The sequence below is a fragment of the Actinomadura oligospora ATCC 43269 genome (assembly GCF_000518265.1).
Taxonomy (GTDB): Bacteria; Actinomycetota; Actinomycetes; order Streptosporangiales; family Streptosporangiaceae; genus Spirillospora; species Spirillospora oligospora.
Map to the genome: position 1 here is coordinate 400,385 of NZ_JADG01000003.1, position 57,671 is coordinate 458,055.

General features: G+C 74.8%; 9 protein-coding genes and 1 pseudogene (2 of these 10 running past the window's edge). 7 read left to right on the forward strand and 3 right to left on the reverse strand.

Annotated features, from left to right (window positions below):
• The 3 genes and pseudogenes from P696_RS0101725 to P696_RS0101735 all read right to left on the reverse strand — a co-directional run.
• Window positions 1-181, reverse strand: the 5' portion of a protein-coding gene (locus tag P696_RS0101725) for a phosphotransferase family protein (RefSeq protein ID WP_026410977.1). It extends 557 nt beyond the left edge of the window; the window shows 181 of its 738 coding nt (coding positions 1-181); it begins with the start codon at window positions 179-181; its stop codon lies beyond the left edge, outside the window.
• A 76-nt stretch (window positions 182-257) separates the two neighbouring features.
• Entirely contained in the window at window positions 258-1,028 is a 771-nt protein-coding gene (locus tag P696_RS0101730) for an ABC transporter permease (protein WP_026410978.1), read from the reverse strand.
• Between the two features lie 94 nt (window positions 1,029-1,122).
• Window positions 1,123-1,758 (reverse strand): annotated as a pseudogene (locus P696_RS0101735) (ATP-binding cassette domain-containing protein); the annotation flags it as partial.
• A gap of 147 nt (window positions 1,759-1,905) precedes the next feature.
• Here P696_RS0101735 and P696_RS42570 point away from each other — a divergent pair.
• From P696_RS42570 to P696_RS42585, 7 genes are all read left to right on the forward strand, one after another.
• Complete coding sequence (locus tag P696_RS42570; protein ID WP_051466574.1) at window positions 1,906-2,502, forward strand: PadR family transcriptional regulator; 597 nt, start codon at window positions 1,906-1,908, stop codon at window positions 2,500-2,502.
• Window positions 2,503-2,557: 55 nt separating this feature from the next.
• On the forward strand, window positions 2,558-3,298 hold the full coding sequence (locus tag P696_RS0101745) for an ABC transporter ATP-binding protein (protein ID WP_026410980.1): 741 nt from the start codon (window positions 2,558-2,560) through the stop codon (window positions 3,296-3,298).
• Window positions 3,295-5,772 carry an FtsX-like permease family protein gene (locus P696_RS0101750; protein ID WP_026410981.1) on the forward strand — a complete coding sequence of 826 codons (2,478 nt, stop codon included), beginning with the start codon at window positions 3,295-3,297 and terminating at the stop codon, window positions 5,770-5,772. The genes P696_RS0101745 and P696_RS0101750 overlap by 4 nt, the downstream gene beginning before the upstream one ends.
• 442 nt (window positions 5,773-6,214) lie before the next feature.
• Window positions 6,215-8,044 (forward strand): ABC transporter ATP-binding protein, encoded by a 1,830-nt coding sequence (locus P696_RS42575; RefSeq protein WP_051466576.1) that lies wholly within the window; start codon window positions 6,215-6,217, stop codon window positions 8,042-8,044.
• Window positions 8,045-8,058: 14 nt separating this feature from the next.
• Window positions 8,059-21,405, forward strand: a complete 13,347-nt coding sequence (locus P696_RS42580; RefSeq protein WP_051466578.1) for a non-ribosomal peptide synthetase — start codon at window positions 8,059-8,061, stop codon at window positions 21,403-21,405.
• On the forward strand, window positions 21,402-40,454 hold the full coding sequence (locus P696_RS0101765) for a non-ribosomal peptide synthase/polyketide synthase (protein ID WP_026410982.1): 19,053 nt from the start codon (window positions 21,402-21,404) through the stop codon (window positions 40,452-40,454). The genes P696_RS42580 and P696_RS0101765 overlap by 4 nt, the downstream gene beginning before the upstream one ends.
• On the forward strand, window positions 40,451-57,671 hold the 5' portion of the coding sequence (locus P696_RS42585) for a non-ribosomal peptide synthase/polyketide synthase (RefSeq protein WP_034482717.1). The gene runs 4,997 nt beyond the window's last position; 17,221 of the gene's 22,218 nt are visible here — the first part of the coding sequence; its start codon is at window positions 40,451-40,453; its stop codon lies off the right edge, out of view. Before P696_RS0101765 ends, P696_RS42585 begins: the two co-directional genes overlap by 4 nt.

Sequence of the window (57,671 nt, forward strand, 5' to 3'; positions counted from 1 at the left end):
CGGCGAGCGCGAGCACCGGCGGCTTCCGCCACAGGATCTCCGGGGTCGGGATCGGCGCCAGGGCCATCGCCTCGACCTCGACGTCGGTACGCGCCTGATCGGCGTCGATCTTCAGGAACACGTCCCCGACGCGCAGCGTCGCGCACTGCTGATGGGCGACGACGACCTCGACCTCATCCACGCCGGTCATTATCACCGGGACGGCCACCGACATCGACGCGTTTATCGCGCCCGGACCGTGGCCGTCGGCGCGAGGGTCAGGGGTCTCGGTGTTTCAGGGTGAGGTGGGCGGCGGTCAGGGCGGCCAGGGTCCAGGCGGCGAGGACGGCCATGCCGGTCCAGGCGGTGAGGATCGTGTGGGCCTGGGGTTCGCGGCGCATGATGATTCCTCCGGCGGCGTCGGGGAGGAACTGGGCCGCGTTCCGGACGCCGGGGATGTTGTTGAGGATCTCCGAGACCATGAAGAACAGCGGCACGAGGATGCCGAGGGTGAGCGCGGGGCTGCGCAGGACCGTGGCCAGGCCCAGGGCGAAGACGCAGAGCAGGGTCATGTAGAGGACGGACCCGACGACGGCGCGGGGGACTCCCGCGTCCGTGATCGAGGCGTTGTGGGCGGCGCCGATGGCGGTCTGGGCGGTGAAGAAGGTCGCGAGCACGACCACCGTGGAGACGGCGAGGGCGATCGCGGTGCAGGTGAGCACCTTGGCGGTGTAGAAGACGCCGCGTCGCGGGACGGCGGCCAGTGAGCTTCGGATGGTGCCCGAGCCGTACTCGCCGGTGATCGTGAGCACTCCGAAGACGACCAGGCAGATCATGCCGAGGCGCAGCCCGTTGAAACCGGAGGCGACCGGGTCGAACCGCGCCCTGCCCTCCGCGCTCATGTCGTCGTACGCGCCGCGCAGCACCCAGCCGAAGAGCAGGGCGATCAGCACGCTGACGAGGAGGCACAGGATGAGGCACCACAGGGTGGAGCGGACGGTGCGGATCTTGGTCCATTCGAACGCGACGGCCGCGCGGAGGTCCGCCATGTCAGCGCGCCTCCTTGCCCGCGCGGTGGTCGGACGCGTCGGCGGTGAGGCGCAGGAACGCCTCTTCCAGCGAGCCGGTGCGGGCGACGAACCGTTCTGCCGGGGTGTCGGCCAGCAGCCTGCCGCGGCCGATCACGACGAGGTGGTCGGCGGTGAGTGCCATCTCGTCCATCAGGTGGCTGGAGACGAGGACGGTGCGGCCTTCAGCCGCGAGCCCTCTCATCAGGCCGCGGATCCATCGGATGCCTTCGGGGTCGAGACCGTTGAGCGGTTCGTCCAGGAGCAGGACGGACGGGTCGCCGAGCAGGGCGGTGGCGAGGCCGAGCCGCTGGGCCATGCCCAGGGAGAAGCCCTTGGCGCGCCGGTCGGCCGCGCCGGTGAGGCCGACGGTGTCCAGGACCTCGTCCACGCGCCGGTCCGGGATGCGGTTGCCGCGGGCGAGTCCGAGCAGGTGGGCGCGGGCGGTGCGGCCGCCGTGCAGGGCTCTGGCGTCCAGGAGCGCGCCGACCTGACGCAGCGGATGCCTCAGTTCCGCATAGGGCAGGCCGTGGACGAGGGCCCGCCCGGACGTCGGACGCTCCAGGCCGATGACGGCCCGCATGGTGGTGGATTTTCCGGCTCCGTTGGGGCCGAGGAAGCCCGTCACGCGGCCGGGTTCGACCGTGAAGGACAGGTCGTCGACGGCCGTCCTCGTCCTGTGGCGCTTGGTCAGGCGGTCTATCTCGATCATGCGCCCAGCGTGGAGGGCCCGGTGCTCCGGCACATCGGGCCAGGGGATGTCATCCCCGGGACCGAGGCCGCGGGATGGCGTTGGGGATCTCTCTGGACGGGGGGAGTATAACGAGTATAGTACTGAGTATCTTCGGGGAGGCCGTCGATGAGCATCCGTCACGCGCTGCTGTCTTTGCTGGGTGAGGGGCCGAAGTACGGGCTGCGGCTCCGCGAGGAGTTCGAGCAGCGGACGGGCGAGCTGTGGCCGCTCAACGTGGGGCAGGTGTACACGAGCCTCCAGCGGCTGGAGCGGGACGGGCTGATCGAGTCCGACGTCGAGGAGACGGTGGACGGGCGGTCGTCGCAGAAGCGGTTCCGGCTGACCGGGGCCGGGCGGGACGAGCTGGCCGACTGGCTGCGGGCGCCGTCCGGCGTGACGCCGCCGCCCCGGGACGAGCTGGTCATCAAGGTGATGGTCGCCTCGACCGTGCCGGGCATCGACGTGCACGAGGTGCTCCAGGTGCACCGGCGGCACGTGGTGGAGACCATGCAGCGGTACACCGCGCTGAAGAGCCGCGCCGACGAGGACGACGTCGGGCTGGCGCTCGTCGTCGACGCCGAGTTGTTCCGGCTGGACGCGGCCTACCGGTGGCTGGAGAAGGCCGACGCGCTGCTCAGCAGGAGCGGCGCGCCGGGGTACGACGTCACCACGCACGGCACGCCGCAGGGCGGTGCCGCGCGGGACGTGGCGGGAACGACGTGAGAACGGGCTGCGCGACGGCGCGCGACCATACGGCTCGCAACGTGGAGGTACCGCGGTGAACGAACCCGCCATCGAGCTTCAGCGGGTGTCGAAGGTCTACGGATCCCCGCCCGACCAGGTGCGGGCCCTGACAGAGGTGGACCTCACGGTCCGGTACGGCGAACTGGTCGCCATCATGGGGCCCAGCGGATCGGGCAAGAGCACCCTGCTGACCATCGCGGGCAGCCTGGAGGAGCCGTCCGAGGGGAAGGTCCTGGTGGGCGGGATCGACCTGGCCAAGGCGTCCCGCAACGACCGGGCGAAGATGCGCCGCCGGCTGATCGGCTACGTGTTCCAGGACTTCAACCTGCTGCCCGGCCTGACCGTCGCCGAGAACGTCGCGCTGCCGCTGGAACTGGATGGCACCGGCGCGCGCGCCGCCCGTTCGATTTCGTTGAAGGCGCTGGACCGGTTGGGACTGAGCGAACGCGCCGACCGGTATCCCGATCAGCTGTCCGGCGGTGAGCGGCAGCGGGTCGCCATCGCGCGGGCCGTGGTCGGCGACCGGCGGATCCTGCTGACGGACGAGCCGACCGGCGCCCTGGACTCGGTGAACGGCGAGGCGGTCATGCGGATGCTGCGCACCGCGTGCCGGGAGGGCGTGGCCGGGGTGATGGTCACGCACGACTCGCAGCTGGCGTCCTGGGCGGACCGGGTCGTGTTCATCCGGGACGGCCGCGTCGTCGACCAGACCATCCCGCCGCCGGGCGCGGATTCGCTGCTCAGCGGCGGCAAGCCGTCCGGAGGACGGCAGTGACGGTCACGCTGGAGCCGCCCTCGCTCGGGGGACCGGCCAACGGGGGAGTAGCGGCCCGGCGTGCGATCGTCCGGTGGGCGTGGCGGATGCTGCGCCGGGGATGGCGGCAGCAGAGCGTCGTGGCCTCGCTGCTCGCGCTTGCCGTGCTCGGCGCGGTCGTGGGCGGGGCCACCGCCGTGAACCTCGCGCCGCGCGACGACGCCCGATATGGGCGGGCGCATCAGCTCGTCAACCTGGACGGGAGTGACCCGGCGGCGCTCAAGCAGGGCCTTGACCTCGCACGGAACAAGCTTGGCAGGGTCGAGGAGGTCGGACGGCGGTTCGTGCCCGTCCCCGGGGCGGCCGAGTCGTTGGAGGTCCGAGCGCAGGACCCGCATGGCGCTTACACAGCGCCGCTGGTGGGCGTCCAGGAGGGGCGGCTGCCGAAAGGCGCGGGCGAGACGGCGCTGACCGACGGCGCCGCCAAGGAACTCGACCTGAAGGTCGGGGGCGTGTTCACGGCGGGCGGGGAGCGGCGCAAGGTCGTCGGGATCGTGGAGAACCCGCGTGACCTGCGCGACGAGTTCGCCCTGGTCGCGCCGGGCACGCTGAAGGCCGACGGGGTGACCGTCTTCGCCAAGGTGTCGGACGACGCCTTCGACCAGTACCGGCAGGCGTCCAAGGTGCCGCTCGCCACGCAGACGCTGCGGCACGACGGGCAGGCCGCCGGGGCGGTCCTCGCGGTCACGACGGTGATGCTGCTGCTGGTGTCGCTGGTCGCCGCCGCCGCGTTCGCCGTGGTCGCGCAGCGGCGACTGCGGGAGATGGGCATGCTCGCCGCGATCGGCGCGACCGAGCGGCAGCTGCGCCTGGTGATGATCGCGAACGGCGCGGCGGTCGGCGTGATCGCGGCCGTCGTCGGGCTGTTCCTCGGCGTGGTGGTGTGGGCGCCGGTGTCGGGGACGCTGGAGGACGCCGCGCAGCACCGGATCTCGCCGTCCGGGGTGCCGTGGTCGCTGGCGCTGGAGTGCGCGCTGCTCGCCGTCCTCATGGCGACCGCCGCGGCCTGGCGGCCCGCGCGGAGCGTCGCGCGGATCCCGATCGTCCAGGCGCTGTCGGCGCGTCCGCCGCGGCCGAAGCCCGCGCACCGGGCCACGGCGCTCGCGGTGCTGTTCCTCGCCGGGGGCGTCGCGTGCCTCGCCGCGTCCGCGCAGACGAACCTGTTCCTGATCGCCGTCGGGACGCTCGGCACCGTCGTCGGCGTGCTGCTGGCGGGGCCGCTCGCGCTGCGCGCGCTCGCCGCGTTCGGCGGACGCGCCCCGATCGCGATCCGCCTCGCCGTCCGGGACCTGGCGCGGTACCGGGCCCGGTCGGCCGCCGCGCTCGCCGCGATCAGCCTCGCGCTCGGCATCCCGATCGCCGTCATCGTCGCGTCGTCGGCCGCGCAGGACACGGCCACCACCGGGAACCTGTCCGACCGCCAGCTGATGATCCGGATCGGACGGATCGGCGACTCGGTCGTCCCGCTGCGCACCGACACCGCGATCAGCGACCTGGACGCCCAGGTCGACCGGATCGCCGCGCAGCTCCCGAACGCCAAGGTCGTCCCCCTGGACATGCCGGTCGACCCGGCGATCAAGCCGGAGCCCGGGTACGCGGACGCGCAGGGCGGGCAGCCCGTCGCCGACCTCGGCATCCCGCCCGGCTCGACCGCCAAGGACGACGCGGGCGGCGCCGACCGCAGCAGTGGCGCGCTCCGTTCCGTCCCGCTGTACGTGGAGACGCCCGGGCTGCTCGCGCACCTCGGCGTCGACCCGGCGTCGGTGAGTCCGTCCACCGACCTGGTCACCGGACGGCACGGGACGATCGAGATCCCGAGCGTGACGAAGCCGGAGACGCTGCGCCACGTCCAGCGGGTCAGGACCAGCGCCTACACCGACGACCCGACGTCCGTGCTCACCTCCAGCGGGCTGGAGCGGCGGCACTGGAAGCGGATCCGCGCCGGGTGGTTCGTGGAGTCCGGCAAGCCGCTCACCGACGCGCAGCTCGTGGCGGCCCGGCACATCGCCGCGTCGGCCGGGGTGAACGTGGAGTCCCGCCGCGACCAGGCGTCGCTCGGGCGGATCCGGGTCGGCGCGGCGCTCGCGGGGCTGCTGCTCGCGCTCGGCGTGCTCGCGATGACGGTCGGGCTGATCCGCATCGAGGCGGCGCGTGACCTGAGGACGCTCACGGCGACGGGAGCGAGCAGCCGGGTCCGGCGGACGCTGACCGCCGCGACCGCCGGAGGGCTCGCGCTGCTGGGCGTGGTGCTCGGCGGGGTCGGGGCCTACGCGGCGCTGATCGCCGCCTACATGAGGGACCTGGGGAAGCTCGGGCACGTGCCGGTCCTCTACCTGCTCGCGATCGTGATCGGCGTGCCGGTCCTTTCGACCGTCGCCGGATGGGTCTTCGCGGGACGCGAACCGTCCGCGGTTGCCCGGCAGGCGCTGGAGTGAAGGCCGGGGCCGGTCCGCACCGGCCCGGCTGACAGGGAAGCGGCTCCAACGAGGCCGCACCGCCCGTGAACTCGGGCGGTGGAGCCTCGTTGGAGCCGTTCTGGCGTCCGCGTCGAGAGTTCTTGTCCGGCTTGTCCGCCCCGTGTCAGCATGAGCGCCGAAAAGCAACGTGAATTCGGTGTTCGCGGGCCCCTCCGGCGGCGCCGACGCTGTGGCGCCTGGGCGGTGGAACAGGAGTGCGACCAGGCGTTCTCGCCCCTGGAGAGGTGGGGACCTGGTGCGCTTGAAAGGCTTCTCGCGCGGCGCGCGAAAAGACGACGCGGAAATCGACGATCCGGAATTCGGTGTCGCGGAAAAGGAAGGCGCCGGGCCGGAAAGCGCAGAGGAAGAAGGCTCGGGCGAGGACGGGCGGGGAAGGGCGAGAACGGCCGGTCCCCGGGAAATGGCGCGGCTGGTCGTCGCGGCCGTCCGGCTGGTGTGGGCGGCGAGCCGGCGCGAGTTCATCGTCGTCGTGCTGATGGACCTGACGCAGGCCGTCGGGGTGTTCTTCCTGGTCGTCCAGCTCCAGCAGCTCCTCTCCGGGCTGATGGACCGCAAGGACGGCGGCGCGAACACCCTCGCCCTCGGCGTCGTCGGGTTCGTCGGGGCGAACATCCTGGTCGCGGTCGCCGAGGCGGTCATCGCGAACCGGCGGCAGCTGCTCAGCGAACGCACCTCCCTGCACGTGTGCCGCCAGATCATGACCGTGGCGTGCCTGGCCGACCTCGCCGACTTCGACGACTCCCGGTTCCACGACCGGCTGTACCGGGCCGCGACCAGCGCGCTCACCCGCCCGTCCCGGATGGTGGAGAGCCTGGTCACCGTCGGGCAGGTGCTGTTCACGCTGCTCGCGGTGGCGGTCGCGATGATCGTCGTCCAGCCGTGGATCGCGCTGTTCGTGGTGCTCGCGGCGATCCCGGTGTGGCTCGGCGGGGTGCGCGGCGGCGAGCAGCACTTCGACTTCGTCGAGGAGACCACCGAGGACGACCGCAGCCGGACCTACCTGTTCGAGCTGCTCACCAAGCGCGAGCCCGCCAAGGAGATCCGCGCGTTCAACCTGGAGCGCTACCTCGCCCGCCGCTGGGTGTCGATCATGGAACACCGGCTCGCGCTGCTGGCCGCGAACCTGCGGCGGCGGTTCGTGTCGGCGCTGCTGGCGTCCGTCGGGAGCGGGCTGGTGCTGGCGCTCGCCGCGGGGGTGCTGATCGCGCTGAACCGGTGGGCCGGGATGAGCCTCGCCGAGACCGCGACCACGGCGGGCGCGCTGCTGGTGTTCAGCCAGAAGCTCGTGGACGGCATCGGGGCCGGTAACGAGTTCTTCGAGTCGGCGCCGCTCGTCCGGGACCTGGAGTCGTTCCTCGCGCTGCGCCCCGAGGTGGAGCGCGGGCGCCCGGGCGGGACGGCCCCCGCCGAGTTCGGGTCCGTCGACTTCGAGGACGTCTCGTTCACCTACCAGGGCGCCGAGCGGCCCGCGCTGGAGGAGGTCTCGCTGCGCATCGGCGCGGGCGAGGTCGTCGCGCTGGTGGGGGAGAACGGCTCCGGCAAGACGACCCTCGCCAAGCTGCTCGCCGGGCTGTACGCGCCGGGGGAGGGCCGCATCCTCGTGGACGGCGCGGACCTCGCCGACTACGACCCCGCGACCTGGCGGGACACGGTCGCGGTCCTGTTCCAGGACTTCATCCGCTACGCGCTGCCCGCCGAGGACAACATCCGGATCGGCGCGGCCGAACGCGACCCGGACGACGACGCCATCCGCGCCGCCGCGAAGGCGGCCGGGGCCGACGCCTTCCTCAGCGCGCTCCCGGACGGCTACGCCACGATCCTCTCGCCGCAGTTCGGCACCGGCCAGGACCTGTCGCTCGGGCAGTGGCAGCGGGTCGCGCTCGCCCGCGCGTTCCTGCGCGCCGCGCCGCTGGTCGTCCTGGACGAGCCCAGCGCCTCCCTGGACGCGCGGGCCGAACGGGCGCTGTTCGACAGCGTCCGCGAGCTGTACGACGGACGGACCGTCCTGCTGATCTCGCACCGGTTCTCCACCGTGCGGACCGCCGACCGGATCGTCGTGCTGCGCTCCGGACGCGTCGCCGAGCAGGGCACCCACGACGAGCTGATGGCCACCGGCGGCCTGTACGCCGAACTGTTCACCCTCCAGGCGCGCGGCTACCTCGCGCCCGGCGACGAGAACGGCCGGTCCGATCCCGGACACGCCGAAGACCGGACGATTTCCCTGTACTGAGGGGGCGCTCGCGCATGAGGTACTGGCAGCAGAGGCTGGCGGGCGCTCCGGTGCTCAAGCCGCCCACCGACCGGATCCGTCCGGCGGAGGACGTCCCCGCGGACGCGTTCGTGAGGGCCGGGGCGCTCGCGCCGTCGCCCGTCCCGGTGGTGCTGGCCGCCTGGGCGGTGCTCCTCGGGCGGTACGCGGGCGAGGACGACATCGTCATCGGGCTGGACGGCGGGTTCGCGGTCCGCTGCGACCTCACCGGCGACCCGTCGTTCGAGGCGCTGGCCGAAGGCGTTCAGAAGGATCTGGACGCGGCCGAGGCGCAGGGGCCCATCCCGCCTGAAGACCTTCGCGCCGGGCTGCTCCGCGCCCGGTTCACACAGGTGGAGGGGCATCGGGATTGCGATCTGGCGCTCGACGCGGACGGCACGATCCACTACCGGTCCGACCTGTTCGACAAGGCCACGGTCGTCCGGATGGGCGGGCAGCTGCGGCTCGTGCTGGAGGCCGCGGCCAGTGATCCGGGGCTTCGGCTGTCGGAACTGCCGGTGATGTCGTCGGAGGAGGAACGGCTCGTCCTGGACGAGTGGAACAGCACCGACATGCCCCACCCGGACGCGGACGCCGTCCACGAGCTGTGCGAGGCGCAGGCGGCCCGGACGCCGGACGAGACCGCCGTGTCCTGCGGCGACCGTTCGCTCACCTTCGCCGAGCTGGAGGCCGAGGCCAACCGGCTCGCCCACCACCTGCGGGACGCGGGCGTCGGCCCCGAGACCGTCGTCGGCCTCGCCCTCGAACGCGGCATCGAGATGGTCGTCACGCTGCTGGCCATCTGGAAGGCGGGCGGCGCGTACCTGCCGCTCGACCCCGACTACCCGCGCGACCGGCTGGGCTACATGGTCGCCGACAGCGGCGCGTCCTTGGTGGTCGGCACCCGCGACCTCGCCGCGACCTTCACCGGGGACGTCGGACGCGTCGTCCACCTCGACGACCCCGACACCGTCGCGGCCGTCGCCGCCGCACCCGCGACCCCGCCCGCCGTGAAGGCCCATCGCGACCAGCTCGCCTACGTGATCTACACGTCCGGGTCCACCGGGCTGCCGAAGGGCGTCGCGGTCGGGCACCGCGGCGTGCTGAACCGGCTGGCGCGGATGCAGGACCTGCACGGGCTTCTGCCGAGGGAGCGGGTCGTCCACAAGTCCCCGCTGACGTTCGACGCGTCGGTGTGGGAGCTGTTCTGGCCGCTGTCGGCGGGCGGCGAGCTCGTCGTGGTCGAACCGGGACGGCACCGCGACCTCGACCACCTGCTCGCGCTCCTCGCGGGCCGCGAGATCGGCGTCGTGCACTTCGTCCCGTCGCTGTTCCGGCTGCTCGTCCAGCACCCGGCGCTCGCGGACATGCCGAACCTGCGCCTGGTCTTCTGCAGCGGCGAGGCCCTCGCCGGCGAGGACGTGCTGCGCTTCCAGGCCCGGCACCCGGCCGAGGTCGGCAACCTGTACGGGCCGACCGAGGCGACGATCGAGGCGGCCTCGGCCGTGATCGACGCGGCCAGCACGTCGCCGTCCCCGCCGATCGGCGGGCCGATCGGCAACGTCCGGCTGTACGTGCTGGACCGGTTCATGCGTCCGATGCCGGTGGGCGTGCCCGGCGAGCTGTTCATCGGCGGGATCGGCGTCGGACGCGGCTACCGGAACCGTCCCGCGCTCTCCGCCGAGCGGTTCGTCGCCGACCCGTTCGCGGCCGACGGCTCCCGGCTGTACCGGACGGGCGACCGCGTCCGGTGGCGTCCGGACGGACGGCTGGAGTACCACGGCCGCATCGACGACCAGGTCAAGGTGCGCGGGGTGCGGATCGAGCCCGGCGAGGTCGAGGCCGCGCTGCTCGCCCACCCGGACCTCGGCAACGCGGTCGTCGTCGCGCGGGGCGCGGCGGGCGACCGGCGGCTCGTCGCGTACGTCGTGGCCGCCGAGAACGCGCCGCGCACGCCGTCCACGACCGAGCTGCGCGCGTTCCTGCGGCGGAGCCTGCCGGACTACCTCGTCCCGGCCGCGTTCGTGCCGCTGCCCGCCCTGCCGCTCAACCCGAACGGCAAGGTCGACCGGGCCGCGCTGCCCGATCCCGAGCGGGGACGCCCCGACCTCGCGACGCCCTACGTCCCGCCCCGGGACGCGGCGCAGGAGACCCTCGCCGCGCTGTTCGCGCAGGTCCTCGAGGTGGAGCCGATCGGCGCGGACGACGACTTCTTCGACCTCGGCGGCCACTCCCTGCTGGCCACCCAGGTGATGTCGCGGGTGCGGGCCGCGTTCGGCGTGGACCTGGATCTCGCCGAGCTGTTCCACCACTCGTCCGTCGCCGGGCTCGCCGAGGCGCTCGGACGCGCCGCCGAGGGGCCCGCCGCGCCGCCGGTCGTACCCGTCCCGCGCGCGGAGCGGATGCCGCTGTCGTACGCGCAGCAGCGGCTCTGGTTCCTGAACCAGCTCGCGCCCGACTCGCCGGAGTACAACGAGCCGCTCGCGCTGCACCTGCGCGGGCCGCTGGACGAGCGCGCGCTCGGCGCGGCGCTGTCGGAGGTCGTCGCGCGGCACGAGGTGCTGCGCACGCGCCTGGTGGACGACGGAGGCGTCGCGTACCAGGTCATCGATCCGCCGACGGAGTTCGAGCTGGAGACGATCGACCTGAGCGGGGCGTCCGACCCGCTCGGTGAGGCGCGGGCCCTGGTCGGTGCCGAGGTGACCGTGCCGTTCGACCTCGCGCGCGGGCCGCTGATGCGGGGCAGGCTGATCCGGCTCGGCCCGGACGAGCACGTCCTCAGCCTGCTCATGCACCACGTGGTCTGCGACGAGTGGTCGGTCGCGATCCTCCACCGCGAGGTGTGGACGCTCTACGAGGCGGCCGTCCGAGGTGCCGAGCCGCCGCTGCCTCCGCTGCCGGTGCAGTACGCCGACTTCGCGGCCTGGCAGCGCGAACGCCTCCAGGGCGACTTCCTGAACGGCCAGATCGCCTACTGGACGGGACGGCTCGCGGGCGCGCCGACGCTCGAACTCCCGGCCGACCACGCCCGTCCGGCCGTCCGGTCCCCGGCGGGCGGACGCGTCGAGTTCCGCGTGGACGCCGGGACCGTCGCGCGGCTGCGCGGCATCGGCCGCGAGTGCGGCGCGACGATGTTCATGACCATGTTCGGCGCGTACGTGACGCTGCTCGCGCGCTACTCCGGCCAGGACGACATCGTCGTCGGGACGCCGATCGCCAACCGCGGCCGTGTCGAGATCGAGGACCTCGTCGGGTTCTTCGTCAACACCCTCGCCCTGCGGACGGACCTGTCGGGCGCGCCGACGTTCGCCGAGGTCCTCACCCGGGTGCGGCGCGAGGCGCTCGGCGCGTTCGCGCACCAGGAGCTGCCGTTCGAGCAGCTCGTCACCGCGCTCGGCGCGGACCGCGACCGGTCCCGCACGCCGGTCTTCCAGGTGCTGTTCAACTACAACCAGGCCGATCCGGACGTCGGCGGGCTGCTCGGCGGCCTCGGCGTGTCGGCGGCGGCGCTGCCGGGCGTGGTGGCCGCCAAGTTCGACCTGCGGCTCATCCTCGGCGAGGACGGCGACGAGCTCACCGGCGTGATCGAGTACAGCACCGAGCTGTTCGAGCACGCGACGGTGGCGCGCATGGCCGGGCACTTCGGCACCCTGCTGCGCGCCGTCGCGGACGACCCGCACCGCCCGGTCGGCGCGCTTCCACTCATGGACGCCCGGGAAGCCGCCCCGCCCGCGACGGCCGCGACGCGAAGGGCGAGCGGCCTGGCCGCGCGGATCGCCGAGCAGGCCGCCCGGCGTCCCGAGGCCCTCGCCCTTGTCGGCGCGGACGGCGAGCTGACCTACGGCGACCTGGAGGCTCGGGCCAACCGGCTGGCTCAGTTCCTGCGGAACGCGGGAGCCGGTCCCGAGACCGTGATCGGGCTGTGCGTGCCCGGCGGCGCTGACCTGGTCATCGCGCTGCTCGCGGTCTGGAAGGCGGGCGGCGGGTTCCTCCCGCTCGACCCCGGCCACCCCGCCGAGCGCCTCGCGTTCATGCTCGCCGACAGCCGCGCGTCCCTGGTCGTGGGCACCGACGACGCGCTCGCCGACCTGCCCGTCGGGCGTGTCCGGACGGTCGTCCTGGACGACCCGTTCACCGAGGCCCAGATCGCCGCCCTCCCGCCGACGCCGCCCGAACCGCTGCCCGGCATGGCCGCGGACGGCCTGGACCGCGTCGCCTACGTCATGTACACGTCGGGCTCGACCGGGCGTCCGAAGGGCGTGCAGGTCACGCAGCGCGGCGTCGCCGCATATGCGGAAGAGGTCGCGGCGCTGCTCGGCTGGGACCGGCCGGGACACCGGTACGCACTGCTCCAGCCGCTCACGACCGACTTCGGCAACACGGTCGTGTTCACGGCCCTCGCGTCCGGCGGCGTCCTGCACCTGCCGGACACGTCCGTCGCCCGCGACCCCGTCCTGCTGCGCGAGTACCTCGCCGCGCACGAGATCGACCACGTGAAGATCGTCCCGTCGCACCTGGCGGCGCTCGCGGCGGACGGCGGCGTCGACCGCCTGCTGCCCGCGCGGACGCTCGTCCTCGGCGGCGAGGCCACGCCGACGCCGTTCGCCCGCGAGCTGGTCGGAGAGGCGGGCGGCCCGGACGTGTTCAACCACTACGGGCCGACCGAGACGACCGTGGGCGTCACGACCGTCCGGCTCGACGCCGAGACCCTCGCGGACGGCAGGTCCGCGCCCGTCGGCATGCCGCTGCCGGGCGCGCGGCTGCACGTCCTCGACCCCGCGCTGAACCCCGTCCCGTGGGGTGTCCCCGGAGAGCTGTTCATCGGCGGGACGGGCCTGGCGCGCGGCTACGCCGGACGGCCCGACCTGACGGCCGAGCGGTTCGTCGCCGACCCGTTCGAGGACGGCGGATCCCGGCTGTACCGGACCGGCGACCGCGTCCGGTGGCGGCTCGACGGACGCCTGGAGTTCCTCGGACGCATGGACCGGCAGGTCAAGATCCGCGGGTACCGGGTCGAGCCCGCCGAGGTCGAGCAGGCCCTCGCCGCGCATCCCGCGCTCACCGCGGCGGCCGTCACGGCGCACGGCCCGGACGGCGACCCGCGGCTCGTCGGGTACGTCGTCGCCGCCGACCCGGACACCGGGACGCCCGCGCCCGCCGACCTGCGCGCCTTCCTGCGCCGGACGCTGCCCGACCCGATGGTCCCGACCGACTTCGTGCCGCTGCCGGAACTGCCGCTCGCCGCCAACGGCAAGCTCGACCGCGCCGCGCTGCCCGATCCGGGCGAGGAGCGGGCCGGGGGACCGTCCGCCGGGTTCGCAACGCCGCGCACCCCGACCGAGGAGATCCTCGCCGGGATCTGGGCCGAGGTGCTGAACCGCGACCGGATCGGCACCACCGACGACTTCTTCGAGCTGGGCGGCCACTCGCTGCTGGCCACGCAGGTCGTGTCCCGGATTCGGGCGCTGCTCGGAGTCGAGACGTCCCTGGCCGACCTGTTCGACCACCCGACGGTCGGCGCTTTGGCGGCCCTGGTCGACACCGCCGACCGCGCCGGGACGGCCCCGGTCGTCCCCGTCGGACGTGACCGCGCGCTGCCGCCCTCGTTCGCCCAGCAGCGGCTCTGGTTCCTGGACCAGCTCGCGCCCGGCTCCGCCGAGTACAACAACCCCCTCGCCCTGCGCCTGCGCGGCCCGCTCGACGTCCCCGCGCTCCGCGCCGCGCTGGACGCGCTGGTCGAACGGCACGAAGCCCTGCGCACCCGGCTCGTCGCCGAGGACGGCGTCGCCCGGCAGGTGATCGACCCGCCGTCCGCGTTCGCGCTGGACGAGCACGACCTGACGGAAGTCCCAGACCCCGCCGCCCGCGCCCGCGACCTCGTGGACGCCGACGCGGTCGCGCCGTTCGACCTGGCCACCGGACCGCTCGTGCGCGGCCTGCTGATGCGCCTCGGCCCGGACGACCACGTCCTCGGCCTCTGCATGCACCACGTCGTGTCCGACGAGTGGTCGGCGCTGGTCATGCGGCGCGAGATCGCCGTCCTGTACGAGGCGTTCGCGGCGGGTGCCGAGCCTTCGCTCGAGCCGCTGCCCGTGCAGTACGCCGACTACGCGGTCTGGCAGCGCGAGCGGCTCACCGGCGGGACCCTCGACGACCTGGTCGGCTACTGGCGGGACCGCCTGGACGGCGCCGCCGCCCTGGACCTGCCGCTCGACCGGCCGCGTCCGCCCGTCCGGTCGTCGGCGGGCGCGCTGGTCGACCTCGCCGTCGACGCCCGCACCACCGAGGGCCTGCGGACGCTCGCGCGCGCGTCGGGCGCGACGATGTTCATGACGTTGCAGTCCGCGCTCGCGGTGCTGCTCCGCTGGTACGCGGGCCAGTACGACGTGGTCGTCGGCACGCCCGTCGCGGGCCGCACGCAGGCGGAGACCGAGGGCCTCATCGGGTTCTTCGTCAACACCCTGGCGCTGCGCGCCGACCTGTCCGGCGACCCGACGTTCGCCGAGGTCGTCGCGCGGGTCCGGGCCGGGGCGCTCGGCGCGTACGCGCATCAGGAGCTGCCGTTCGAGCAGCTCGTGGAGGCGTTGAGGCTCGACCGCGACCTCGGCCGGACGCCGCTGTTCCAGGTGTTCTTCGCGCTCGACCGGATCGGTGAGGACCGGCTCGCCCTGCCCGGCCTGGAGAACGAGCCGTTCCCGGTCGGGACGGTCGAGGCCCGCTTCGACCTGACCCTCAGCCTGAACGAGGGCGAGGACGGTCTCACCGGGTCGTTCCTCTACAGCACCGCCCTGTTCGACCGCGCGACCGTGGAGCGGATGGCCGGTCACCTGACCGCCGTCCTCGCCGCCGTCGCCGAAGACCCGGGGCGGCGGCTGTCGGAACTCCGTCCGATGGACGTGGACGAGACGCACCGGGCCGTCGCCGCCGGTCCGGAACGTCCTCTTCCGGCGCGCGGCGTTCACGAGCTGGTCGCCGAGCATGCCGCTCGGAGGCCGGACGCGACCGCCCTGATCTTCGGCGACGACCGTCTCACCTACGCCGCGCTCGACGCGCGCGCGAACCGGCTCGCCCACCACCTGCGCGCGGTGGGCGTCGGGCCCGAGGTCGTCGTCGGGCTCTGCCTGGAACGCGGGACCGAACTGCTCGTGGCGTTGCTCGCCGTGCTCCGCGCGGGTGGCGCCTACCTGCCGCTCAGCCCGGATCTGCCGCCCGAGCGGCTCGGCCTGATGATCGCAGACAGTCGCGCGTCGGTGCTGGTCGGGACGTCCGAAACGCTCGATACCGTCCCGTCCGGGCACACCAGCCCTATCTACCTGGACGACCCCGCCACGCAGGCGGCGCTGGCGACGGCCCCGGAGGACGCGCCCGAGATCGCGACGCACCCCGCTCAGCTCGCGTACGTGATGTACACGTCCGGCTCGACCGGACGGCCCAAGGGCGTCGCGGTCACCCACCGGGACGTCACGGCGATCGCGACGTCCGGCGACTACGTCCAGCTCACCGAGGACGACGTGGTCGCGCAGGCGGCCACGGTCGCGTTCGACGCGGCGACCTTCGAGATCTGGGGCGCGTGGGCGAACGGCGCGACCCTCGCCGGGATCGACGAGCGGACGCTCCTGGCACCCGAGCGGCTCCGTCCGGAACTCGTGCGGCTCGGCGTCACCACCCTGTTCCTGACTCCGGCCGTGTTCCACCGGTTCGCCGCCGACGACCCCGGCGTCTTCGCCGGGCTGCGGAACCTCGTGGTCGGCGGCGACGCGATCGACCCGGCGAGTGCCCGCCGCGTCCTCGCAGGTGAGGGCCCGGAACGCCTGGTGAACGGCTACGGCCCGACCGAGACGACCACGTTCGCCGCCTGGCATCCGGTCGGCGACCTGCCCGACGGCGCGACGGTCCCGATCGGCAGGCCGCTCGCCAACATGCGGCTGCCGGTGCTCGACCAGGCACTCGCGCCCGTCCCGGACGGCGTCGCGGGCGAGCTGTACATCGGCGGGGCGGGCGTCGCACGCGGCTACGCGCACCGCCCGGACCTGACGGCCGAGCGGTTCGTGCCCGACGCGTCCGCCGCCGACGGCTCCCGCCTCTACCGGACCGGGGACCGGGTGCGCCGCCGCCCGGACGGCGTCCTGGAGTTCCTCGGACGCATCGACCGGCAGGTCAAGGTCCGCGGCTTCCGGATCGAACCGGGCGAGATCGAGGCGGCGCTGCTCGCGCACCCGGCGGTCGCCGAGGCCGTCGTGGTCGCCCGGGACGACACGGGCGACCGGCGTCTCCTCGCCTACCTCGTCCCGTCCGACCTGGCCGACGGCGCTCCCGATGCCGCCGACCTGCGCCGGTTCCTCGGCGCGGGGCTGCCCGCCTACATGGTCCCGGTCGCGTTCGTGGAGCTGACCGCGCTGCCGCTGACCCGGAACGGCAAGGTCGACCGGGACGCGCTGCCCGCCCCCGACGGCGGCCGCGCCGCCGCCGGGACGGAGTTCGTCGCGCCGCGCACGCCCGCCGAGGAGTCGCTCGCGGGGATCTGGGCGGAGGTGCTCGGCCTGGACCGCGTCGGCGTCCACGACGACTTCTTCGAGCTGGGCGGCCACTCGCTGCTCGCCACCCAGGTCGTGTCCCGTGTCCGCGCCGCCTTCGGCGTGGAGGCGGCGCTGGCGGACCTGTTCGACCGTCCGACCGTCGCCGGGTTCGCCGAGGCCGTGGAGCTGGCCGCGCCCGATGCGGACGGCCCGCCGCTGGTGCCCGTGGCGCGCGACGGCGCGCCGCCGCTGTCGTTCGCGCAGCAGCGGCTGTGGTTCCTGGACCAGCTCGACCCCGGCTCGCCGGAGTACAACGTCCCGCTCGCGCTGCGCCTGCGCGGCGACCTGGACGTCCCCGCCCTGCGGGCCGCGCTCGCGGCGGTCGTCGACCGGCACGAGGTGCTGCGCACCCGCCTCGTCGCGGTCGACGGCGTCGCCCGCCAGGTCATCGACCCGCCCGGCGGCGCGCGCCTGGCCGTCGTGGACCTCGCCGGGGAGCCGGACGCGCTCGACCGGGCGACCGCCCTCGCCGCCGCGAGCGCCCGCGCCCCGTTCGACCTGGCCGCCGGGCCGCTGCTGCGCGCGACGCTCGCCCGGCTCGGCCCGGACGACCATGTCCTGAGCCTCTGCATGCACCACGTGGTGTCGGACGAGTGGTCCGCCGGAGTGCTGCGCCGCGAGCTGTCCGCGCTCTACACCGCGTTCGCGGGGGACGGCGGAGCCGAGCTGCCGCCGCTGCCCGTCCAGTACGCCGACTATGCCGTCTGGCAGCGCGACCCGCGCCGGAACGCCGTCATCGAGGAGCAGCTCTCCCACTGGCGGGACCGCCTCGCCGGGCTCACCGACCTGGACCTTCCCGCCGACCGGACGCGTCCGCCCGTCCGGTCCTCGGCGGGCGCGCTGGTCGAGTTCACGATCCCGGAGGAGACCGCGGCCGGGCTGCGGGAGGCCGCCCGGCGCGGCGGCGCGACGATGTTCATGACGCTGCTGGCCGGGTTCGGCGCGCTGCTCGCCCGGCTCGCCGACCGGGAGGACGTCGCGGTCGGCGTCCCCGTCGCGGGCCGCAACCGCGCCGAGACCGAGGACCTCATCGGGTTCTTCGTCAACACGCTCGTGCTCCGCGCGCGGGTCACCGGCGAGGAGTCGCTCCTCGACCTGGTCGCCGCCGCGCGGCGCGAGGCGCTGGACGGCTTCGCCCACCAGGACGTGCCGTTCGAGCAGCTCGTGGACGCCCTGCGGCCGGTCCGTGACCGCAGCCGCACCCCGCTGTTCCAGGTGTTCTTCAACCACCTCGGCGTCGCGGACGCCGCCGACGGCGCGGCCACGTTCGGGGGCGCGCTGACCGAGGAACGGATCGTCCCGCCGCACGTCACGGCCAAGTTCGACCTGACCCTGTTCACCCGGGCCACCCCGGACGGCATCGCCGGGACCTTCGAGTACGCCACCGCGCTGTTCGACCGGACGACCGTCGAGCGCCTCGGCGAGTGGTTCGTGGAGCTGCTCGGCGCGCTCGCCGCCGATCCGGACCGTCCGCTGTCGGACCTCGCGCCCTGGCCCGCCGAGGATCCCGAGTGGAACGCCACGTCCGCGCAGACCCCGCGCGTCGGCGGTGTCCACGAGATGGTCACCGGACGTCCCGACGACCCGGCCGTCGAACTCGGCGACCGCACGCTGACCTACCGTGAGCTGGACGAACGCTCGAACCGCCTCGCGTACCGGCTGCGCGAGGCCGGCGTCGGGCCGGAGACGGTCGTCGGGGTCCGGCTCGAACGCGGCCAGGACGTCCCGGTGGCGCTCCTCGCGATCTGGAAGGCCGGCGGAGCCTACCTCCCGATCGATCCCGGCCACCCGGACGAGCGCCTGCGCTACCTCCTCGCCGACAGCGGCGCGGCGCTCGTCATCGGCGACGCGATCCCCGACGCGCCCTGCCCGGTCCTCGCGCCGGACGACCCGTCGATCGCCGCCGCGCCCGCCACCGCGCCCGCGGTCACGACGCATCCCGACCAACTCGCCTACCTGATCTACACCTCGGGCTCGACCGGACGCCCCAAGGCCGTCCAGGGGACGCATCGCGGCCTCGCGAACCGGCTCGCCTGGATGCAGGACCGGTACCGGCTCGAGCCGGGGGAGCGGGTCCTGCACAAGACCCCGACGACCTTCGACGTGTCGCTGTGGGAGCTGCTCTGGCCGCTCACGGCGGGGGCGTGCATGGTGATGGCCGAGCCCGGACGCCACGGCGACCCCGACCACCTCGCCCGGCTCATCGCCGAGCGCCGGATCGCGGTGACGCACTTCGTGCCGTCCCTCTTCCACCAGTTCGTCGAGAACGCCCCCCTCGCGGACGCGTCGTCCCTGCGCCTGGTCGTATGCAGCGGCGAAGCGCTGTCCGGCGACGACGTCGCACGCTTCCACGAACGGCACGCGACCGCCGTCGTGGAGAACCTGTACGGCCCGACCGAGGCATCCGTGGACGTGTCGTCGTGGACGTGCGCACGTGGGGACGACGCAAGTGCCCCGCCGATCGGGCATCCGGTCGCCAACCTGCGGCTGCACGTCCTGGACCGCTGGATGCGCCCCGTCCCGCCGGGTGTCCCGGGTGAGCTGTACCTCGGCGGTGTCGGGCTCGCGCGCGGCTACGCCGGACGGCCCGACCTGACCGCCGGACGGTTCGTCGCCGATCCGTTCGCCGCCGACGGGACACGCCTCTACCGAACCGGCGACCGCGCGCGGCGGCGTCCGGACGGCGCGGTCGAGTACCTCGGACGCGCCGACCACCAGATCAAGATCCGCGGCTTCCGCGTCGAGCCGGGCGAGGTCGAGGCCGCGCTCGCCGCCCATCCGGCGATCGGCTCCGCCGTCGTCACCGGACGCGACGGACGCCTCGTCGCCTACCTGGTCCCCGGCGACACCGGGGCCGCGATGCCGGGGACCGCCGAGCTGCGGGCGTTCCTCGCGCGGAGCCTGCCGGGCCACCTCGTCCCGGCGGTGTTCGTGGAGCTGGCCGGGCTGCCGCTCACGCCGAACGGCAAGCTCGACCGGGCCGCGCTGCCCGCGCCCGGCCTGGACCATCCCCGCCTCGCCGCCGCGCCGACCGCGCCGCGCACCCCGGCCGAACGCGTCCTCGCCGACATCTGGGCCGACCTGCTGGGCCTGTCCGAGGTCGGCGTCCACGACAACTTCTTCGAGCTCGGCGGCGACTCGATCATGAGCATCCAGGCGGTCGCGCGGGCCCGGCGCGCCGGGCTGCGGATCACCGCCGCGCGGCTCTTCGAGCACCAGACCGTCGCCGACCTGGCCCGGCACGCGACCAGCGGGTCCGGCGGAGCCCCGGCCGAGGCCGAGCAGGGTCCGGTCGTGGGCGAGGTGCCGCTCACCCCGATCCAGCACGAGTTCGTCGCGCGCGGCCTGCCGCGCCGCGACCACTACAACCAGTCCGTCCTGCTGGAGGCGACCGGCGATCCGCTGGACCCGGCGGCCCTACGCGTCGCGCTCGGCGCGCTCCTGGACCATCACGACGCGCTCCGGCTGCGCCTCGACGGCACCCGGCTGCGTTGCGCACCGCCCGAGCCGTCAGACGTCCTCGCGGTCGTCGTCCTCGACGGGACGGACGACGAAGAACGTCGGCGAGCCGCCGCCCTCAAGGCACAAACCGGCCTGAACCTGGCGAACGGCCCGCTGCTCCGCTGCGTCCTGTTCGACCGCCGTACCGAGGGAACACAGACGATCCTCCTGGCCGTCCACCACATGGCCGTGGACACAGTGTCATGGAGCATCCTCCTGGACGACCTGGAAACCGCCTACGACCAGGCGCTCGCCGGAACGGCCGTGCGGCTGCCCGCCAAGACGACCTCGTTCCGCCGCTGGTCCGAGCGCCTCACCGAACTCGCCCGGTCGGACGCCCTCGCCGCCGAGGCCGAACACTGGACGGCCCCACCAGGCCCCGCCGTCCGACTACCCCGCGACCGTCCGGACGGCGCGAACGACCTCGCGTTCGCCCACACGGTCCCCGGCGGCCTGCCGGTGGACCTGACCGCGAGGTTGCTGAACGACGCGTCCGGCGCCTACCGCACCCGAACCGCCGAACTGCTGCTCGCAGCGCTCGCCCTGACCCTCACCGAATGGGCGGGCGGGCCGTCCATCGCCGTCGACCTCGAAGGCCACGGCCGCGAGGACGTCGGAGAGGGCATCGACGTCTCCCGCACCGTCGGCTGGTTCACCACCCTCTACCCCGTCACCTTCACACCAGGCGCAGGGCCGTCCGACCTCGCCGCCGCGATCAGGAACACCAAGGAGACGCTGCGGCGCGTGCCACGCCACGGCCTCGGCCACGGCCTGCTCCGGCACCTCGAAGGCGGCGACCTCGCCCGGACGCTCGCCGCCGCGCCACCCCGCGAGGTCGGCTTCAACTACCTCGGACGCACCGACCACCAGGCCCGGGACGGCGGAGGCCGGTTCCGCCGGGCGGCGGCCACGCTCGGCCCCGACCGGGCGGCGGCGGGCCCGCGCGGCCACGTCCTCGAGCTCGACGCCCGGATCGCCGCCGGACGCCTCGACCTCACCTGGACCTACTCCGACCGCCTGCACGACCACGCCACCGTCGAGCGCCTCGCGCACCGCTACGAAGACCTGCTCGGACGGATCGTCGAGCACTGCGCGGGCGGGGGCGCGGGCGGCTACACGCCGTCCGACTTCCCGCTCGCCGCCGGGCTCGACCAGTCCGTCCTCGACCAGATCCAAAGCCACCTCGAAATCCCAAGCCACCTCGAAACCCCAAGCCACCTCGAACCGCCCTCGGGCGGTCTCGCCGACGTCCGGGACCGACCATGACGACCTTCCGGCCGGACGCCGTGAGCACGGCGCGCGCGATCGACGACCTCTACCCCCTGACCGCGCTCCAGCGCGGCATGCTCTTCCACAGCGACCTCGCGCCCGGCGAGGGCGTGTACTGGGTCCAGCACGGCCTGCTCGTCGAGGGCGACCTCGACCCGCGCGCGTTCCGCCGCGCGTGGGAGACGGTGTTCGCCCGGCACGCCGTGCTGCGGACCACGGTCGCGCAGCGCGACGCGGCCGTCCCCCTCGCCCTGGTGTCCCCGGCCGAGGCCGTCCCGCTGCCACTGACCGAACTCGACTGGCGAGACCGGAGCACGGACGATCAGGAGACCGCCCTCGACGCGCTCATGGCCGAGGACCGGGCGCGCGGCGTCGACCTCGGCCGCCGCAGCCTGGTCCGGATCGTCCTGGTCCGGCTCGCCGACCGCCGCCACCAGCTCGTCTGGAGCCACCACCACCTGCTCCTGGACGGCTGGAGCGCGCAGATCGTCCTCACCGAGGTGCTGACCGCCTACGAGGACCTGCGCGCGGGCCGTCCGGTGCGGCTCCCGGGCCGCCGCCCGTTCCGTGACTACGTCGCCTGGCTGGGGGAGCGGGACCCCGCCGAGGACGAGGAGTACTGGCGCGACCGCCTGGACGGCGTCACCGAGGCCACCCCGCTCGGCGTCGACGGCGTCACCGGCGAACGCGGCGTCGCCACCCACCGGATCCAGCTGCCGGAGGCGGCCACCACCCGGCTTGCTGAGGTCGCGCGGGCGCACCGGCTCACGCTCAACACGGTCGCGCAGGGCGCGTGGGCGCGGCTGCTCGCCGCCTACAGCGGCGAGAACGACGTCGTGTACGGGGTGACGGTCTCGGCGCGCGGCGAGGAGCTGGACGGCGTCGAGTCGATGGTCGGCCTGCTCGTCAACACCCTGCCGTGCCGGACGTCCGTCGATCCCGGCGCGTCCGTGGCCGACTGGCTGCGCCGCCTCCAGGACGACCACGCCCGCGACCGCCGCCACCAGCACGCCTCCCTTGTCAGGATCCAGGCGTGCAGCGGCGTCCCGGCCGGGCGGCCGCTCTTCACCAGCCTCTACGTCTTCGAGAGCCACCCGGCGGATGATCTCGACGCCCTCCCGCCGGGCGGCCTGGCGGTCACCGACAACCGGTCCCGCGAACGCGCCGACTACCCGGTCACGATGGTCGTCGCGCCCGGACCCGAGCTGCGGATCAACCTCACCTACGACCGCGCCGTCATCGACGCCGGGACCGCCGGGCGGCTCGCCGCGCACTACGCCGAACTGCTGACGGCCGTCGCGGACGACCCGTCCGGCCCGGTGGCCCGGCTCGCCCCGGCGCCCGGTGACGTCGCCGCCTGGAACGCCACGTCCGCGCCGATCCCGCAGGTCGGCTCGGTGCACGAGCTGATCACAAGGCCGGACGACACGATCGCCGTCGTCTGCGGCGACCGCTCCCTCACCTACGCCGAGCTGCACACCCGCTCGAACCGGCTGGCCCACCACCTCCAGACCCTCGGCGTCGGGCCCGAGGCCGTCGTCGGGCTGTGCCTGGAACGCGGGCTCGACTTCGCGGTCGGGCTGCTGGCGATCTGGAAGGCCGGGGGCGCGTACCTGCCGCTCGACCCCGGCTACCCCGCCGACCGCCTCGCCTACATGACCGCCGACAGCGGCGCCCGGATCGTGATCGCACGCGGCACCGCCGTCGAGGGCTGCGCGACCGTCCACCCGGACGACCCGGAGATCGACACTCACCCCGACACCTTGCCGCAGATCGACGTTCGTCCTGGTCAGCTGGCCTATGTCATCTACACCTCCGGGTCGACCGGACGGCCCAAGGGCGTTCAGGTCGGGCATCGCGGCCTGGTCAACCGGCTCGCCTGGATGCAGGCGCGGCGTCCGCTGGCCCCCGGTGAGGGCGTCCTGCACAAGACGCCCGCGTCGTTCGACGTGTCCCTGTGGGAGCTGCTCTGGCCGCTGACGACCGGCGGACGCCTCGTCATGGCCGAGCCGGGACGCCAGGGCGACATCGACCACCTCATCCGGCTGATCGAGGACGAGGACATCGCGGTCGCCCACTTCGTCCCGTCGCTGTTCCACCGGTTCGTCCTGCACGAGCCGTTCGGGGAGATGCCGAGCCTGCGGCTCGTGGTGTGCAGCGGCGAGGCGCTCTCCGGCGACGACGTCGCGCGGTTCCACGCGCGGCACGCGGGCGCGGCCGTGGAGAACCTGTACGGGCCGACCGAGGCGTCCATCGAGGTGTCGTCGTGGACGTGCGAACGATCCGCCGACGCGACCGGGTCGCCGCCCATCGGCCGTCCCATCGCGAACCTCCGGCTCTACGTGCTGGACGAGTGGATGGAGCCGGTCGCGGCAGGGGTGCCCGGAGAACTGTTCATCGGCGGCGTCGGTGTGGCGCGCGGCTACGCCGGGAGGCCCGACCTGACGGGCGAGCGTTTCGTCGCCGACCCCTTCGCCGCCGACGGCTCCCGCCTCTACCGGACCGGCGACCGCGCCCGCTGGCGCGCGGACGGCACCGGCACGGTCGAGTACCTCGGCCGCCTGGACCATCAGGTGAAGGTGCGCGGCTTCCGGGTCGAGCCCGGCGAGATCGAAGCCACGCTCGTCGCGCATCCCGGCGTCGCGGCGGCGGCCGTCCTCGCCCGGGACGAACGCCTCGTCGCCTACGTCGTCCCCGCCGCCCCGGAGAACGGCGTCCCACCCGCTCGTGACCTGCGCGAACACCTGCGGTCATCGTTGCCCGACCACCTGGTCCCGGCCGTGTTCGTTGAAGTGACCGCGCTGCCGCTGAACGCGAGCGGCAAGCTCGACCGGGCCGCTCTGCCCGCGCCCGAGGACGCCCGTCCGGACGCTCTCGGCGCGCTCGCCGCCGCCCGCACGCCCGCCGAGGAGATCCTGGCCGGGATCTGGGCGCGCGTTCTCGGACTGCCGAGCGTCGGCGTCCATGACGACTTCTTCGAGCTGGGCGGGCACTCGCTGCTCGCGACGCAGGTCGTGTCCCGGATCCGCGCCGCGTTCGGCGTGGAGGCGACGCTGGCGGACCTGTTCGACCATCCGACCGTCCGGGGCCTGGCCACCGCGGTCGACGCGATGACACCGGGGGCGGCCGTGCCGCCGGTCAGGCCCGCGCGCCGGGACGGCGGCCCGCTCCCGCTGTCCCATGCTCAGCGCCGCCTGTGGTTCCTCGACCGGCTCGAGCCGGGGTCCGCCGAGTACGTCCTGCCGATGGCGCTGCGGCTGCGCGGCCCCCTGGACGCCGACGCGCTCGCCGCCGCCCTGGACGCGCTGGTCGAGCGGCACGAGGTGCTCCGCACCCGGCTCGTCGCGGTGGACGGCGAGCCCGTCCAGATCGTCGACCCGCCGAGCCCCGGCCTGCTCACCGTCACCGACGTGCGGGACGGCGGGCTACCGCAGGCCGAAGCGCTCGTCGCCGCCGACGCCGCCGAGCCCTTCGACCTCGCCGAAGGCCCGCTGCTGCGCGCGCGCCTGATCCGCCTCGGCCCGGACGACCAGGTGCTGAGCCTGTGCATGCACCACGTCGTGTCGGACGCGTGGTCGGCCGGGCTGATCCGGCACGAGCTGGCCGTCCTGTACGAGGCGGCCGTGCGGGACGAGCCGTCCCCGCTGCCGCCGCTTCCGGTGCAGTACGCCGACTTCGCGGTCTGGCAGCGCGATCACCTGGACGGCCCGGAACTCGACAACGGTCTCGTGTACTGGCGGAACCGGCTCGCCGACGCCCCGCCGCTGGACCTCCCGACCACCCGGCCGCGCCCGCCCGTCCGCACCCCGGCGGGCGCGGCCTTCGACTTCCGCGTCCCCGAGAGCACCGCCGCGGCCCTGCGGGACGTCGCGCGCGAGTCGGGCGCGACGATGTTCATGACGCTGCTCGCCGGGTTCGCGGCGCTCCTCGGTCGGTACGCGGGTCAGGACGACGTCGTGGTCGGCACCCCGGTCGCGGGCCGGGACCGCGCCGAGACCGAAGGGCTCGTCGGGTTCTTCGTCAACACGCTCGTCCTGCGCGCCGACCTGTCCGGCGACCCGACCTTCGCCGAGGCCGTCGCGCGGGTGCGGCGCGAGGCCCTGGACGCCTACGCCCACCGGGACGTCCCGTTCGAGCGGCTCGTGGACGCCCTGAGCCCCGACCGCGACCGCTCCCGCACCCCGCTGTTCCAGGTCATGTTCGACTACGCCCAGGGCGGCCCGGGAACGGACGGATTCGGCGACTTCGCCGTGGAGCGCGTCCGGGTGCCGAGCGACACGTCCGCGTTCGACCTCGCGCTCGTCCTCGCCGACGACGGCGCCGAGACGGGCCTGACCGGACGCCTCGAATACAGCACCGAGCTGTTCGATGCCTCGGCCGTCGAGCGGCTCGCCGACCTGCTGTGCAGGGTGCTGGAGCGTGCGGCGGACGGCCCCTCCCGCCACCTCTCCGACCTCGCCCGCCCGGACGCGCCCGTGCGTCGCGCGGAGCCGCTGCGGGCGCGGCTTGGCGGCGTCCACGAACTGCTGACCGAGGCCGACCCCGACACCGTCGCGGTCACCGACGGGCGGTGCGACCTCACCTACGCCGACCTCGAATCCCGCGCCGGACGCCTCGCCCGGCGTCTCCGCGACGAGGGCCTCGGCCCCGAAACGGTCGTGGCGCTGCACCTGCCGCGTGACGTCGACCTGATCGTCGCGCTCGTCGCCGTCTGGAAGGCGGGTGGCGGCTACCTCGCCCTCGACCCCGACGACCCGCCCGAGCGCACCGCCTACAAACTCGCCGACAGCCGCGTTCGGATCGTCCTCGCCGAGCAGGACCGGGACCTGGCGGCCGTCCTCCCGGCCGGAACGCGAGTGCTCAGCCCCGCCGGCCTGCTCGCCGACGAGACGACGCAGCCGCTGTCCGAGGCCGTCGTGCCAGGGCAGCTCGCGGCCGTCATCTACACCTCGGGCTCGACCGGGCGGCCCAAGGCCGTCCACACCACCCACGGCTCGCTGACCTCCCTCTACACGGCCTGGTCGAGCACGCACTTCGACCCGGACGCCCGCTACCGGTGGCTGTGCGTCGCCGGAGCCGGGTTCGACGTGTTCACCGGGGACGTCGTCCGGGCCCTCGGCTCGGGCGGGACGCTCGTCCTCGCGCCCGTCGGTCTCCAGGCCCGCGCGCCGGAACTCGCCCGCGCGATCGCCGAGCACGGCGTCCAGGCGTTCGAAGCGGCCCCGCGCTTCGTGGACGACCTGGTCGACCACCTGGACCGGACCGGCGACAACACGGAATCGCTGCGTCTCGTCGTCGTCACGACCGACACCTGGCGCACGTCCGGCGTCCGGCTCGCCCGCCGCGTCCTCGGCCCGGACGTGCGGCTCCTCACCGCGTTCGGCATCACCGAGGCCACGGTCGACAGCACCTACAGCACCCTCGCCGACCTCGCGGAGGACGCGCCGACGCCGATCGGCGGGCCGCTGCCCGGCACGGTCGCCCACGTCCTGGACCGGTACCTCGCGCCGCTCCCGCCCGGCGTGCCCGGCGAGCTGTATCTCGGCGGACCCGGCCTCGCGCGCGGCTACGGCGGACGCCCCGACCTGACCGCCGAACGCTTCGTGCCCGACCCGTTCGCCGCCGACGGCACCCGCCTGTACCGCAGCGGCGACCGCGTCCGGCTCCGCCCGGACGGCGAACTCGACTTCCTCGGACGCACCGACCACCAGGTCAAGGTGCGCGGCTTCCGGATCGAGCCCGGCGAGATCGAGGCGGCCCTGACCGCGCACCCGGACGTGGCCGAGGCCGTCGTCGTCGCGCGCGGCGACCGGCTCGCCGCCTACCTCGTGCCCACCGACCCGGCCTCCGGGATCCCGTCCGCGACCGTATTGCGCGCGCTGGTCCGGGAGCGGCTGCCCGAGGCGATGACCCCGGCCGCGTTCGTCGAGATCGCCGCCGTCCCGCTGACCCGGCACGGCAAACTCGACCATGCGGCACTGCCCGACCCCGGCGGCGACCGGCCCGACCTCGGCCGGGCGGCGGTCGCGCCGCGCACGCCGTCCGAGGAGAAGGTCGCGGACGTCTGGCGCGAGGTGCTCGGCGTCGCGGACGTCGGCGTCCACGACACGTTCTTCGAGCTCGGCGGGCACTCGCTGCTGGCCGTCCGCGCGCTGTGGCGGCTGGGCGAGGTGTTCGGGACCGAACCGTCCCTGGCCGACCTGTTCGACAACCCCACGGTCGCCGGGCTCGCCGCGCTCCTCGACGGGGACGCGCCGCGCACGGCCGCCGGACGGCCGATCACACCCCGGAACGCAGACGCCGGTGCTCCCGCGCCCGCGTCGTTCGCGCAGCGGCGGCTCTGGTTCCTCGACCAGCTCGAACCCGGCTCGACCCGGTACAACGTCCCGCTCACGCTGCGCCTGACCGGCCCGCTCGACACCGGCGCCCTGACCGCCGCGCTGGACGGCGTCGTCGCACGTCACGAGGCCCTGCGCACCCGCCTGGTCGGCCCGGACGACGACGTCCTGCAGATGATCGACCCGCCGCGCCCGTTCGACCTGACCGTCCTCGACCTCACCGACCACCCGGACGCGGAGGCCGAGGCCGAGGACCTGGTCGCGGAGTCGACCGCGACGCCCTTCGACCTCGCCGCCGGGCCGCTCGTCCGGGGGACGCTGATCCGGCTCGGCGACGGCGACCACGTCCTGAGCCTCTGCATGCACCACGTGGTGTGCGACGAATGGTCGTCCGGCGTGCTGTGGCGGGAACTGGCCGCGCTGTACGCGGCGTTCTCGCGTGGCGAGCGGGCCGAGCTGCCGCCGCTGCCCGTCCAGTACGCCGACTTCGCGGCCTGGCAGCGCGACCTGCTGACCGGCGCGACCCTGGACGAGCAGCTCGGCTACTGGCGCGACCGCCTCGCTGACGCCGCCGAACTGGACCTGCCCACCGACCGTCCACGCCCGGCGGTCCGGTCGGCGGACGGCGCGCAGGTCCCGTTCGACATCCCGGACGAGACCGCGGCCCGCCTCCGCGACCTCGCCCAGCGCTCCGACGCCACGCTGTTCATGACGCTGCTGTCCGCGTTCGCGCTGCTCCTCGGCCGGTACGCGGGCGGCGAGGACGTCGTGGTCGGCGCGCCGATCGCCGGACGCGGCCGAGCCGAACTGGACGGCCTGGTCGGGTTCTTCCTCAACACGATCGTGCTGCGCACCGACCTGTCCGGCGACCCCACGGTCGCCGAACTGCTCGGACGCGTCCGCGCCGGGGCGCTCGGCGCGTTCGCGCACCAGGACGTCCCGTTCGAGCAGGTCGTGGACGCCCTCGCGCCCGACCGGGACCCGGGACGCAACCCGCTGTTCCAGGTGCTGTTCGATGTCGAACGCGCGGACGCGGCGATGACCGAGGGCCTGCCCGGCCTGGACGTCACCGGCTTCGGCCGCGCCCGGGGGACCACGCCGTTCGACCTCAGCATCGTCGTCATCGACGGCGACGGGCTGTCCGGGGCGCTCGAGTACAGCACCGACCTGTTCGACGCCGCGACCGTCCGCCGCATGGCCGCCGAGTTCGTCCACCTCCTCGACGCGTTCGCCGCCGACCCGGACCGCCACCTCTCCCAGCTCGCCTGGCCCGACCCGGACGAACGGCACCGCCTGATCGCCGAGGGGAACGACACGGCCGCGCCCGTGCCGTCCGTGGGCGGCGTCCACGAACTGTTCGACGCGCAGGCCGTCCGCACGCCGGACGCCACCGCCGTCATCTCCGACGGCCAGGCCGTGAGCTACGCGGCGCTCGCCGAACGCAGCACGCACCTCGCCCACCACCTGCGCGGACTCGGCGTCGGACGCGACGACGTCGTCGGCCTCTGCGTGACCGGCGGCGTCGACCTCGCGGTGTCGGTGCTGGGCGTCCTGAAGGCCGGGGCCGCCTACCTGCCGCTCGACCCCGCGCACCCGGACGAGCGCCTCGGACGGATGCTCGCCGACTGCGGCGTCCGCGTCGCGATCGGGCAGGCCGGGACCCTGGACCGGCTCGCCGCGCACCCCGCCGTCCACGCCGTGGACGCGGCCGACCCGACGATCGCGACCCCCCCGGCCGTCGCACTGCCGGAGACCCACCCCGACCAGCTCGCGTTCGTGATCTACACGTCGGGGTCCACAGGTCGTCCCAAGGGCGTGCTGCTCACGCATCGCGGCCTGGTCAACGTCCTCGCCTGGCGGCAGGAGACCTTCGCGCTCCGGCCCGGCGAGCGGATGCTCCAGAAGAGCGCGATCGGCTTCGACGCCGCCACCGGCGAGATCCTGTGGCCGCTGTCGGTGGGCGGCACGGTCGTCATGGCCGACCCCGAGCGGCGCGCCGACCTCGACCACCTCGTGGCGCTCGTCCGGGACGAGCGGATCGACGTGCTCGACTGCGTGCCGTCGCTGTTCCGGCTGCTCGTCCGGCAGGACGGCTTCGCCGGGGCCGGGCTGCGGCTCGTGGTGTGCGGCGGGGAAGCCCTGTCCGGGGAGGACGTCGCGCGGTTCCAGGACGCCGACCCCGACGCCGCCGTGCACAACGTGTACGGGCCGACCGAGGCGTCCATCGACGTGTCCGCATGGGCGTGCGAGCGGCCGGTCGAACCGTCCGGTGTGGTGCCGATCGGCGGGCCGGTCGCCAACACCCGGCTGTACGTGCTGGACGCGGCGCTGAACCCGGTCCCGGACGGCGCTCCCGGCGAGCTGTACATCGCGGGCGCGGGCCTCGCGCGCGGCTACGCCGGAGGCCCCGACCTCACCGCCGGACGGTTCGTCCCCGACCCGTTCACGGCCGACGGCGCCCGCATGTACCGCAGCGGCGACCGCGTCCGCCGACGCCACGACGGCGCGCTGGCCTTCCTCGGCCGGACCGACGGCCAGCTGAAGATCCGCGGGATCCGGGTCGAGCCGGGCGAGGTGGAGGCCGCGCTGCGGCGGCACCCGGCCGTCGCGACGGCGGCCGTCACCGCCCGCGACGGACGCCTCGTCGGGTACGCCGTGCCCGCCGATCCGGCGGCCGGGCTGCCCGCCCCCGACGAGCTGCGCGCGTTCCTGCGGACCGTCCTGCCCGCTCAGCTCGTTCCGGCGGCCGTGGTCGAACTCGCCTCGCTGCCCGTCCGGGCGAACGGCAAGCTCGACACCGGAGCCCTTCCCGAACCCGACCCGACGCCGGGCGAGCCGTCCGCGCCGCGCACCCCGGCCGAGGAGGTCCTCGCCGGGATCTGGGCGCGCGTCCTGGACCTGCCCGAGGTCGGCGCGACCGACGACTTCTTCGCCCTGGGCGGCCACTCGCTGCTCGCGACCCGCGTCGTGTCCCGGGTCCGGACGGCCTTCGAGACCGAGCTGCCCGTCGCGGCCCTCTTCGAGCACCCGACTGTCCGGCGGCTCGCCGAGGCGATCGGCTCCGCCGCGACCGGCCTGACCGCGCCGCCGCTCCTCCCCGCCGACCGCGACGGGCTCGTCCCCGCGTCGTTCGCGCAGCAGCGGCTGTGGTTCCAGGACCAGCTGGAACCCGGCTCGACCGACTTCAACGTCCCCGTCGCGCTGCGCCTGCGCGGCCCGCTCGACGCCGACGCGCTCGGCGCGGCCGTGGACGCCGTCACCGAACGGCACGAGGCCCTGCGCACCCGGTTCCGCACGGTGGACGGCACCGCCACGCAGGTGATCGACCCACCCGCGACGGCCCTACTCCGCAGGGACGACCTGTCCGGCGAGACCGACCCGCTAGCCCGCGCGACCGCTCTCGCCGCCGCCGACGCGGGCACGCCGTTCGACCTGGCGGACGGCCGGCTGTGCCGGTGGAACCTGTACCGGCTCGGCCCGGACGACCACGTGTTCACCATGGTCATGCACCACATCGTGTGCGACGAGTGGTCGGCCGGGGTGCTCGGCCGCGAGATCGCCGCCCTGTACGGCGCGTTCCGCGAGGGCCGCCCCGCGCCGCTCGCGCCGCTGCCCGTCCAGTACGCCGACTACGCCGTCTGGCAGCGCGACCTGCTCTCCGGCGGCGTCCTGGACGAGCGGCTCGGCTACTGGCGCGACCGCCTCGCGGGCGCCCCGGTGCTGGACGTGCCCGCCGACCGTCCGCGCCCGCCCGTCCGGACGTCGTCGGGCGCGGTCGTCGGGTTCGCGGTGCCGGACGAGACCGGGCGCGGGCTGCGTGAACTCGGCCGCACCTGCGGCGCGACCCTGTTCATGACGCTCCTCGGCGCGTACGCCGTCCTGCTCGCCCGGTTCACCGGCCAGGACGACATCCTGGTCGGCACCCCGGACGCGGGCCGCGACCGCGCCGAGACCGAGGGCCTGGCCGGGTTCTTCGTCAACACGCTCGTGCTCCGCGCCGACCTGTCCGGCGACCCGACGTTCGCCGAGGTCGTCGCGCGGATCCGGCGCGACGCGCTCGCCGCGTTCGCGCACCGGGACGTCCCGTTCGAGCAGGTCGTGGACGGTCTCCGGCCGGTCCGCGACCGCAGCCGCACACCCGTCTTCCAGGCCCTGTTCAACTACGACCAGGAGGACGGCGGCGGCGACCGGCTCGACCTGCCCGGCCTGGACGTCACGCCGCTCGGGATCGCCGAGCCGATCGCCCTCACCGACGTCCGGCTCGCGTTCACCGACGCGGGCGACGGCCTCGGAGGGATCGTCGAGTACAGCACCGAGCTGTTCGACCCGGCCACGGTCGAGCGGCTCGTGGACCGCCTGCGCCTCCTGCTGGACGAGGTCGTCGCCGACCCGACGCTGCGCCTGTCGCAACTGACACCGCTGCCCGCGTCCGAGCGCGAGCGCGTCACCGCCGACTGGAACAGCACCGAGGCGGCCCTGCCGGAAGGCGTCGCGTCCGTCGCGGACATGGTCGCCGCATGGGCCCTGACCAGCCCGGCCGCGCCCGCCGTCACGGACGCCACGTCCACCCTCACCTACGCCCGGCTCGACGCCGACGCGAGCCGCCTCGCCCACCACCTGCGCGCGCTCGGCGCGGGCCCCGAGACCATCGTCGGGCTCTGCCTGTCGCGCGGCGCGGACATGATGACCGCGATGCTCGCGACGCTCCGGGCGGGCGCCGCGTTCCTGCCGCTCGACCCCGCGCTGCCCGCCGACCGCCTCGCGCACATGGTCACCGACAGCCGCGCGTCCGTGCTGGTCGGGACGGGCGGCACGCTCGACGACCTCCCCGCCGGACGCGTCCCCACGCTCGAACTGGACGACCAGGCCGTCCGCGCCGCGCTCGACGCCGCACCCCCGGGCCCGGACGCCGCCGTCCACCCGGACGGCCTCGCCTATGTGATCTACACGTCCGGCTCGACCGGACGGCCCAAGGGCGTCCACGTCACCCACCGTGCGCTGCTCAACCTGGTCGCCGCCCAGCACGAGGTCATCGGGGTCACAGCGGACGACGTGGCGCTCCAGTTCGCGTCGTTCGGGTTCGACGCGGTCGTCTCCGAGGTCTTCATGGCCCTCGCGTACGGGGCGTCGCTGGTGGTCGCGCCGTCCGAGGCGCGCCGTGATCCCGCCGTGCTCACCGAACTGATCCGCGCGCACGACGTCACGGTCGCGACGCTGCCGCCCGCGCTGCTGGAGGTGCTCTCCCCGGACGACCTGTCGGGCCTCCGCACCCTCCTCGCGGCAGGGGAGCGGCTCGACGGCCAGGTCGCCCGCGCCTGGGCGCGCGACCGCCGCCTGTTCAACGCCTACGGCCCGACCGAGACGGCCGTCTGCGCCTCGATGGGCCCGTGCGAACCCGACGCGGACGGTGAGCCGCCCATCGGACGTCCGATCGCGAACACGCGCGCGTTCGTCCTGGACGTGTCGCTCCGCCCGACGCCCATCGGCGTGCCCGGCGAGTTGTTCGTCGGCGGCGTCGGCGTAGCGCGCGGCTACGGCGGACGCCCCGACCTCACGGCCGAGAGGTTCGTGGCCGACCCGTTCGCCGCCGACGGCTCCCGCCTCTACCGGACCGGCGACCGCGTCCGCTGGGACGCCGAGGGACGGCTCGTCTACCTCGGCCGCACCGACGGGCAGGTGAAGGTGCGCGGGTTCCGCGTCGAGCCCGCCGAGGTGGAGGCCGCGCTGACCGCGTTGCCGCAGGTCCGGTCGGCCGTGGTGGTCGCGCGCGGCGAGGGCTCCGGACGCCACCTTGTCGCCTACGCCGTTCCCGCCGACGCCGAGGCTGGCCTTCCCGACGCCGTCGCACTGCGGGGGGCGCTGCGTCCCTCGCTTCCCGAGCACCTGACGCCGTCGGCGTTCGTGGAGCTGGCCACGCTGCCGCTGACCGCCAACGGGAAGATCGACCGGACGGCGCTGCCCGACCCCGGCACCTCGGCGTCCGCGTCCGGGACGTCCGGCGGCGCGGCCCTGGGCACGCCGACCGAGGAGACCCTCGCCGGAATCTGGACCGAGCTGCTCGGCCGCGACGGGATCGGCGGTGACCACGACTTCTTCGCGCTCGGCGGCCACTCGCTCCTCGCGACGCAGGTGATGTCGCGGGTCCGGGCGGCGCTCGGCGTCGAGGCCCCGGTCGCCTGGCTCTTCGACCACCCGACGCCCGCCGCGCTGGGCCGGGTGCTCGACGCCGCCGCGATCGAGGGGGACGCGCCCGGCGCGACCGTCCCGGCGATCACGGCCGTGCCCCGGGACCGTCCGCTGCCGCTCTCGTTCGCCCAGCAGCGCGTGTGGTTCCTGGACCAGCTCGCCCCCGGCTCCGCCGAGCACAACGTCCCGACGACGTTCCGCCTGGACGGCCCGGCCGACCCGGACACCGTCCAGGCCGCGCTGGACGCGCTCGTCCAGCGGCACGAGGTGCTGCGCACCCGGTTCGTCCCGGACGAGCACGGCGTCGCCCACCAGGTGATCGACCCGGACGGCCGCGTCACGCTCGCCGTCACCGACCTCACCGGCGACCCCGGCCCGGCTGATGCCGCCGAGCGGATCGTCGCCGCCGACGCGGCCGTCCCGTTCGACCCGGGCGCGGGGCCGCTGATGAGCGCCCGGCTCCTGAGGTTCGGCCCGGACGACCATGTGCTCTGCGTCGTCCTGCACCACGCCGTGTCGGACGAGTGGTCCGCCGGGATCCTGATCCGCGAGTTCACCGCCCTCCACGACGCCCTCCGCGCCGGACTGCCCGCCGACCTGCCGCCGCTCCCGGTGCAGTACGCCGACGTCGCGGTCTGGCAGCGCGAACGGCTCTCCGGGGACGTCCTCGCCGCCGAACTCGACCACTGGCGCGAACGGATCGCGGACGCCGCGCCACTCGAACTGCCCACCGACCGGCCGCGTCCTGCCGTCCGGTCGGCGGAGGGCGACGCGGTCCCCGTGGAGGTCCCGCCGGGGACCGCCGCCGCGCTGCGCGCGCTGAGCCGCCGCTCCGGGGCCACGATGTTCATGACGCTGCTCGCGTCCTACGCCGTCCTGCTCGGACGGATCGCGGGCCAGGACGACGTGCTCGTCGGCACACCGGTCGCGGGCCGGAACCGGGCCGAGGCCGAGGGCCTCATCGGCTGCTTCGTCAACACGCTCGTGCTGCGCGCCGACCTGTCCGGCGATCCGGCGCCCGCCGACGTCCTCGCCCGGGTGCGCGCCGACGCCCTGGACGCCTACGCCCACCAGGACCTGCCGTTCGAGAAGCTCGTGGACGCCCTGGTCGTGGAGCGCGACCGGTCCCGCCACCCGCTGGTGCAGGTGCTGTTCAACTATGACGGCGAGGTGCCCGAGACGCCGCCGGTCGCGCCGCCCGGCAACCGCAGCACCCGCTTCGACCTGCGGCTCGTCCTGTCCGACACCGAGGCGGGCGGGCTGTCCGGGGCGCTGGAGTACAGCGCCGAGCTGTTCGGCCGGGCGACCGCGGAACGCTACGCCGCCGCCTTCGACCGCGTCCTGGAGACCTTCGGAACCGGCCCTGACCAGCCCCTTTCCGGCTTCACGCTCGTCGGCGACGACGAGCGCCGCCTGCTGGTGGGGGAGTGGGCCGGGTCGGGACGGTCCCTGTCCGAGCCGATCGGCGTTCACCGGCTCGTCCGCGGCGAACCGGACGCCACGGCGGTCGTCTCCGGGGACGCCTCCCTCACCTACCGTGAGCTGGACGAACGCGCCGGACGCCTCGCCGGGTACCTGCGCGGCCTCGGCGTCGGCCCGGAGACCGTGGTCGGCGTCTGCCTGCCGCGCGGGCTCGGCCTGGTGACGGCCGTCCTGGCCGTGTGGCGCGCGGGCGGCGCGTACGTGCCGCTCGACCCGGCCCTCCCGGCGGAGCGGCTCGCGTTCGTCCTCGCCGACAGCCGCGCGTCACTGCTGGTCGGAGCCGAGGACACGGTCGGCGACCTGCCCGCCGGACACGTCCGGATGGTCGTCCTGGACGACGCGTTCACCGAGGCGTCCGTGGCCGTCGCCGCTCTCGTCGAAGCGGGCCCGGTGCACCCGGACCGGCTCGCGTACGTGATCTACACGTCCGGCTCGACCGGGCGTCCCAAGGGCGTCCAGGTCACGCACGGCGGCCTGACCGCCTACGTGCGGGGCGTGGCCGAGCGGTTCGCGTTCGACGCGGGGACGTACGGCATGGTCCAGTCGGCGGTCACCGACTTCGGCAACACGATGCTGTTCGGCGCGCTGGTCTCGGGCGGGACGCTGCACCTGATCGACGAGCGGACGGCCACCGACCCGGCCCTGCTCCGCGCCCGCCTCGCCGAGCACCCGATCGACTTCCTGAAGATCGTCCCGTCCCATCTGGCCGCGCTCGCGGCGGGCGGCCTGGAGGGCCTGCTGCCCGCGCGGACGCTCGTCTTCGGAGGCGAGGCGGCCCCGGCCGGGCTGGTGGAGGACGTCCTGGACGTCGCGGGCGACCGTGTCGTGATGAACCACTACGGCCCGACCGAGGCGACCGTGGGCGTCGCCACGTCCCGGCTCGCGCCGGACGAGGGCGTCCCGATCGGGCGTCCGCTGCCGCACGCCCGGCTGTACGTCCTGGACGCGTCGCTGAACCCCGTGCCGGTCGGCGTGCCGGGCGAGCTGTTCATCGCGGGCGTCGGGCTGGCGCGCGGGTACGTCGGCCGTCCGGACATCACCGCCGACCGGTTCGTCCCGGATCCGTTCGCCGCCGACGGCGCGCGCATGTACCGCAGCGGCGACCGCGTCCGGTGGCGTGCGGAAGGCGCACTGGACTTCCTCGGCCGGACGGACGCGCAGGTCAAGGTGCGTGGCCATCGCGTCGAACCCGGCGAGGTCGAGGCCGCGCTGACCGGCCTGCACGGCGTCGCGGCGGCCGTCGTCGTCGCCGACGGCGAGGGCGCGAACCGGCGCCTGGTCGGATACGTCGTGCCATCCGAGGCGGCGGGCCGCGAAGCGTTGTCCCCGGGCGAGCTGAGGACGGCCCTCGCGCGGCGGCTGCCGGAGCACCTGATCCCGGCGGTCTTCGTGGAGCTGGCGTCGCTCCCGCGCACCCCGAACGGCAAGATCGACCGGAAGGCCCTCCCCGCCCCCGACGCCGCCCCGGCCGCGAACGCCACGTCCGGTGCGCCACGCACCCCGACCGAGGAACTGCTCGCCGGGCTGTGGGCGCAGGTCCTCGGCCGCGAGAAGGTGGGCGTCCACGACAACTTCTTCGAGATGGGCGGTCACTCGCTGCTCGCGACCCAGGTCGTCTCGCGGATCCGCCTGGCCCTGGACGTCGAGGTGCCGCTGTCCGCGCTGTTCGACCACCCGACCGTGGCGGACCTCGCCGACGCGGTCGCCGCCGCCCGGCCCGGACGGACCGCCCCGCCGATCACCCCGGCCGGACGCGGCGGGCCGCTGCCCCTGTCGTTCGCGCAGCAGCGGCTCTGGTTCCTCGACCAGCTCGAACCCGGGTCGTCGGAGTACAACTCGCTGGTCATGCTGCGGCTGCCGGGCGCGCCCGGCGCGCCGTCCCTGCGCCGCGCGCTCGACACCGTCGTCGAGCGTCACGAGGTCCTGCGGACGCGCCTGGTCGCGGACGACGACGGCGAGCCGCACCAGCTCATCGATCCGCCCGCGCCCATCCCGCTGCCGGTCGTGGACCTGTCCGGCGCCCCCGACCCGTCCTTGGCCGCCCGCGACCTGATCGCGGACGCCGCCGCCGAGCCGTTCGACCTGGCCACCGGCCCGCTGCTCCGCGCGAAGCTCCTCACCCTCGCTCCGGACGACCACCTCCTGTTCCTCTGCCTCCACCACGTCGTGTCCGACGAGTGGTCGGCGGGCGTCCTACGCTCCGAGCTGGGCGCGCTGTACGAGGCGTTCTCGCGGGACGAGCCGTCGCCGCTCGCACCACTGCCCGTCCAGTACGCCGACTTCGCGGTGTGGCAGCGCGCATGGCTGTCCGGCGACGTCCTGGACGAGCACCTGGACCACTGGCGCGAGCGGCTCGACCGGCTGCCCGTCCTGGAACTGCCCACGGACCGGACGCCCCCGGCCGAACGTTCCTCGAACGGTTCAGCCGTCGGCTTCCACGTCCCCACCGAGGTCACCGGGGCCCTGCGCGCCCTCAGCCGCGAGTCCGGCGCGACGATGTTCATGACCCTGCTCGCCGCGTTCGGCATCCTGCTGAGCCGTTATGCCGACCAGGAGGACGTCGCGGTCGGGACGCCGATCGCGAACCGGAACCGTGCCGAGACCGAGGGCTTGATCGGTTTCTTCGTCAACACCCTGGTCATGCGTACCGACCTGTCCGGTGACCCGACGTTCCGGGAGTTGCTCGACCGCGTCCGCCGCACGGCCTTGGACGCCTACGCCCACCAGGATCTGCCGTTCGAGCAGCTCGTGGACGCCCTCCAGCCCGACCGCGACCGCACCCGCCACCCCCTCTTCCAGGTCATGTTCGACTACGGCCAAGGTGGCGGCGGGACGGCGGCCCCGGACGACGGCGACGGCATCGACATCCCCTGGCGGTCCACGCTGTTCGACCTGACGCTCGTCCTCGAAGAGGACGGCGACGGCCTCTCCGGAGCCCTCGAATACGCGACCGACCTGTTCGACGAGGCGACCGCCCGCCGCATGACGGCCCACTTCGGCACGCTCCTCGCCGCCGTCGCCACCGACCCCGGACGGCGCGTCGCCGACCTCCCGCTCCTCTCCACCCACGAGTTGCGCCGCCTCGTCGTCGAGTGGAACGACACCAAGGTCCCGCTGCCCGCGCCCCGGACCGTCCACGAGCTGATCGCCGAACGCACCGCCGCGTTCCCCGCCGACGAGGCCGTGGTCTACGACGAGCAGATCCTCACCTACGCCGACCTGGACGAACGTTCGAACCGCCTCGCCCGCCACTTGCGTGACTCCGGCGTCGGCCCCGAGAGCGTCGTCGGGCTTCACCTGCCGCGCGGGACGAACCTGCTCGTCGCCGTCCTCGCGACGTGGAAGGCGGGCGGCGTGTACCTTCCGCTCGACCCCGAGTACCCGGAGGAGCGCCTCGCCTTCATGCTCGAGGACAGCGGCGCCCGCCTCCTCCTCACCGAGGCCGAGTCCGGCATCCCCGGCTGGAACACCGGAACCACGATCCGCCTGGACGCGCCCGAGACGACCACAGCCGTTCAGGCCCACGCGTCCCGCCCGCTGGAGAACGCACCGGGCGGACGGCACGCTCTGGCCTGCGTCATCTACACCTCCGGCTCGACCGGCCGTCCCAAGGGCGTGCAGATCGAGCACGGCTCCCTGATGAGCGTGTACGGCGCGTGGAGCGCAGCGTTCATGCCGGACGGCACGCGCTACCGGTGGCTGTCGATGGCGAGCGCGAGCTTCGACGTGTTCACCGGCGACCTCGTCCGCGCGCTCGGATCCGGCGGGACGCTCGTCCTCGGCGCGGACCGCCTCCAGGCCTCCGCCACCGACGTCGCCGAAGCCGTGAAACGGCACGCCGTGAACGCCTTCGAGGCCGCGCCCCGCCTGGTCGACGAGCTGGTCGAGCACGTCGAGCGGACCGGTGAGCCCCTCGGATCGCTCCGCCTCCTGCTGGTGACGACCGACGCGTGGCGCGCCGCCGCCGTCACCCGGACGCGCCGCGCGCTCGGCCCGGACGTCATGCTCCGCACGGCGTTCGGCATCACCGAGGCCACCATCGACTCCACGTCCAGCGCCCTCGTCGGCCTCGGCGCGGACGGCCCGGCGCCCATCGGCGGGCCGCTCGCCAACACCCGCGTCCACGTCCTGGACCGCCGCCTCAACCCCGTGCCGGTCGGCGTCCCGGGCGAGCTGTTCATCGGCGGGACGGGCGTCGCGCGCGGTTACGCCGGACGGCCCGTCCTGACCGCCGAGCGGTTCGTCCCCGACCCGTTCGCGGGGGACGGCGGACGCCTCTACCGCAGCGGCGACCTGGTCCGGCTCCGCCCGGACGGCGAGCTGGAGTTCCTCGGACGCCTCGACCGCCAGCTCAAGGTGCGCGGCCACCGCGTCGAACCCGGCGAGGTCGAGGCCGTCCTCACCGGCCATCCCGGCGTCGCCGCGTCGGTCGTCGCGGCGCACGGTTTCGATGGCGAGCAGGGCTTCGACGGCGAGCCGGGCGTGAACGGTGACGCCCGCCTGGTCGGCTACGTCGTCCCGGGCGGCGAGGCGGCGGACCCGCCGTCCACGTCCGAGCTGCGCGCCTACCTGAAACGGACCCTCCCGGACCACCTGGTCCCCAGCGTGTTCGTCCTGCTGGAGGCGCTGCCGGTGTCGCCGAACGGCAAGGTCGACCGGGACGCGCTGCCCGCCCCGGACGGCGTCCGGCCCGGCCTGGACGCCGCGTTCACCGCACCGTCCGGCCCCGCCGAGGAGATCGTCGCGGGGATCTGGGCGGAGGTGCTCGGCCTGGACCGGGTCGGCGCGCACGACGACTTCTTCGACCTGGGCGGCCACTCGCTGCTCGCCACCCGCGTCCTGGCCCGGACGCGCGCCGCCTTCGCGGTGCGGCTCGGCCTCGCGGACGTGTTCGACCATCCGACCGTCGCCGGGCTCGGCGCGGTCGTCGAGGCCCGGCTGCTGGAGGAGATCGGCGCGATGTCGGAGGACGAGGTGGCCCGCGAACTCGGGCGGGACCAGGCCCAGGCGAGCGACGGCACGGACGGGGCGGCGCGGTGACCCCGGCCGCCGAGAACCTGGTCAGCGTCCTGGAGGACCGGGGCGTCCGGCTGTCGCTCGCCGAGGGACGGCTGCGGGTGCTCGCCCCCGCCGAGGCCCTCACCGAGGAGCTGCGGCGGGAGGTGGCCGCGCACCGCGAGGACATCATCGCGCTGCTGCGGGGACGCGACGTCCGGCCCCGCCGACCCGGCCCGCCGCCGGTGCGGCCCGCCGGACGGGACGTCCCGCCGCCCCTGTCGTTCGCGCAGCGGCGGCTCTGGTTCCTGCACCGGCTCGACCCGGCCTCGTCGGAGTACAACATGCCGACGGTGCTGCCGCTGCCCGGCCCGCTCGACGTTCCCGCGCTCGCCGCGGCCGTGGACGCCCTGGTCGCGCGGCACGAGGCGCTGCGCACCCGGTTCGCCGCGGGCCCGGACGGCGTGCCCCACCAGGTCATCGACGCGCCGCGGCCCGGCGTGCTGGTCCGCGACGACGTGAGCGGCGAGCCCGACCCGGCCGCCGCCGCCCGCGCGCTGACCGACGCCGACGAGACCGCGCCGTTCGACCTCGCCGCCGGCCCGCTGCTCCGCGTCCGCCTCGTCACCACCGGGCCGGACGACCACCTGCTCAGCTTCGTCCTGCACCACGCCGTCGCGGACGACTGGTCGATCGCCCTGCTGCGCCGGGAGCTCGCCGTCCTGTACGAGGCGTTCTCACGCAGCGAGCCGTCGCCGCTCGCGCCGCTGCCCGTCCAGTACGCCGACTTCGCGGTGTGGCAGCGCGCATGGCTGACCGGCCCGGTCCTGGAGGCCGAACTCGACCACTGGCGCGGACGCCTCGCCGGATCCGCGCCGCTGGAGCTGCCGACCGACCGCCCGCGTCCGGCCGTCCGCTCCTCGGAGGGCGACGCGGTCGAGTTCGCGATCCCCGAGGAGGTCGCCGAGCGGCTGCGCGCGTCCGGCCGGGACGCCGGGGCCACCATGTTCATGGCGCTGATGGCGGCGTTCACGGTCGTCCTCGGACGGTTCGCCGGGCAGGACGACGTGCTCGTCGGCACGCCGGTCACCAACCGCGACCGCGCCGAGGTCGAGGACGTGGTCGGCTGTTTCGTCAACACCCTGGTCATGCGCACCGACCTGTCCGGCGACCCGACGCTCGCCGAGGTCATGGCGCGCGTCCGTCGGGTCGCCCTGGACGCCTACACGCATCAGCACCTTCCCTTCGAACGCCTGGTGGAGGACCTCGCCGTCGACCGCGACCGGTCCCGCACGCCCCTGTTCCAGGTGCTGTTCAACTACGACCAGGACGGCGGCGCCAACCCGGAAGCGGAGGATAGCCAGGACCGACCCGCGTCCGGCGTCCGCGTCACCGCCAAGTTCGACCTCACGCTGTTCCTGGTGGAACGCGACCACGGCCTGACCGGAACGGCCGAGTTCAGCGCCGAGCTGTTCGACCGGTCCACGATCGAGCGTCTGGTCACGGCCCTGCGGATCGTCCTGGAGCAGATGGCGGTCGCACCCGAGCGCCACCTGTCGGAGCTGTCGCTGCTGACCGTCCCCGAACGTACCCGGCTGCTGGACGACTGGGCCGGGGACGGCGGGACCGTGCCGGACGTCCCCGGCGTCCACGACCGGGTGACCGCGCCCTCCGAGGCGACGGCCGCCGTCGCCGGGGACACCGTCCTCACCTACGGGGACCTGCGCGCCCGCGCCGGACGCCTCGCCGGGCACCTGCGCGCCCTCGGCGTCGGCCCGGAGACCGTGGTCGGCGTGTGCCTTCCGCGCGCCGGGGACCTCGCCGGTGCGAACCTCGCCGTCGCGCTGCTGGCGATCTGGAAGGCGGGCGGCGCGTACCTCCCGCTCGACCCCGCGCTGCCGGTGGAACGGCTGGCGTTCATGCTGGCCGACAGCGGCGTCCAGGTCGTCGTCGGCACCTCCGACGCCGTGGACGACCTGCCCGTCGGAGCCCGCGCGCACGTCGTCGCCCTCGACGACCCGACGAGCGAGGTGATGATCGCCGCCGCCCCCGAACCCGGCCCATTGCCGACGCATCCGGACCAGACCGCCTACGTGATCTACACGTCCGGCTCGACCGGACGGCCCAAGGGCGTCCAGGTCACGCACGGCAACCTCGCCGCCTACCTGGACGGCGTGATCGACCGCTTCGGGTTCGGCCCCGGCGGATACGCGCTCGTTCAGTCGGCCGTGACCGACTTCGGCAACACGATGCTGTTCGGGGCACTGCTGTCCGGCGGGACGCTGCACCTCATCGACGCGGACGTCGCGGCCGACCCGGTGCTGCTGCGCGGCTACCTCACCGGACACGCCATCGACCATCTGAAGATCGTCCCGTCCCATCTGGCGGCGCTCGCGGTCGGCGGCCTGGAGGGTCTGCTGCCCGCGAAGACGCTGGTCCTGGGCGGGGAGGCGGCTCCGGCGGGGCTGGTCGAGGACGTCCTGAACGTCGCGGGCGACCGCGCCGTGATGAACCACTACGGCCCGACCGAGACCACCGTCGGCGTCGCCACCGACCGGCTCGAGCCGAACCGGCCCGTCACCATCGGACGGCCACTCCCGCACGCCCGCCTCTACGTTCTCGACGCGTCGCTCAACCCCGTGCCGGTCGGCGTGCCGGGCGAGCTGTTCATCGCGGGCGTCGGCGTCGCCCGCGGCTATCGCGGACGCCCCGACCTCACCGCCGCGTCCTTCCTCGCCGACCCGTACGCCGCCGACGGCACGCGGATGTACCGGAGCGGCGACCGCGTCCGGTGGCGTCCCGACGGCCGCCTGGAGTTCCTCGGACGCGTCGACGCCCAGGTCAAGGTGCGCGGGTTCCGCGTCGAGCCGGGCGAGATCGAGGCGGCGCTGACCTCCCGTCCGGACATCGCCGCCGCCGTCGTCACCGCGCGCGGCGAGGGCGCGGAGCGGCGGCTCGTCGCGCACGTCGTCCCGGCCGCGGGCGTGGACGGCCTGCCGCCCGCGAGCGAGCTGAAGGCGGCGCTGGCGAAGCGGCTGCCCGAACCGCTGATCCCCGCTGCCTACGTCGAACTGGCGTCGCTGCCGCGCACCGCCAACGGCAAGATCGACCGGAGGGCGCTGCCCGAGCCCGGCCAGGACGCCGGGGACGAGTCCTCCGCGTCCCCGCGCACGCCCGCCGAGGAGATGCTCGCCGGGCTGTGGGCGCGGGTCCTCGGCCGCGACCGGATCGGCGTCCACGACAACTTCTTCGAGCTGGGCGGGCACTCGCTGCTCGCGACGCAGGTCGTGTCCCGGATCCGGACGGCCTTCGGCGTCGAGGTGCCGCTCTCGGCGCTGTTCGACGCGCCGACCGTCGCGGGCCTCGCGCCGCGCCTGGACGCCGCGCCGTCCGGCCTGGTCGTCCCGCCGGTCGTGCCGGTCGAACGCGGCGGACGGCTCCCGCTGTCGTTCGCGCAGCAGCGCCTCTGGTTCCTGAACCAGCTCGAACCCGGGTCGTCGGACTACAACGTGCCGGTCGCGCTCCGCCTGCGCGGCGATCTCGACGTCCCCACCCTGCGCCGCGCTTTGGACGCCGTCGTCGAACGCCACGAGGTGCTCCGGACGCGCCTGGTCGCGGGCGAGGACGGCGAGCCCCACCAGGTCGTGGACCCGCCCGCGCCGACCGACCTCCCGCTGACCGACCTGTCCGGCGCTCCCGACCCCGGCGAGGGCGCGCGCGACCTCGTCGCCCGCGACGCGGCCGAGCCGTTCGACCTGGCGGCCGGGCCACTGCTGCGCGTCCGGCTGCTGCGACTGGCCGACGACGAGCACATCCTCGGCCTGTGCATGCACCACGTCGTGTCCGACGAGTGGTCGGCGGGCGTCCTGCGCTCGGAGCTGAGCGCGCTGTACGGCGCGTTCTCCCGCCGCGAACCGTCACCGCTGCCGCCCCTGCCCGTCCAGTACGCCGACTTCGCGGTGTGGCAGCGCGAGTGGCTGACCGGCGACGTCCTGGACGGCCAGCTCGCCCACTGGCGCGACGCGCTCGACCGGCTCCCGGTGCTCGACCTGCCCACCGACCGCCCGCGCCCGGCGGTCTGGACGGCGCGCGGCGCGATGGTCGACTTCACCGTCCCCGCCGAGGTCACGGCCGGTCTGCGAGCCGTCACCCGCGACTCGGGCGCGACGATGTTCATGACCCTGCTCGCCGCGTTCGGCATCCTGCTGAGCCGTTATGCCGACCAGGAGGACGTCGCGGTCGGGACGCCGATCGCGAACCGGAACCGTGCCGAGACCGAGGGCTTGATCGGTTTCTTCGTCAACACCCTGGTCATGCGTACCGACCTGTCCGGTGACCCGACGTTCCGGGAGTTGCTCGACCGCGTCCGCCGCACCGCGCTCGACGCCTACGCTCACCAGGATCTGCCGTTCGAGCAGCTCGTGGACGCCCTCCAGCCCGACCGCGACCGCACCCGCCACCCCCTCTTCCAGGTCATGTTCGGCGTGGACTGGCGCGACGCCCCCGAGCCCGGCACCGGGGAGCTCGGCATCGAGTCCGGCGCGGTGGACCGCCCGGTCGCGCAGTTCGACCTGACCGTGACGCTGGGCGGCGAGGGCGACCTGCTCGGCGGCGAGATCGAGTACGCGACCGACCTGTTCGACGAGCGGACCGTCCGGCGGATGACCGGGCACCTCGCCGCCGTCCTCGCCGCCGTCGCCGCGGCGCCCGACCGCCGCCTGTCCGAGCTGCCCATGCTGGACGACACCGAGCGGCACACGATCGTCCACGACTGGAACCGGACCGCGCACCCGTTCCCGGCGGACGCGGGCGGCGTCCACGACCTGATCGCCGAGCAGGCCTCCACGCATCCCGACATCACGGCCGTGACCTGCGGCGATGTCGTCCTGACCTGCGCGGATCTGGAGGCCCGCGCGAACCGGCTCGCCCGCCACCTGCGCGGCGCGGGCGTCGGCCCGGAGACCGTCGTCGGCCTGTGCCTGCCACGCGGAGCCGACCTGGCCGTCGCGCTGTTCGCGGTGTGGAAGGCGGGCGGCGCGTACCTGCCGCTCGACCCCGGCTACCCCGCCGACCGGCTCGCGTTCATGCTCACCGACAGCCGCGCGTCCGTGCTGGTCGGGCACGCCGAGGTCGTGGACGACCTGCCCGTCGGCCGCGCCCGCCCGGTGATCCTGGACGACCCGGCGACGGCCGCGCTGATCGACGCCGAGCCCGCCATCCCGCCCGAGGGCGTCGCCGTCCACCCTGACCAGACCGCCTACCTGATCTACACCTCGGGCTCCACCGGACGGCCCAAGGGCGTCCAGGTCACCCACCGGGGCGCGGTCAACCTCGCCGTCGCCCAGCGGGCGGCGTTCGGCGTCGCGGCGGGCGAGGCGGTGCTCCAGTTCGCGCCGTCCAGCTTCGACGCGACCGTCTGGGAAGTCCTCATGGCCTGGACGGCCGGAGCGACCCTCGTCATCGCCACCGACGAAGACCGTGCCGACCCGTCCCGCCTTGCCGAGCTGATCCGCGACCGGGGTGTGTCGCTCGCGACCCTCCCGCCCGCCCTGCTCGGCTCCCTCGACCCGGAGGCACTGCCCGCGCTTACGACGCTGATCACGGCGGGGGAGCCGCTGAGCCGCGACACCGCCGACCGCTGGGGCACGGGCCGCCGCCTCGTCAACGCCTACGGCCCGACCGAGACGACCGTCTGCGCCACGACCGCCCGGATCACGCCGGGGGACGACGACGCGCCGCCGATCGGGACGCCCATCGCCAACACCTGCGTCTACGTGCTCGACCGCGCGCTCCGGCCCGTCCCGCCAGGGGTCCCCGGCGAGCTGTACGTCGGCGGACCGAGCGTCGCGCGCGGCTACGCGCGCCGTCCCGACCTGACGGCCGAGCGGTTCGTCGCCGACCCGTTCGCCGCCGACGGCTCCCGCCTGTACCGGACGGGCGACCGCGTCCGGTGGCGCGACGACGGGCGGCTCGACTTCCTCGGACGCGTGGACGAGCAGGTCAAGGTGCGCGGATTCCGCGTCGAGCCCGGCGAGGTCGAGGCGGCGCTGCGCGCGCATCCGGCGATCGGCGCGGCGGCCGTCGTCGCGGACGGCGACGGCGACGACCGCCGCCTGGTCGGCCACCTCGTCCCCTCCGATCCGGCGGAGGGCGTCCCCGAATCCGGAGACCTGCGCGCCTTCCTCGAACGGACGCTGCCGAGCCACCTCGTCCCGTCGGTGTTCACCGAGCTGAGCGAGCTGCCGCTGAGCCCGAGCGGCAAGATCGACCGCGCCGCGCTGCCCGCCGTGGACGGCTCCGGGGGCGCGTCCGCCGGGAGTTTCGTCGCCCCGCGCGACGCGACCGAGGAACGCGTCGCGGAGATCTGGGCCGACCTGCTCAAACTCGACCGCGTCGGCGTCACGCACGGCTTCTTCGAACTCGGCGGCCACTCGCTGCTCGCGACCCGTCTCGTCGCGCGGATCCGCACGGCGTTCGACGTGGACGTCCCGCTCGCCTCGCTGTTCGCCCGCACGACCGTCGCCGACCTCGCCCGCCAGATCGAGGAGGGCGGCACCGCCGGGAAGCCCCCGCTGCTCCCGGCCGACCGGGACGGCGGCGACCCGCCGCTGTCGTTCGCGCAGCAGCGACTCTGGTTCCTGCACCGGCTGAACCCCGCGTCCGCCGAGTACAACGTCCCGATCACGCTGCTCTTCGACGGCCCGCTCGACACCGCCGCGCTCGTCTCGGCGCTCGACGCGACCGTCGCGCGGCACGAGGTCCTCCGGACACGGCTCGTCGCGGACGACGACGGCACGCCCCGCCAGGTCGTCGACCCGGCGCGCGGCGCTGACGTCCGGACCGACGACGTCAGCGGCGCCCCCGACCCCTGGGAGGCGGCGCTGGCCCTGCTCACCGAGGACGCGCGGACACCGTTCGACCTGGCCGCCGACCCCCCGCTCCGCGCTCGGATCATCCGGATAGGCGACGGCGACGGGCCATATGTCTTGAGCCTCGTCCTGCATCACGTCGCCTCGGACGAGTGGTCAGCGCGGGTGCTGCGGCGCGAGCTGACCGTCCTGTACGAGGCGTTCTCACGCGGCGAGCCGTCGCCGCTGCCGCCGCTGCCCGTCCAGTACGCCGACTACGCGGTGTGGCAGCGCGAGTGGTTGCGCGGCGACGTCCTGGAGTCGCAGCTCGCGTACTGGCGGGACCGCCTGGAGGGCGCTCCCCGGCTCGAGCTGCCGACCGACCGTCCGCGCCCGGCGGTGTCCTCCCCGGACGGCGCGACCGTCGAGTTCGCCGTCCCGGCGGAGACCGCCGAGGCCCTGCGCGCCCTGAGCCGCGCGTCCGGCGCGACGATGTTCATGACGCTGCTGGGCGCGTTCACCGTCCTGCTCGGACGGCACGCCGGGCAGGACGACGTCCTCGTCGGGACCCCCGTCGCCAACCGGGACCAGGCCGAGACCCAGGACCTGGTCGGCCTGTTCCTCAACACCCTCGTCGTCCGCGCAGACCTGTCCGCCGACCCGACGTTCGCCGAGCTGGTCGGCCGCGTCCGGGACGCCGCGGTCGGCGCTTTCGGACACGCCGACCTGCCGTTCGAGCAGCTCGTGGACGCGCTGGGCGTCGAGCGCGACCGGTCCCGGCACCCGCTGTTCCAGGTGCTGTTCGACTACGCCGCCGCCGACCCGGACACCGACGCCCCCGCCGGTGAGGACCCGGGCGGTGAGGACCTGGGCGGGACGGAAATGGGGCTGCCCGCCGTGGCCGCCAAGTTCGACCTGCGCCTGATCATGGCCGAGGATGGGGACGGCCTCGGCGGCGTCCTGGAGTTCAGCACCGCGCTGTTCGACGAGGCGACCGTCCGCGCGATGGCCGACCGGCTGGCGACCCTCCTGGAGACCGTCGCCCGCACCCCGGAACGCCACCTCTCCGAACTCCTGCCCCTGACCGACGACGAACGCCGCCGCGTCCTCACCGACTGGAACAGGACCACCCCGGCGTTTCCGGCGGACGGCGGCGTCCACCTCCTGATCAGCGAGAACGCCACCTCCCGGCCCGGCGCGACAGCCGTTGAGGCGGACGGCGAGACCCTCACCCACCGCGAGCTGGACGAGCGCGCGAACCGCCTGGCCCACCGCCTCCGGAGCGTCGGCGTCGGCCCGGAGACCGTGGTCGGCGTCGGCCTGCCACGCGGCACGGCCCTGCCGGTCGCGCTGCTCGCGGCCTGGAAGGCGGGTGGCGCGTACCTGCCGCTCGACCCGTCCCTGCCCGTCGAGCGGCTCCGGTTCATGCTCGCCGACAGCGGCGTGCAGGTGCTCCTCGGCGCCACCGACACCCTCGAAAGCCTCCCGGCGGGCCGGACGCTCCACGTCGCCCTGGACGACCCGTCCCTCGCCGACCTCCCCTCCGAGCCCCTCCCGGACGCCGCCGCCCATCCGGACCAGCTCGCCTACGTCATGTACACCTCGGGCTCGACCGGACGGCCCAAGGGCGTCCAGGTCACGCACGCCGGGCTCGCCAACTACCTGCGCTGGGCCGTCGCCGCCTACGACCTGGACGCGGACGCGACCGTCCCGCTCCACTCCTCGCCCGCGTTCGACATGTCGGTCACCAGCCTGTTCGCCCCGCTCGTCGCGGGCGGACGCGTCGTCCTCCCCGCCGACCCGGACGGCCCGGAAGCCCTGGCCCGCCTCCTCCGCGACCACCCCGGCCTCACCCTGCTCAAGGTCACTCCCGGCCACATGGCCCTCCTCGCCGAGCAGCTGACCGGTGAGGAGGTCGCCGACGCGGCCCGGCGGCTGGTCGTCGGCGGCGAGGCGCTCCCCGCCGCGACCGTCGCGCGCTGGCGGGCCGCCGCGCCCGGAACCCCGGTCGTGAACGAGTACGGCCCGACCGAGACCGTCGTCGGCTGCGTCGTCCACGAGATCCGGGACGACGCCATCGACCCCGTGCCGATCGGAACGCCCGTCGCGGGCACCCGCGTCCACGTGGTCGACGCGTTCCTCAACCCGGTCCCGGTCGGCGTTCCGGGCGAACTGCTCATCGGCGGACGCGGCGTCGCGCGCGGCTACCGCTCCCGCCCGGACCTGACCGCCGAACGCTTCGTCCCCGATCCGTTCGCCCCCGACGGCTCCCGCCTCTACCGGACGGGCGACCGCGCGCGCTGGCGCGCCGACGGCCGCCTCGAATTCCTCGGACGCCTCGACGATCAGCTCAAGGTGCGCGGCTACCGCATCGAGCCGGGCGAGATCGAGGCCGCGCTCACCGCGCTCCCCGAGGTCTCCGCCGCCGTCGTGACCGCGCACGGCGACGGCGTCGACCGGCGGCTCGTCGCCTACGCCGTGCCCGCCGACGCCGAGACGGGCCTCCCTGACGACCTGCGAGGCGTTCTCCGCCGCACGCTGCCCGAACACCTCGTCCCGTCCCTGGTCATCGAGCTGGACGCGCTGCCTCTGACCAGCAACGGCAAGGTCGACCGCGCCGCGCTGCCAGCCCCCGAAGCGTCCGGCCAGGACGACGCGAGCCACGACCGCATCGCGCCGCGCACGCCCACCGAGGAGGCCCTGGCCGGGATCTGGGCCGAGGTGCTCGGAATCGACCGCGTCGGCGTCCACGACGGGTTCTTCGAGCTCGGCGGGCACAGCCTCCTGGCCATCCGGGTCGCGTCCCGCGTCCGCGCCGCGCTCGGTGCCGAGGTCCCGATCGGCATGGTCTTCGACCACCCGACCGTCGCGAGCCTGGCCGCCGTGCTGGATGACGCGGCCACGCCCCGCGCCGTGCTGCCGCCGGTCGTCCCGGTCGGGCGGGACCGGCCCCTGCCGCTGTCGTCCGGGCAGCGCCGCCTCTGGTTCCTCAACCAGTACGACCCGGACTCGGCCGAGTACAACGTCCCGCTCGCGCTCCGCCTCACTAGGCCGCTCGACGTGGCGGCCCTCAGCGCCGCCCTGGACGCGCTGACCGAACGCCATGAGATCCTCCGAACCCGGCTGGCGGCGGACGCCCACGGTGTCCCGCACCAGGTCATCGACCCGCCCGGAGGATTCCCGCTGGAGGTCACCGACGTCACGTCCGCCGCCGACCCGCAGGACGAGGCACGACGCCTCGCGGGACTCGACGCCGTCCGCCCGTTCGACCTCGGTGTCGAGCCGCCCTGCCGAGGACGGCTCGTCCGGCTCGGCGACGACGACCACGTGCTCGTCCTCGTCCTGCACCACGTCGCGTCGGACGAGTGGTCGGCCGCGATCCTGCTGCGCGAACTGAACGTCCTTTACGCGGCGTTCGCGGCGGGGGAGCCGTCGCCGCTGCCGCCGCTGCCGGTGCAGTTCGCCGACTACGCCGTCTGGCAGGACGAACGCGTCCAGGACGGTCTCCTGGACGCCCAGCTCGACCACTGGCGGGACGTCCTCGCGGGCGCGCCCGTCCTGGACCTGCCCACCGACCGTCCCCGGCCGCCCGTCGCGTCCACGGCGGGCGCGCTCGCCGAGTTCGAGGTGCCCGCGCCCGTCGCGGCCCGCCTGCGCGAGATCGCGTCCGGCGCGGGCGCGTCGATGTTCATGACGACCCTCGCCGCGTTCGCCGTCGTCCTCGGCCGCCACGCCGGGCAGCGGGACGTCGTCGTCGGGACCCCGGTCGCGGGTCGCGTCGCCGCCGAGACCGAGGCGCTCGTCGGCTTCTTCGTCAACACGCTCGTGCTGCGCGCCGACCTGTCCGGCGACCCCGCGTTCGCCGAGCTGGTCGGGCGCGTGCGGGCCGCCGCGCTCGACGCCTACGCCCACCAGGACGTCCCGTTCGAGCAGCTCGTGGACGCCCTCCAGCCCCGCCGCGACCGCTCCCGGACGCCCCTCTTCCAGGTGTTCTTCGACTACGTCGCCCGTGGCGGCACCGCGCCCGCCCCCGGGGACGAGCCGGACGCCACCGCCCTCGACGTCGGCGAGCTGGAACTGGCCACCACCCAGGCCAAGTTCGAACTGAGCCTCGCGCTCTCCGAACCGGACGACCCCGACGGTGCCCTCGGAGGCTCGATCGAGTACCGCACCGACCTGTTCGACCCCGCGACCGTCCGCCGCCTCGCCGACCACTTCGTCACGCTGCTCACCGCCGTCGCCGAGGCCCCGGACGAACCCCTCTCCGGCCTCTCCATGCTCCCCGAGCCCGAGCGGCGGCTGCTGGTCGGGACCTGGAACGCCACCACCGTCCCGCGCCGGGCGGACGGCGTGCACGCGATGGTCGCCGTCCGTGCCGCCGAGCACCCCGACGACCTCGCCGTCGCCGACCGCGAAACGACCCTCACCTACCGTGAGCTGGACGAACGCGCGAACCGCCTCGCGCACCACCTCCGCTTCCTCGGCGTCGGACCCGAGACCGTCGTCGGCGTCTGCCCCGAACGCGGAGCCGACATGGTCGTCGCGCTGCTCGCGGTGTGGAAGGCGGGCGGCGCGTACCTGCCGCTCGACCCCGACCATCCGGCCGAGCGGCTGGCGTTCATGCTCACCGACGCGCACGCCGTCCTCCTGCTCGGCCACCGCCGCCCCCTGGAGCGGCTCCGCGAGGGCGCGGCGGCCGTCCCGTGCCGCGTCGTCGCCCTGGACGCCCCCGGAACGACCGCCGCACTCGCCGACCAGCCGGACGGCACGCCTCCGGACGCCGGGCCGCCCAACCCGGACCGGCTCGCCTACGTCGTCTACACCTCCGGCTCCACGGGCCGTCCCAAGGGCGTCTGGCTCACCCACCGCGGCCTGGTGAACGTCGTCGCCTGGCGGCAGGACACCTTCCGCCTGACCACCGCCGACCGCGTCCTGCATAAGACGCCCCTCGGCGTGGACGTCGCGACCGGCGAGATCTTCTGGCCGCTCGCGGTCGGCGCGCGCGTCGTGGTGTCGGACGGGCACCCGGCGGACGTCGACGGCCTCGCCGAGACCGTCCGGGACCAGGACGTCACCGTCCTCGACTGCGTCCCGTCGCTGCTGCACCACCTCGTCCGACGGGACGCGTTCGGGCAGGCCAGGGCGCTGCGGCTGGTGATCTGCGGCGGTGAGGCGCTGCCCGCCGCCGATGTCGCGCTGCTCCAGGACCGGCACCGCCGCATCGTCGTGGAGAACGTGTACGGGCCGACCGAGGCGTCCATCGACGTGTCGTCGCACTGGTGCCGCCGCCCGTCCGGGACGTCCGGGCACCTGCCGATCGGGAAGCCCGTCGCCAACACCCGCCTGTACGTCCTGGACGACGCGCTCAACCCGGTGCCGCCCGGCGCGTCCGGCGAGCTGTTCGTCGCCGGGGCCGGGCTCGCGCGCGGCTACGTCGACCGGCCCGACCTCACCGGCGAGCGCTTCACCGCCGACCCGTTCGCGGCCGACGGGTCCCGCATGTACCGGACGGGCGACCGCGTCCGCTGGCGCGCCGAGGGCGTCCTGGAGTTCGTCGGACGCGTCGACGACCAGGTCAAGGTGCGCGGCAACCGCGTCGAACCCGGCGAGATCGAGGCCGCGCTGCGCACCCACCCCGGCGTCGCCGCCGTCGCGGTGACCGCCTGGGGCGACGGCGCGGAACGCCGCCTGGCCGCCTACCACGCCACCCCGCCCGGCGCCTCCGCCCCGACACCGGATGGCCTTCACGCTTTCCTGGCCCGCACGCTCCCCGACCACATGGTCCCGGCCGCCTTCATCGAGCTGCCCAAGCTGCCGCTCGCCGCGCACGGGAAGGTGGACCGGGCAGCGCTGCCCGCCCCCGAGACCGGCCGGACACCCACCTCCGGAACGGCCCACGTCGCGCCCCGCACCCCGACCGAGCGGATCCTCGCCGACATCTGGGCCGAGGTGCTCGACCTGGACCGGGTCGGCTCCGGAGACGACTTCTTCGCCCTCGGCGGCCACTCCCTGCTGGCCACCCGAGTCGTCTCCCGCGTCCGGACGGCCTTCGCGACCGACCTTCCCCTCGCCGAACTGTTCGACCACCCGACCGTCGCGGGCCTCGCCGCCGTCCTGGACGCGTCGGCGCGTCCGGCCGCAGCCCCGCCGATCGTCCCCGCCGGACGGCCCGGGACGCCGCTTCCGACGTCCTTCGGGCAGCAGCGGCTCTGGTTCCTGGACCAGCTCGACCCCGGCTCGCCCGAGTACAACATCCCGATCGCGCTGCACCTCACCGGCCCGCTCGACGTGCCGGCCCTGACCCGCGCCGTCTCCGGGCTGGTCGCCAGGCACGAGGCGCTGCGGACCCGGATCGTCGCCGACCCCGGCGGCGTCCCGATGCAGGTCATCGACCCACCGGACCGATTCGAACTCGCGACCGGCGACCTGTCCTCCGATGCGGGTTCCCTGCTACGCGCCGAGCGGGATCCTCTGCTGCGCGCCGAGCGGATCGCCGCCGCTGACGCGACCACCCCGTTCGACCTGGCCACCGGGCCGCTGTTCCGGGGCCGCCTGCTCCGCCTCGGCCCGGACGACCACGCCCTGATCCTGTGCGCGCACCACGCCGTCGCGGACGAGTGGTCCGTCGACCTGCTGTACCGCGAACTCGACACGCTGTACCGGGCGTACCGGCGCGGCGAGGAGCCCGACCTGCCGCTCCCGGCCGTCCAGTACGCCGACTTCGCGCTATGGCAGCGCGACTGGCTGCGCGGCGAGGTCCTGGACGAGCAGCTCGCCTACTGGCGCGACCGGCTCGCCGGGGCGGCGACGCTGGAGCTGCCAGCCGACCGTCCGCGTCCGGCGGTCCGCTCGCACGAGGGCGACCTGGTCCGGTTCGCGGTGCCCGAGCCCGTCGCCGCCGCGCTCCGCGCGCAGGCCCGCGACGGCGGCTCGACCATGTTCATGGTGCTGCTCGCCGCCTTCGCCGCCGTCCTCGGCCGCGCCTGCGGACAGCGGGACGTGGTCGTCGGCACCCCGATCGCCGGACGCGACCGCGCCGAGACCGAGGACGTCGTCGGGTTCTTCGTCAACACCCTGGTCATGCGCACCGACCTGGCCGGTGACCCGACGTTCGCCGACCTCGTGGCCCGGGTGCGCGGCGCGGCGCTCGGCGCGTACGCCCACCAGGACGTCCCGTTCGAGCAGCTCGTCGAGGCCCTGCAACCCGAGCGCGACCGGTCCCGCCACCCGCTGTTCCAGGTCCTGTTCAACTTCGAGGCCGCCGACGCCGCGACCTCCGGACCGGACGAGGACGGCCCGTCCCCGAGCGGCGCGCTGACGGGCGCCCCGCTCGGACCGCCCGGCGCGACCTATGCCAAGTTCGACCTGCGCCTGATCCTGGCCGAGGAGCAGGGGCTGTCCGGCGCGATGGAGTTCAGCACCGACCTGTTCGACCGGACGACCGCCGAACGCCTCGTCCGGCACCTGACGGCCCTGCTCACGGCCGTCGCCGACGACCCGGACCGTCCGCTGTCCACGCTCCCCGCGATGGACGGCGCCGAGCGGCGGCGCGTCCTGACCGCGTGGAACGACACCGCCGAACCGGTGCCCGCCGGGGCCGTCCACACGTGGGCGTCGGTCATGGCCGTCCAGCAGCCGGGCGCCCCCGCCGTCGTCGCGGACGACGGCACCCTCACCTACGCCGAGCTGGAAGCGCGCGCGAACCGCCTCGCGCACCACCTGCGCGCGGTCGGCGTCGGCCCCGAAACGGTCGTCGGCCTCTGCCTCCCGCGCGGCATCGACCTGATCGCCGCGCTGCTCGCGGTCTGGAAGGCGGGTGGCGCGTACCTGCTGCTCGACCAGGACCTTCCGGACGGCCGCCTCGCCTACGTCCTGTCCGACAGCCGCGCCTCGGTCGTCGTCGGCACCGCCGACACCCTCGCCGACCTGCCCGCCGGACGCACCCGGACCGTCGAACTCGACGACCCGGTGACGGCCGCGCTCACCGCCGCGTCCCCGGACACCCCGCCGGACGTGCCCGTCCACCCCGGCGGCCTCGCCTACGTCATGTACACGTCGGGCTCGACCGGCCGCCCCAAGGGCGTCCAGGTCACGCACGGCGGCCTCGCCGCCTACGTGCACGGCGTCACCACCCGCCTCGGCCTGGACGGCCCGGGACGCGGCTTCGCGCTGCTCCAGTCGCCCGCGACCGACCTCGGCAACACGATGATCTTCGGCAGTCTCGCGTCCGGCGGCACCCTGCACCTCCTCGACGCGGACAAGGCCGTCGAACCGGACGCCGTCCGCGCCTTCCTGGCCGCCCACGCCATCGACCACCTCAAGATCGTCCCCTCGCACCTCATCGCGCTCGCGGGCGGCACCGAGCCCGGACGGCTCACCGGTCTCCTCCCACGCCGGACGCTGATCCTCGGCGGCGAGGCCGCCCCGCCCGAGTGGGTGCGCGGCGTGGTCGAGACGGCGGACGACCTGACCCTCGCCAACCACTACGGCCCCACCGAGACGACCATCGGCGTCGCGACCGCCGTCCTCACCGACCCGGCGGACGGCGTCCCGATCGGACGTCCGCTGCCCAACGCGCGCCTGTACGTCCTGGACGCGCACCTCGCGCCCGTGCCGATCGGCGCGGCGGGCGAGCTGTTCATCGGGGGAGCCGGGGTCGCGCGCGGCTACGCGGGCCGCCCCGACCTGACCGCCGACCGGTTCGTCGCCGACCCCTTCGCCGCGGGCGGCGCCCGGATGTACCGCAGCGGCGACCGCGTCCGCCTCCGCCCGGACGGACGGCTCGACTTCCTCGGCCGCGCCGACGACCAGCTGAAGGTGCGCGGCTTCCGGATCGAACCCGGCGAGATCGAAGCGGCGCTCCGCGCCCACCCGCGGATCGCGGCGGCGGTCGTGTCCGCGCGCGGCGAGGCCGACGCCCGCGGCCTGGTCGCCCACCTCGTCCCGGCCGACCCGGCGCTCGGCGTCCCCACGCCCGCCGAGCTGCGCGAGGCCCTCACGCGGACGCTCCCGGACGCGCTGGTCCCGGCAGTCTTCGTCGAGCTGGCCGCGCTGCCGATGCTCCCCAACGGCAAGGTCGACCGGGCCGCGCTGCCCGAGCCCGACGGCGTCCGCCCCGACCTCGCCGGAGCGTTCAGCGGCCCCCGCACCCCGGCCGAGGAACTGCTCGCCGGGATCTGGGCCCGCGTCCTCGACCTGGATCGGGTCGGCGCCGAGGACGACTTCTTCGAACTCGGCGGCCACTCCCTGCTCGCCACCCGCGTCGTGTCGCGGATCCGCGCCGAGGCGGGCGTGGAGGTGCCGCTGGCCCTGCTGTTCGAACGTCCGACCGTCCGGGCGCTCGCCGCCGCGATGGAGGAACTCGCCCCGGCGCTCGCCGCGCCCCCCATCACTCCCGTCGACCGGGACGGCGGCCCGCTGCCGCCCTCGTTCGGGCAGCAGCGGCTCTGGTTCCTGGACCGCCTCGACCCCGGCTCACCCGAGTACAACATCCCCGTCGCCGTCCGCCTCACCGGCGACGTCGACCTCACCGCGCTCGGCGCGGCCTTCGACGCCCTCCTGGAACGCCACGAGGTGCTGCGAACCCGCCTGGTCGAGGTGAACGGCGACGCCCGGCAGGTCATCGACCCGCCGCCCGCCGCCGGACTGCCCCTGACCGACCTCACCGGCGACCCCGACCCGTCCGGCCGCGCCGAGGACCTGCTGCGCGCCGACGCCGACGCGCCCTTCGACCTGGCCACCGGGCCCCTCGTGCGCGGACGCGTCCTGCGCCTCGCCCCGGGCGACCACCTGCTGAGCCTCTGCCTCCACCACGTCGTCTCGGACGAGTGGTCCGCGAGGATCCTCCGCCGCGAACTCGCGACGCTCTACGACGCGTTCCGCCGGGGCGAGCCGTCGCCGCTCGCGCCGCTGCCGATCCAGTACGCCGACTACGCCGCCTGGCAGCGGACGCACCTCCAGGGCGAGGTCCTGGACGGCCAGCTCGCGTTCTGGCGGAACCGCCTCGCGGACGTCCGTCCCCTGGACCTCCCGGCCGACCGGCCCCGCCCGGCCGTCCGCACCGGCGCGGGCGCGGCCCTCGGCTTCGACGTTCCCGCCGCGACCGCCGACGCCCTGCGCGACCTGTCCGCCCGGACCGGGGCGACCCTGTACATGACCGTCCTGGCCGCGTTCACCGCCCTGCTCGCCCGCCACGCCGGGCAGGACGACGTCACGGTCGGCACCCCGGTCGCCGGACGTGGCCGTGGCGAGACCGAGGACCTGATCGGCTTCTTCGTCAACACCCTGGTCATGCGCGCCGACCTGTCCGGCGACCCGACGTTCGCCGAACTCGTCACCCGCGTCCGGGCCGTCGCGCTGGACGCGCTCGCCCACCAGGACGTCCCGTTCGAGCGGCTGGTGGACGAGCTGCGCC

What these genes read in the sequence shown, in the direction of transcription:
- P696_RS0101765 (WP_026410982.1), top strand. Translation starts at nt 21,402, where the DNA reads ATGACGACCTTCCGGCCGGACGCCGTGAGCACGGCGCGCGCGATCGAC.
- P696_RS42580 (WP_051466578.1), top strand. Translation starts at nt 8,059, where the DNA reads ATGAGGTACTGGCAGCAGAGGCTGGCGGGCGCTCCGGTGCTCAAGCCG.
- P696_RS42570 (WP_051466574.1), top strand. Translation starts at nt 1,906, where the DNA reads ATGAGCATCCGTCACGCGCTGCTGTCTTTGCTGGGTGAGGGGCCGAAG.
- P696_RS42575 (WP_051466576.1), top strand. Translation starts at nt 6,215, where the DNA reads ATGGCGCGGCTGGTCGTCGCGGCCGTCCGGCTGGTGTGGGCGGCGAGC.
- P696_RS0101730 (WP_026410978.1), bottom strand. Translation starts at nt 1,028, where the DNA reads ATGGCGGACCTCCGCGCGGCCGTCGCGTTCGAATGGACCAAGATCCGC.